52 protein-coding genes and 1 tRNA gene (2 of these 53 cut by a window edge) are annotated in these 57,671 nt (G+C 54.6%); 41 read left to right on the top strand and 12 right to left on the bottom strand.

Features of this window, described 5'->3' with window-relative positions:
* The 9 genes from uvrB to CFI10_RS10980 all read left to right on the top strand — a co-directional run.
* Positions 1-618, top strand: the end of a protein-coding gene (gene uvrB, locus CFI10_RS11020; RefSeq protein WP_091823836.1) for an excinuclease ABC subunit UvrB. The gene continues 1,395 nt to the left of window position 1, outside the view; only the last 618 of its 2,013 coding nucleotides appear in the window; its start codon lies off the left edge, out of view; the stop codon is at positions 616-618.
* 33 nt (positions 619-651) lie between these two features.
* Entirely contained in the window at positions 652-1,365 is a 714-nt protein-coding gene (locus tag CFI10_RS11015) for a sulfite exporter TauE/SafE family protein (RefSeq protein WP_242529966.1), read from the top strand.
* A gap of 48 nt (positions 1,366-1,413) precedes the next feature.
* Complete coding sequence (locus CFI10_RS11010; RefSeq protein WP_206834457.1) at positions 1,414-2,535, top strand: substrate-binding domain-containing protein; 1,122 nt, start codon at positions 1,414-1,416, stop codon at positions 2,533-2,535.
* A 4-nt stretch (positions 2,536-2,539) separates the two neighbouring features.
* Positions 2,540-4,279, top strand: coding sequence for a sensor histidine kinase (locus CFI10_RS11005; RefSeq protein ID WP_206834456.1), 1,740 nt, complete (start codon positions 2,540-2,542; stop codon positions 4,277-4,279).
* 167 nt (positions 4,280-4,446) lie between these two features.
* Complete coding sequence (locus CFI10_RS11000) at positions 4,447-5,520, top strand: TRAP transporter substrate-binding protein (RefSeq protein ID WP_091823572.1); 1,074 nt, start codon at positions 4,447-4,449, stop codon at positions 5,518-5,520.
* Between the two features lie 87 nt (positions 5,521-5,607).
* Positions 5,608-6,144 (top strand): TRAP transporter small permease subunit, encoded by a 537-nt coding sequence (locus CFI10_RS10995; protein ID WP_091823569.1) that lies wholly within the window; start codon positions 5,608-5,610, stop codon positions 6,142-6,144.
* 17 nt (positions 6,145-6,161) lie between these two features.
* Positions 6,162-7,451, top strand: coding sequence for a TRAP transporter large permease (locus CFI10_RS10990; RefSeq protein WP_206834455.1), 1,290 nt, complete (start codon positions 6,162-6,164; stop codon positions 7,449-7,451).
* Positions 7,452-7,522: 71 nt separating this feature from the next.
* Positions 7,523-8,893, top strand: a complete 1,371-nt coding sequence (locus tag CFI10_RS10985) for a cache domain-containing protein (protein WP_206834454.1) — start codon at positions 7,523-7,525, stop codon at positions 8,891-8,893.
* A complete protein-coding gene (locus CFI10_RS10980; protein ID WP_091823560.1) occupies positions 8,890-9,540 on the top strand; it encodes a response regulator in 651 nt (216 codons plus the stop codon). Before CFI10_RS10985 ends, CFI10_RS10980 begins: the two co-directional genes overlap by 4 nt.
* On the opposite strand, the gene CFI10_RS10975 is transcribed toward CFI10_RS10980, so the two are convergent.
* Positions 9,534-10,259, bottom strand: coding sequence for a substrate-binding periplasmic protein (locus CFI10_RS10975; protein WP_242529965.1), 726 nt, complete (start codon positions 10,257-10,259; stop codon positions 9,534-9,536). The two genes, CFI10_RS10980 and CFI10_RS10975, sit on opposite strands and share 7 nt — an antisense overlap.
* 185 nt (positions 10,260-10,444) lie before the next feature.
* On the opposite strand from CFI10_RS10975, the gene CFI10_RS10970 reads away from it, so the two are divergent.
* From CFI10_RS10970 to CFI10_RS10960, 3 genes are all read left to right on the top strand, one after another.
* Complete coding sequence (locus CFI10_RS10970) at positions 10,445-13,057, top strand: putative bifunctional diguanylate cyclase/phosphodiesterase (RefSeq protein WP_206834452.1); 2,613 nt, start codon at positions 10,445-10,447, stop codon at positions 13,055-13,057.
* Positions 13,058-13,149: 92 nt separating this feature from the next.
* Positions 13,150-13,226, top strand: a tRNA-Val gene (locus tag CFI10_RS10965).
* Between the two features lie 98 nt (positions 13,227-13,324).
* Positions 13,325-14,062 (top strand): HD domain-containing protein, encoded by a 738-nt coding sequence (locus CFI10_RS10960; RefSeq protein WP_206834451.1) that lies wholly within the window; start codon positions 13,325-13,327, stop codon positions 14,060-14,062.
* Positions 14,063-14,474: 412 nt separating this feature from the next.
* Here the strand turns inward: CFI10_RS10960 and gltA are convergent, their stop codons facing one another.
* The gene (gene gltA, locus CFI10_RS10955) at positions 14,475-15,752 is read right to left on the bottom strand and encodes a citrate synthase (protein WP_206834450.1); all 1,278 of its coding nucleotides are present in this window, start codon (positions 15,750-15,752) and stop codon (positions 14,475-14,477) included.
* Between the two features lie 439 nt (positions 15,753-16,191).
* Between gltA and sdhC the strand changes: the two genes are divergently transcribed.
* The 11 genes from sdhC (at position 16,192) to CFI10_RS10900 (ending at position 29,429) form a co-directional block, all read left to right on the top strand.
* A complete protein-coding gene (sdhC, locus tag CFI10_RS10950; protein ID WP_091823384.1) occupies positions 16,192-16,569 on the top strand; it encodes a succinate dehydrogenase, cytochrome b556 subunit in 378 nt (125 codons plus the stop codon).
* Complete coding sequence (gene sdhD / locus CFI10_RS10945) at positions 16,563-16,910, top strand: succinate dehydrogenase, hydrophobic membrane anchor protein (RefSeq protein WP_091823381.1); 348 nt, start codon at positions 16,563-16,565, stop codon at positions 16,908-16,910. Before sdhC ends, sdhD begins: the two co-directional genes overlap by 7 nt.
* Positions 16,911-16,913: 3 nt before the next feature.
* Complete coding sequence (sdhA, locus tag CFI10_RS10940; protein WP_091823378.1) at positions 16,914-18,689, top strand: succinate dehydrogenase flavoprotein subunit; 1,776 nt, start codon at positions 16,914-16,916, stop codon at positions 18,687-18,689.
* A 12-nt stretch (positions 18,690-18,701) separates the two neighbouring features.
* On the top strand, positions 18,702-19,406 hold the full coding sequence (locus tag CFI10_RS10935; protein WP_091823375.1) for a succinate dehydrogenase iron-sulfur subunit: 705 nt from the start codon (positions 18,702-18,704) through the stop codon (positions 19,404-19,406).
* 309 nt (positions 19,407-19,715) lie between these two features.
* Complete coding sequence (locus CFI10_RS10930; RefSeq protein WP_206834449.1) at positions 19,716-22,547, top strand: 2-oxoglutarate dehydrogenase E1 component; 2,832 nt, start codon at positions 19,716-19,718, stop codon at positions 22,545-22,547.
* Between the two features lie 48 nt (positions 22,548-22,595).
* A complete protein-coding gene (gene odhB, locus CFI10_RS10925) occupies positions 22,596-23,816 on the top strand; it encodes a 2-oxoglutarate dehydrogenase complex dihydrolipoyllysine-residue succinyltransferase (RefSeq protein ID WP_091823368.1) in 1,221 nt (406 codons plus the stop codon).
* Positions 23,817-23,856: 40 nt separating this feature from the next.
* A complete protein-coding gene (lpdA, locus tag CFI10_RS10920) occupies positions 23,857-25,296 on the top strand; it encodes a dihydrolipoyl dehydrogenase (RefSeq protein WP_206834448.1) in 1,440 nt (479 codons plus the stop codon).
* Positions 25,297-25,419: 123 nt separating this feature from the next.
* A complete protein-coding gene (gene sucC / locus CFI10_RS10915; RefSeq protein WP_091823361.1) occupies positions 25,420-26,586 on the top strand; it encodes an ADP-forming succinate--CoA ligase subunit beta in 1,167 nt (388 codons plus the stop codon).
* Between the two features lie 2 nt (positions 26,587-26,588).
* Complete coding sequence (gene sucD, locus CFI10_RS10910) at positions 26,589-27,470, top strand: succinate--CoA ligase subunit alpha (RefSeq protein WP_091823358.1); 882 nt, start codon at positions 26,589-26,591, stop codon at positions 27,468-27,470.
* A 114-nt stretch (positions 27,471-27,584) separates the two neighbouring features.
* A complete protein-coding gene (dbpA, locus tag CFI10_RS10905) occupies positions 27,585-28,961 on the top strand; it encodes an ATP-dependent RNA helicase DbpA (RefSeq protein WP_206834447.1) in 1,377 nt (458 codons plus the stop codon).
* A gap of 9 nt (positions 28,962-28,970) precedes the next feature.
* A complete protein-coding gene (locus CFI10_RS10900; RefSeq protein WP_206834446.1) occupies positions 28,971-29,429 on the top strand; it encodes a YaiI/YqxD family protein in 459 nt (152 codons plus the stop codon).
* Here the strand turns inward: CFI10_RS10900 and CFI10_RS10895 are convergent.
* Positions 29,426-29,746 carry a DUF3301 domain-containing protein gene (locus CFI10_RS10895; protein WP_091823349.1) on the bottom strand — a complete coding sequence of 107 codons (321 nt, stop codon included), beginning with the start codon at positions 29,744-29,746 and terminating at the stop codon, positions 29,426-29,428. The genes CFI10_RS10900 and CFI10_RS10895 overlap by 4 nt on opposite strands.
* 125 nt (positions 29,747-29,871) lie before the next feature.
* Between CFI10_RS10895 and CFI10_RS10890 the strand changes: the two genes are divergently transcribed.
* The 6 genes from CFI10_RS10890 (at position 29,872) to CFI10_RS10865 (ending at position 35,495) form a co-directional block, all read left to right on the top strand.
* Positions 29,872-31,347, top strand: coding sequence for a protein adenylyltransferase SelO (locus CFI10_RS10890; protein WP_206834445.1), 1,476 nt, complete (start codon positions 29,872-29,874; stop codon positions 31,345-31,347).
* Positions 31,348-31,432: 85 nt separating this feature from the next.
* Complete coding sequence (locus CFI10_RS10885) at positions 31,433-32,152, top strand: DUF599 domain-containing protein (RefSeq protein WP_091823342.1); 720 nt, start codon at positions 31,433-31,435, stop codon at positions 32,150-32,152.
* Entirely contained in the window at positions 32,149-32,634 is a 486-nt protein-coding gene (locus CFI10_RS10880; RefSeq protein ID WP_206834444.1) for a PaaI family thioesterase, read from the top strand. The genes CFI10_RS10885 and CFI10_RS10880 overlap by 4 nt, the downstream gene beginning before the upstream one ends.
* A complete protein-coding gene (locus CFI10_RS10875; protein WP_091823336.1) occupies positions 32,618-33,079 on the top strand; it encodes a PaaI family thioesterase in 462 nt (153 codons plus the stop codon). Before CFI10_RS10880 ends, CFI10_RS10875 begins: the two co-directional genes overlap by 17 nt.
* Before the next feature lie 74 nt (positions 33,080-33,153).
* A complete protein-coding gene (htpG, locus tag CFI10_RS10870; RefSeq protein ID WP_206834443.1) occupies positions 33,154-35,067 on the top strand; it encodes a molecular chaperone HtpG in 1,914 nt (637 codons plus the stop codon).
* Between the two features lie 125 nt (positions 35,068-35,192).
* A complete protein-coding gene (locus CFI10_RS10865) occupies positions 35,193-35,495 on the top strand; it encodes a c-type cytochrome (protein ID WP_175527571.1) in 303 nt (100 codons plus the stop codon).
* A 40-nt stretch (positions 35,496-35,535) separates the two neighbouring features.
* Here the strand turns inward: CFI10_RS10865 and CFI10_RS10860 are convergent, their stop codons facing one another.
* Positions 35,536-36,774, bottom strand: a complete 1,239-nt coding sequence (locus CFI10_RS10860) for an EAL and HDOD domain-containing protein (RefSeq protein WP_206834442.1) — start codon at positions 36,772-36,774, stop codon at positions 35,536-35,538.
* Positions 36,775-37,018: 244 nt separating this feature from the next.
* Between CFI10_RS10860 and CFI10_RS10855 the strand changes: the two genes are divergently transcribed.
* Entirely contained in the window at positions 37,019-37,912 is an 894-nt protein-coding gene (locus tag CFI10_RS10855; RefSeq protein ID WP_206834441.1) for a GGDEF domain-containing protein, read from the top strand.
* Positions 37,913-37,930: 18 nt separating this feature from the next.
* Here the strand turns inward: CFI10_RS10855 and hisC are convergent, their stop codons facing one another.
* Positions 37,931-38,992, bottom strand: coding sequence for a histidinol-phosphate transaminase (gene hisC, locus CFI10_RS10850; RefSeq protein WP_206834440.1), 1,062 nt, complete (start codon positions 38,990-38,992; stop codon positions 37,931-37,933).
* 92 nt (positions 38,993-39,084) lie between these two features.
* A complete protein-coding gene (locus tag CFI10_RS10845; RefSeq protein ID WP_341868530.1) occupies positions 39,085-39,684 on the bottom strand; it encodes a MarR family winged helix-turn-helix transcriptional regulator in 600 nt (199 codons plus the stop codon).
* A gap of 198 nt (positions 39,685-39,882) precedes the next feature.
* On the opposite strand from CFI10_RS10845, the gene ectA reads away from it, so the two are divergent.
* The 5 genes from ectA (at position 39,883) to CFI10_RS10820 (ending at position 44,639) form a co-directional block, all read left to right on the top strand.
* Positions 39,883-40,395, top strand: coding sequence for a diaminobutyrate acetyltransferase (gene ectA / locus CFI10_RS10840; protein ID WP_206834439.1), 513 nt, complete (start codon positions 39,883-39,885; stop codon positions 40,393-40,395).
* A 13-nt stretch (positions 40,396-40,408) separates the two neighbouring features.
* Positions 40,409-41,683, top strand: a complete 1,275-nt coding sequence (ectB, locus tag CFI10_RS10835; RefSeq protein ID WP_091823316.1) for a diaminobutyrate--2-oxoglutarate transaminase — start codon at positions 40,409-40,411, stop codon at positions 41,681-41,683.
* An 81-nt stretch (positions 41,684-41,764) separates the two neighbouring features.
* Entirely contained in the window at positions 41,765-42,163 is a 399-nt protein-coding gene (locus CFI10_RS10830; RefSeq protein WP_091823313.1) for an ectoine synthase, read from the top strand.
* Positions 42,164-42,258: 95 nt separating this feature from the next.
* Positions 42,259-43,689 carry an aspartate kinase gene (locus tag CFI10_RS10825; RefSeq protein ID WP_091823310.1) on the top strand — a complete coding sequence of 477 codons (1,431 nt, stop codon included), beginning with the start codon at positions 42,259-42,261 and terminating at the stop codon, positions 43,687-43,689.
* Positions 43,677-44,639, top strand: coding sequence for a TPR end-of-group domain-containing protein (locus CFI10_RS10820; protein ID WP_091823306.1), 963 nt, complete (start codon positions 43,677-43,679; stop codon positions 44,637-44,639). The genes CFI10_RS10825 and CFI10_RS10820 overlap by 13 nt, the downstream gene beginning before the upstream one ends.
* Positions 44,640-44,663: 24 nt before the next feature.
* Here CFI10_RS10820 and CFI10_RS10815 read toward each other — a convergent pair whose 3' ends face one another.
* Positions 44,664-44,870, bottom strand: coding sequence for a PA3496 family putative envelope integrity protein (locus tag CFI10_RS10815; protein ID WP_091823303.1), 207 nt, complete (start codon positions 44,868-44,870; stop codon positions 44,664-44,666).
* 254 nt (positions 44,871-45,124) lie between these two features.
* Positions 45,125-46,855, bottom strand: a complete 1,731-nt coding sequence (locus CFI10_RS10810) for a PHA/PHB synthase family protein (RefSeq protein ID WP_206834437.1) — start codon at positions 46,853-46,855, stop codon at positions 45,125-45,127.
* Positions 46,856-47,072: 217 nt separating this feature from the next.
* On the opposite strand from CFI10_RS10810, the gene CFI10_RS10805 reads away from it, so the two are divergent.
* The 3 genes from CFI10_RS10805 (at position 47,073) to CFI10_RS10795 (ending at position 50,881) form a co-directional block, all read left to right on the top strand.
* Positions 47,073-49,808: a bifunctional acetate--CoA ligase family protein/GNAT family N-acetyltransferase gene (locus CFI10_RS10805; RefSeq protein ID WP_206834436.1), complete on the top strand. Its 2,736-nt coding sequence runs from the start codon at positions 47,073-47,075 to the stop codon at positions 49,806-49,808.
* A gap of 66 nt (positions 49,809-49,874) precedes the next feature.
* Positions 49,875-50,576, top strand: coding sequence for an AzlC family ABC transporter permease (locus CFI10_RS10800; protein WP_206834435.1), 702 nt, complete (start codon positions 49,875-49,877; stop codon positions 50,574-50,576).
* Positions 50,552-50,881: a branched-chain amino acid transporter permease gene (locus CFI10_RS10795; RefSeq protein WP_091823294.1), complete on the top strand. Its 330-nt coding sequence runs from the start codon at positions 50,552-50,554 to the stop codon at positions 50,879-50,881. Before CFI10_RS10800 ends, CFI10_RS10795 begins: the two co-directional genes overlap by 25 nt.
* Before the next feature lie 6 nt (positions 50,882-50,887).
* Here the strand turns inward: CFI10_RS10795 and CFI10_RS10790 are convergent, their stop codons facing one another.
* Positions 50,888-51,175 carry an ArsR/SmtB family transcription factor gene (locus CFI10_RS10790; RefSeq protein ID WP_242530195.1) on the bottom strand — a complete coding sequence of 96 codons (288 nt, stop codon included), beginning with the start codon at positions 51,173-51,175 and terminating at the stop codon, positions 50,888-50,890.
* Positions 51,176-51,568: 393 nt separating this feature from the next.
* Here CFI10_RS10790 and CFI10_RS10785 point away from each other — a divergent pair, with 393 nt between their 5' ends.
* Positions 51,569-52,972 (top strand): xanthine/uracil/vitamin C permease, encoded by a 1,404-nt coding sequence (locus CFI10_RS10785; RefSeq protein ID WP_206834434.1) that lies wholly within the window; start codon positions 51,569-51,571, stop codon positions 52,970-52,972.
* 38 nt (positions 52,973-53,010) lie between these two features.
* Here CFI10_RS10785 and CFI10_RS10780 read toward each other — a convergent pair whose 3' ends face one another.
* Both CFI10_RS10780 and CFI10_RS10775 read right to left on the bottom strand, forming a co-directional pair.
* Positions 53,011-54,294, bottom strand: coding sequence for a GGDEF domain-containing protein (locus CFI10_RS10780; protein ID WP_206834433.1), 1,284 nt, complete (start codon positions 54,292-54,294; stop codon positions 53,011-53,013).
* A gap of 103 nt (positions 54,295-54,397) precedes the next feature.
* Positions 54,398-54,811: a YgaP family membrane protein gene (locus CFI10_RS10775; RefSeq protein ID WP_091823283.1), complete on the bottom strand. Its 414-nt coding sequence runs from the start codon at positions 54,809-54,811 to the stop codon at positions 54,398-54,400.
* A gap of 147 nt (positions 54,812-54,958) precedes the next feature.
* Here CFI10_RS10775 and CFI10_RS10770 point away from each other — a divergent pair, with 147 nt between their 5' ends.
* The gene (locus CFI10_RS10770) at positions 54,959-55,897 is read left to right on the top strand and encodes a universal stress protein (protein ID WP_206834432.1); all 939 of its coding nucleotides are present in this window, start codon (positions 54,959-54,961) and stop codon (positions 55,895-55,897) included.
* Between the two features lie 9 nt (positions 55,898-55,906).
* On the opposite strand, the gene xthA is transcribed toward CFI10_RS10770, so the two are convergent.
* Positions 55,907-56,722, bottom strand: a complete 816-nt coding sequence (gene xthA, locus CFI10_RS10765; protein WP_206834431.1) for an exodeoxyribonuclease III — start codon at positions 56,720-56,722, stop codon at positions 55,907-55,909.
* A gap of 177 nt (positions 56,723-56,899) precedes the next feature.
* On the opposite strand from xthA, the gene gor reads away from it, so the two are divergent.
* On the top strand, positions 56,900-57,671 hold the 5' portion of the coding sequence (gene gor, locus CFI10_RS10760; RefSeq protein ID WP_206834429.1) for a glutathione-disulfide reductase. 584 nt of this gene lie beyond the right edge of the window; only the first 772 of its 1,356 coding nucleotides appear in the window; it begins with the start codon at positions 56,900-56,902; its stop codon lies beyond the right edge, outside the window.

Below are 57,671 nucleotides of genomic sequence, written 5' to 3'. Positions count from 1 at the left end.
GCCGAGCATAATGTGCGGGTGCGCTATCTGCATTCGGATATCGATACGGTTGAACGAGTGGAAATTATTCGTGATTTGCGCATCGGTGAATTTGACGTGCTGGTTGGTATTAACCTGTTGCGTGAAGGGATCGACATGCCGGAGGTATCACTGGTGACCATTCTGGATGCCGACAAGGAAGGCTTCCTGCGTTCGGAAACCTCCATGATCCAGACCATCGGTCGCGCGGCGCGTAACGTCAATGGGCGTGCCATCCTTTATGCTGATCGCATGACAGGCTCGATGCAACGCGCCATTGATGAAACGGAGCGGCGTCGCAACAAACAGATCGCTTTCAATGCCGAGCATGGCATTACACCCAGAGGCATCAGCAAGTCCGTGGCTGATATCATGGAGGGTGCCAGCCAGATTCCCGGCAAGCGTGGCAAGGGCGGCGCGCGCAAGGCTGCCGAACCGGATGCCGAATACCGGGTTGATGCCCAGCTGCTCAGCCCTGCAGAGCTGGCAAAGACCATCACGCGCCTCGAGGACAAAATGTACGAAGCGGCCAAAAATCTGGAGTTCGAGCAGGCAGCCCGCTACCGGGACGAGCTGGAACGTTTGAAGCACAGCGGTTGAGGGTATCCGATGCTGGAGTGGAGTGTATTAATAGTGGCTGGATATCTGGCAGGGGTGCTGAACTCAATTGCCGGAGGCGGCTCTTTTCTGACCTTTCCGGCGCTGGTTTGGGCCGGCGTGCCCCCGATAACGGCAAATGCCACCAGTGCCGTGGCCGTATTGCCCGGGTATCTGGGCGGAGCGGCCGGGTTTCGCAAGGAGTTGCGCAGTCTGTCCATGCGAGAGCATGTGCAGATGTCGGTTGTGGGTCTGGCTGGCGGCTTGGCAGGAGCGCTGTTGCTGCTGGTGACACCGGCCGAGCTGTTCTCGAAAGTGGTGCCGCTGTTGTTGCTGTTGGCAACCTTGATATTTGCCTTTGGTCAGAAGCTGCTGGCCCTGGTGCGCAACAGTGAAAACCCCCTGCCTCTGCTGCCAGGCCTATTTGTGGTGGCCGTCTACGGGGGCTATTTTAATGGCGGGCTGGGAATCATGTTGCTGGCGATGTTTGCAGCCGCCGGCATGGCAAATATGTTGCTGATGAACGGCCTGAAAAACTGGCTGTCATTCGTACTGTCGATGATTTCCGTTGTGGCTTTTGCCATCGCCGGCAAGGTGCTTTGGGTTGAAGCATTGGTGATGATGCTTGCGGCAACGCTGGGCGGCTATCAGGGTGCTGCCCTGTCGCGCCTGTTGCCGGTTGCCTGGGTCAAGGGCGGGGTCGTAGTTGTGGGTCTGATGATGACAGTGGTATTTTCCCTGCGTGCATGAGGGTGCAGGTTGAAAATTGTAAACCAAGCAAAAAGGATGTGGCGAATCATGCAGGGAGTGAAACAGGTACTCTGCCTGGTCAGAGCAGGCGTGTTTGGGCTGGTATTGCTGTTGGTGACGACCGTGGCGACGGCTGCAGGCATCAGTGACTATTGGCACTATGACGAGTATTACCGGCAACATCCTGAGCAGAGGCCCTGGCTGGCTGAGTTGACTGAAGCGGTTCGCCAGCGCGCTGAGCCTGTTGAGGCAGACCTGCAGGCGAGGCCGCTGCGCATCGCCATGGTATATCCCTCTCTGCAGGCATCAAGTTACTGGCCGGACAGCGAACGGGCCCTGCAGCAGCGGCTGAACCAGCTCGGTATTCGATATCATCTGGAAGCACGCTATACCGAGCCGAATATCCAGCTGGTCGAGCAGGTAAACCAGATACGTGAACTGCTGGACTGGCAGCCGGATTACCTCCTTTATACCCTTGATTCATCGCGCCAGCAGTCGATCATCGAGCGACTGATCCAAAATACGGATACGCGGCTGATTCTGCAGAACATCACTACGCCGCTCAAGGCATGGGGTGACCGCCAGCCACACATGTATGTCGGTTTCGATCATGCTGAAGGGGCGCGTCTGTTGGCTGATCACTTTGGGAAACGTTTTCCTCAGGGTGCCGACTATGGTGTGCTGTTTCGTAGCCAGGGTCTGATCAGTCAGTTGCGCGGAATGACCTACATTCAATCGGTGCCCGAGAGTCACCGTCTGCGCAGCAGTTATTACACCGATTCCAGTCGAGTTGGAGGGCGCAAGGCGGCGTTGCAGATGCTGCGTGAACACCCCGAGCTTGACTACATTTATGCCTGCTCTACTGACGTGGCGCTGGGAGCAGTGGATGCCCTGGCCGAGCTGGGAAGAGCTGATGTGGTTGTCAACGGCTGGGGTGGCAGTCCCGCCGAGATTGAGCAGCTGCGCCTGGGGGGGCTTAAAGCAGTTCTGATGCGCATGAATGATGACAATGCCATCGCCATCGCGGAAGCGATCAAGCGTGACCTTGAGGGCAAGCCGCAGCCGTTGATCTACTCCAGCGATTTTGTCGTGCTGGATGACAGCATGAGTGTGGAAGAAATACAGGCGTACGAGGCGCTGGCGAGGCGCTACAGCGCAGGCGGATACTAATCGCATGGGCAGGCTGCGCTTCAAAACGCTGACATTTTGGCTTACATTGGGCATCTCGCTGATATTTGTAGCCGTGTTTCTGGTCGTTACCTTCATCCAATCACGCAGTGTGATTGAGGAGCAGGCATATACACTCAATCGCAGCCTTGCTCTGCGCTATGAAGAGCGTGTAACGGACTATCTGCAGCAAATTGAAACCGAAGTCTTGACGTTGGCGGCCGATCGTACCCGCATTGAAACACTCTACACCCAAAGCCCTGGCCGGCTTGAAACCGGCTTTGAGCGGTGGGAGGAAAGCCACGAAAACCGTCGCTATGATTTTGTGGCGCTCTCTTTTTTTGAGTCGGGGCGTTGCCTGTTGTCGCTCAGTTATACCCCTGAACTTAACCAGTTGCCCTGTGAACAGCTGATCAAACAGCATGGCAGTTTTCAGTACAAGGGCTGGAAACTGCTTGAGGTGGGTGGTGAACAGCTTGCCGTATATTCGGTGCCGCTTTACCTGCACGACAGTGGCAAGATCGTTGGCCAGCTACTGTCGGGGATGCGCCTGGGTGGGAATCGCTATTTGCTGAGCTCCATTTTGGTCAAAAGTGACAATTTACGTCATTTGGCGCTTTTTGATGGTGACCGAGTGCTGAGTCGGCTCCAGCCGGAACTCGAATCCAGTAATTCGGTTATGGCCGAAGATCTGGTGCTCTCGAACGGCCTTACTCCGCTTGGGCCGCAGCTGCGGATAGGTTTGCTGGCTGATGCCAGTGCGCAGCGTCAATTACGCGATGCGCTGGCGGAAACGCTGCTGTATGGCTGTCTGCTGGCACTGGTCGTCTCGCTGCTCTCGTCCTTTTTGTTGTCATCGGCGGTTGACCGGCAGTTGCAGCAATTAATCAGCCTTACCCGTCTGGCCAACCGTCAGAGCAACACCCGTTGGCCGCAAAGCTATATTCGGGAATTCAATCTTATAGGCGAAGAGATCATTGCGATCGTTAACCGCCTGAAAGAGCGAGAGCAAACGCTGGAAGGGGTCAACCAGAGACTGTCACAGAACATTGAAGAAAAGCGCCAGATCCTTCAGCACTTGATGCAAACCCAGGAGCGTGAACGACTGCGGCTGTCGAACGAGTTGCACGATGATATGGCGCAGCTGCTGGTTGCTGTACGCATGCACCTGCAATTGCAGCGTCAGGAGCTGGAGCAGGCTCGCTTGCCGCAACAGAACCTGCAGCTGGCCGCCGAGCTGATCGACAATATCTATGACACGGTCTACAACCGAATCAGGATGCTGAGGCCTTATGAGCTGAGTGATTTTGGCCTCGGTGTGAGTCTGACCAGTTTACCGGCCGTGAACTTGCTGGAACAGCTTGATTACGCAGTTGAATTTGATATTGAACAGAGCCGGCCGCTCAAACCTGATCTGGTATCGAATTTGTATCGCATCGCACAGGAGGCACTGTCCAACGTGACACGCCATGCAGGTGGAACCTGGGTACTGGTACGCCTGCGAGACGAACCTGACGGGCTGCGTATGACTATCGCCGATGACGGTGTAGGCTTTATGTCGGAACAGAATGGTGGAGTCGAAACTTCTGGTTTTGGCTTGATGGGGATTCGTGAGCGGGCAGGGCATCTGAATGCTCAGGTTGAGATTCACTCCGACCATGGGGTTAGCATTGATCTGCTGATCCCGCCTGAATATGCGTATTCATTTGTGGATCTGTGTGAAGGACCAGGGGAGGCACCTACGTAAAAACACGTATCGCATATTGCGTAGTATGCGGTATCGGCTGCGTAGAACCACTCCCGTCTCTGGGTGGTATTTCCGATACCGGCCTGTGCCTTTGCTGTCGATAATGTCATGGCTGATGACTCGTCTGAGTCATTGTCAGACTCGACAACAGAGGATAGATAACAACAATGCTTAAATTTACCTTTGCCCGCAAACTGATGGCCGCTGCTGCCTGCGCCGCTGTCATGGTTAGCCCCGTTCAGGCGGCCGAGAAAGTCCACAAACTGAAACTGGCTGAAACCTGGCCCACGAATTTTGGCGTTTTCAGCGAGCCGGCTCGCCGCATGGCAGACCTGGCCAACAAGATGTCCAATGGGCGTCTGGAAATCAGTATCGATACTGCCAACAAGCACAAGTCAGCCTTTGGCGTTTTCGACATGGTACGTGCCGGCCAGTATGACATGGGGCACTCAGCGTCCTACTACTGGAAAGGCAAGGTGCCCAACACGCTGTACTTCACCACCATGCCGTTTGGCATGACCGCGACCGAACAGTATGGCTGGTTCTACTACGGTGGTGGCATGGAGCTGATGCAGAAGGTCTACGAGCCGTTCAATCTGATGTCTTTCCCGGGCGGCAACACCGGTGTGCAGATGGGTGGCTGGTTCCAGAAAGAGATCAATACTGTAGAAGACCTGGAAGGCCTGAAAATGCGCATTCCGGGATTCGCGGGTGAAGTGCTGGCCAAGCTGGGTGCCAACCCGACCAACATTCCGCCGGGTGAGCTGTATACCTCTTTGGAACGTCGCACCATCGATGCACTGGAATGGGTGGGGCCTTCCATGGACCTGCGCATGGGCTTCCACAAGATTGCACCCTACTACTACACCGGCTGGCATGAGCCTGCAACCGAACTGCAGTTCCTGGTCAACAAGCGTACCTTTGACAAGCTGCCTGCAGACCTTCAGGAAATCCTGACCACTGCCATGCGTGTTGCGGCCTATGACATGACTATTCAGTCGCACCATGAGTCCGGTATGAACTGGGCCACCATGAAGGCGGAGTTCCCGAATGTTCAGGTCAAGCAGTTCCCGCCGGAAGTCATCCAGGCGCTGAGTAAGGCCAACGATGAATTGCTGGCTGAGCATGCCGCCAACGATGAGCTGGCCAAGGAGATTCTGGACTCCCAGGCCGAGTACATGGGTGTGGTACGTCAGTGGACTGACATTGCAGACCGTGCCTACCTGAACAGCTTCGAGTAAGCCTGTTCTCTTCGAGGCTCCGGTTGCGGAGCCTCGATCCGCATCCGGAAGATGTATCTGACAGCCTTGGGCTGCGAGGGATTCTGAATGTTTCTGTTACGCCTTGAGCAGACGATCAACGCCTTTTCCGATTGGCTGGGCAAGATCTCTGCCGTTCTTTTTGTGATCATGCTGTTCAACGTTTTCTACGACGTGATCACGCGTTACCTGTTTAATGATGTGTCCATCGGCATGCAGGAGCTGGAGTGGCATCTGTTTGCTGCCATGTTCATGCTTGGGGTGCCGTTTACCCTGAGGGTCGGTGGCCATGTGCGCGTTGATCTGATCTATGAAGGGTTGAGCCTGAAAAAGAAAGCCTGGATTGACCTTTTCGGTGTCCTGACGCTGTTGTTCCCCTTCTGTCTGCTGGTGGCCTGGTATGGCGTGGATTTCGCCCGCGAGTCCTTTGAGCTGGGTGAAGGCTCGGGCGACCCCGGTGGTCTGCCGTATCGTTGGGTGATTAAGGCAGTTATTCCCTTTGCCTTTTTCTGCACCTTCATCAGTGGTGTCGGGATGATGCTTCATTCTGTTAATACGCTCGCGGGCCATCACAGGGATGATGGCTACACCCCGATGCAGCACTAACGCACAAGGTATTCCCGATGATCGGTATTACAATGTTTTTCGTTGCCCTGGGCATGCTGTTGATCGGCTTCCCGGTGGCCTTCATTTTTGGCGGTGTGGCGCTCTGGTTCGGTGTCTATGCCGAGGGACCGGACATGTTTGCCTTCATGCCGTTCCGTATCCAGAGCATCATGGAAAACACGGTGCTCATGGCGGTGCCCTTGTTCGTGTTCATGGGAATCGTGCTGCAGAAAACCCGTCTGGCCGAGCAGTTGCTGGAATCCATGGGCAAACTGTTTGGTGGCGTACGAGGCGGTCTGGCAATTTCCACCGTACTGGTAGGTGCTCTGCTGGCTGCTTCGACCGGTGTGGTGGGTGCGTCCGTAGTCGCCATGGGTCTGATCTCGTTGCCGGTCATGCTCAAGTACAACTATGACAAAAAGCTGGCCTGCGGCACGATCTGTGCCTCCGGTACGCTGGGGCAGATCATTCCGCCATCCATCATCCTGATTATTCTGGGTGACGTGATGGGGATTCCGGTCGGTGATCTGTTTCAGGCGGCCATCATGCCTGGATTCATTCTGATCGGTGCCTATGTTCTGTACATCCTGGTGTATACCTACCTGAAACCTTCAGCGGCTCCGGCCTTGCCGATGGATCTGGACGATGGCACACGTCGGGAGCAAGTCTTCAAGGCATTGAAAGCGATTATTCCTCCGCTGGCACTGATTCTGGTGGTGCTGGGCTCGATCTTTGCCGGTATTGCAACACCGACCGAATCCTCGGCGCTGGGTGGCGTAGGTGCTCTGCTGCTGGCGCTGATCTACCGCCAGTTCAGCTGGAAGATGGTATACAACTCTGCCATCGAGACTGTGAAAGTTACGGCGATGGTTTTTGCCATCCTGTTGGGGGCCACGGCGTTCTCCATGGCGTTCAGCTATACCGGTGGTGAAGAGATTGTAGAGCATTACCTGTCCAATCTGCCGGGTGGGGCCATGGGCTTCCTGCTGCTGTCGATGTTGGCAATCCTGATTCTTGGCTTCTTTATCGATTTTGTTGAAATCAGTTTCATCATCGTGCCGATTCTGCTGCCGGCAGCAGAACTTCTGGGCATAGCGCCGGTGTGGTTTGCGATCTTGATCGCAATGAATCTGCAGACCAGCTTCCTGACTCCACCTTTCGGCTTCAGTCTGTTTTACCTCAAGGGGGTTGCGCCGCCCAATGTGCGTACCCTGGACATCTACAAGGGGGTCGTGCCCTTTATCATCATGCAGGTGGCAATCGTGATTTCGATTCTCCTGTTCCCAGGGTTCTACGGTCTGGTTTAGACTTAACGAACGCCTGTTCGGCCCTATGCCGTTCAGGCGTTTTATTTTTCTGGCCGTGCGGGTGCAGTTCAATGCCGCTGAAGATCAAGATCCTCCTTCTTTCCATTCTTCCGATGATGCTGGTGACCTCGGCTGTTGCCTGGCTTGGCATGAATCAGGCGCGTCAGCTGTCAGAGGAAGAGATCCGGCTGTTTGAGCAGCATTTGCTGGGCTCCAAGCAACGAGAACTGGAAAACTATGTCAGCCTGGCGCTGACATCCATCGCCCATATCGTTGATACGGCAGGCCCCGATGATGCCCAGGCCAAAAGTGCAGTCAAGCAGATCCTGACTGATATGACTTTCGGTGATGATCAGGACGGGTATTTCTTCGTTTACACGCTTGAAGGCGTCAACCTGGTTCACCCGACACAGCCGGAGCTGGTCGGGCAGGACCTGTATGACATGCAGGACGCCCGTGGCAATTACGTGATTCGCAATTTGCTGGAGCGCGCTCGACAGGGCGGCGGCTTTCATCGCTACCTGTGGCAAAAGCCATCCAAGCAGGCACGTGAAGAGAAAATCAGCTATGCGGTGATGTTGCCCAAGTGGAACTGGATGCTGGGAACCGGTCTTTATCTGGATGATATCAGCCGAGAAGTTGCCAAAATCCGTGCCGAGGTCAACCGTAATATTCGCAACACCTTTTTTACCGTGCTCGTCATCATGTCGGTGGCTGTGGTGTTGGTGGTCCTGTTGGGAGTTGCAATCAACCTGCATGAGAACCGTTTGGCTGACAGTCGTCTGAGGCTGTTGGCGCATCGTTCCATTCTGGCCAACGTGGCAGACCGACGTCGCTTCTCGCGGGAATTGCATGATGGCATCAACCAGTTGATGGTATCTGTGCTGTACCGGATTGAGCTGGCGCAGCGCAAGCTGAAACAGGGAAATCAGGAAGGACTGACTGACCTGGACAAGGGTTATCAGGTGCTGAATGAAGCGATTCAGGAAGTGCGTCGGATTTCTCACGACCTGAGACCGACTCTGCTGGATGACCTGGGCCTGGAGGCGGCGCTGGAAGGCTTGCTTGATCGCTTTACGGAGCGAACCGGCATCCGACTGGATCTGGATATCCGCTTGCCCGGTGGAAGGCTGCCAGAGGACGTGGAAATTACGGTCTATCGCCTGGTCCAAGAGGGGCTGACCAATGTGGAGCGACACTCAGGTGCGGGGCTGCTACGCTTACGTCTGTGGCAGCAGGGTGGTCAGCTGTGGCTGAAAATGCAGGATAATGGCTGTGGGTTTGACCCTGAGGTACTGGAGCGATTCGAAGGTATCGGCTTGCGCAACATGCGCGAACGGGTCGAGTTGCTGGGGGGCGAGTTCAGGCTGGCTTCACGGCAGGGGCAGGGGGCAACACTGTTGGCGGGCTTGTCCCTGCAGCAGACAGGAGGTGAGCGATGACAGACTCGATCAGGGTGCTGCTGGTGGATGATCATCCGCTGGTCATTGATGGCATTCAGGCCCGGCTGGAAAATGAGGGCGGCATCGAAGTGGTTGGGCAGGCCGGCAATGGTCTTGAAGCCATCGAGCTGGTTCAGTCTCTCAAGCCGGACGTGGTGTTGATGGATGTGTCCATGCCGATCATGAATGGACTGGAGGCAACGCGTGAGCTGCGTACACGTTCACCCGAAACTCGAGTGCTGATTCTGAGCATGCATGACAACCGGGAATATATGGTACAGCTGATTCAGTCTGGTGCCCGAGGCTACATACTGAAGGATGTTTCTGCGGCCGAGATGGTGAAGGCGATTGAAACTGTTTGCCAAGGCGGTACTTACTTCAGTGCCAGTGCATCGCAGACCTTGTTCAGTCACTTCACGGACCCGGAGGCGGCGAATTCGGCAGAGGAGCCCGGGGAATTAACACCGCGGGAACGCATGGTGTTGCGACAACTGGCGGAAGGGCACAACAACAAGGAGATTGCCCGTGCCCTGTCAATTTCGGTGCGGACGGTGGAAACCCACCGTCAGAACATCAAGTCAAAGCTCAATATTCATACAGCTGCAGGCCTGGTGCGGTATGCGCTGGAACACAATCTGGTTCAGTGAGGCGGCGCGACCTCCTCTAACACAATGGGCCCAAGATCATTGGCCTCGGCTGCTTTTCTAAGGCGGCCGTCTTGTTTGATGTCACTGACAAAGCGATTCACCCGTGCCAGCCACTGGGGCTGCCCTTTGGCTACGGCATATGCGTACCGGAAGGGGCGCTCAGTCATTGATGCCGGAGGCTCAATCAGGCGAGCCCAGTCATAGAAACGAAGCACCTTGCGTGAGTAAGGGTAATCGGTGATGAATACATCCGCCATTCCTGACATGACAGCCTGCTCACGTTCTCGAGGGTCTTTAACTACCATCATGTCGGCATGTTGCAGGCTGCTGCGCATTTGAGACTCCATATAGGTTCCTTCCTGTACACAGACAATGGCGCCGGGCTGGTCAATATCACTCCACTGTTGTATGCCAGGATGCGTGCGTGTGCTGACCGCATACATCTGGCTGGCCAGGTAGGGTTCACTGTAATCGATGCGCTGGGCGCGTGCGTCCGTGATTGCTATCGAAAACATTCCGATGTCACAGGCGTCTGCTTCCAGGTCATCCATGAAACGGCCGAAATGTGTTTCGACAAACTCAAGTTCCACATCAAGGTCGCGTGCAAATTCATGCGCCAGCTCGATATCAATCCCCTCAAGACGACCCGTCTTGGGGTGGCGTGCACTGATGGAAAAGTAGTCGGGCCAGATACACACTCGCAACGTCTGTGATTGCATGATCCGGTTGAGTCGATCAGGAGAGTTCGTTTGTGCATTCAGGCCAAGGCTGGTGCACAATAGCGTCGTGAGGGCAACCCAAGAAAGGGGTAACGGTGCCTTGACCTGCATTTAACGTCTCCAGAGAGTAAGCGATGCCAAGCACTATAGCAGATGATAAACCCCGGTATAGCCTGAAGACGGGCTTGTCTGTTTTGCTGTTGGGGCTGCTGCTGATTACCACGTTGGTGGTGATGCAGTTGGTTGTCGTCAACCTGGGTACACAGCGGGCGGTAGCTGAGCTGGAAAAGGAAGCCACCCTGCTGGCACATTCGCTTGAGAGCAGTGTCACTCGAACGGTTCAGGACGTACAGGGGCGCTTGCGTTCCCTGGAGGATCTGTTGGAGCACAGTAAGGAGTTGATGCAACAACCGCTAGAACTGCAGCAGCGGATGCAGATGCTGGTTTCCATGACGCCCCAGCTGCGTGAGCTGGCAGTGCTGCAGCGACAAGAGGGTCGCTTAACCGTGTTGGCGAGCTCCGCAATAGCGCGTGATGGCAGTCATATTGAGTCCCTTGCCTGTACGGAAAGTGCCCCTGTTACAGCATTGCTGCGTTTTTCCGAGCCGCTGCCTGGGCGCTTCCTGGGCTCTGATACCGGGCCTGAGGGAGTGTATAAGCTGCCGGTATGCATGCTGTTTTCGGCCGAGGCCGGGCAGCAGACATGGCTTGTTGCAGTATTGAACCCAGATGCGTTGCGTGAGTTGTTCCGGCCGATCATTGATAACCTGCCGGCGCAGGTGCAGCTTTATCGTCATGATGGCCGAGCGCTGGTGGAGCTGCCGGTCGCTGCAAAAGGCTTTGCTGCAGCACCCGGAGAGTTGCTGGAGCTGGTGCGCCAACGCGAGTGGGGGCTGTATCACGCTGTTGAACAGCCTGACGCCAATGTAACAGCCTACCGTGCTACCTCCATGCTTCCGTTATTGTTAACGCTTACCATCGATCGTAATCAGGCGTTGGCACCCTGGTATAGAACGGTAGCGACCATGTGGTTGATAGTGGGTGTGGTGTTGGTGTTGATACTTATGGCATCAGTTCTGATCGCCTGGATGCGCTACCGCCAGTATCGTTTGATAGATGAGCTGCACTTGCTGGGCGCAGCGATCAGTACCACGGCCAATGCCGTGCTGATTACAGATAGCCGTGGCGATATTCGCTGGGTCAATCAGGCATTTACGCGCCTGACCGGCTTTGCGCCCGAAGAAGCTCTGGGGCGCACGCCAGCCATTCTCAATTCAGGTGAGCACTCGGCACTGTTCTTCAGACGCTTGTGGGACACAATTATGGCGGGTGAGGTTTGGCGTGGCGAAGTAGTCAATCATACCCGTGATGGCAAGCAGCTCATGGTTGAACAGACAATCACGCCGATCAAAAGCGGCAAAGGAGAGCTGACTCATTTTGTAGCGGTGCATGAAGATATTACCGCGCGCAGGGCGGCCGAACAGCGCTCGCTTTATCTTGCCAATCATGATCACCTGACCGGACTTCCCAATCGGCGTGAGCTGCTGTCGCGATTGGGTCAATGGCTGCAGCCAGATGGCCCTTCCTATCTCGCGCTGCTGTATATCGATCTGGATAACTTCAAGGCGGTCAACGACACGCTTGGGCATGGCCGAGGGGATGAGTTGCTGATTGGCATGGTAACCCGGCTTAATAACCTGATTCCGCCAGGCGGGTGCCTTGCGCGCTTGGGGGGGGACGAATTTGCAATTGTGATGGTACAGGATGTGGGGCGCGAACAGGCGTCGCAATTGGCACAGAGAATAACCGATCTGTTGGCCGAACCCTTTGAGCTTGCAGGCCAGCGCTTCAGTTTGACGGCCAGTATAGGTTTGGCTCTAACGGCAAGGGGCAAAAGTGACCCCCAAACCCTGCTGCGGCAGGCTGATCTTGCACTCTATGCGGCCAAGCATGATGGTCGTAGCGTATATCGAATATTCAATGCAGAGATGGACTTTCAAGTCAGCCGAAGAGTGAATATCGAGCAGGGACTGAGACTTGCGCTGACGCGGCCTGAGCGTGTTTTCAGCATGTACTACCAGCCAGTATTCGATGCCCAGACATTAAAGCCTGTTGCGGCTGAGTTGCTGCTGCGCTGGAAGACTGAAACGGGAGAGTGGATTTCACCGGCGGAATTTATTCCGGTTGCAGAAGAAAGCGGCATGATCATTGAGCTTGGTCGCTGGCAATTGGAGCAGGTAATCGCGCGTATGGCAGACTGGGAATTGATCAACAGCAGCCGTTTTTACCTTAGTGTTAATGTATCGGCAGTACAGTTGGCGCGTGACGAAATCGCCAATTGCATGATAAGCCTACTGGATCAGTATGGTATTCCGGCGCACAAGATCACAGTGGAAGTAACCGAAACGGCAATTATCAATTTGAATGACAGGTTTGAAGCCAATCTGGCCTCCTTTGCCGCTGCCGGAATACGCCTGTCGGTAGACGACTTCGGTACCGGCTATTCATCACTTGGAAATCTTCGTAACCTGCGAGCGGACTACCTGAAAATAGATCGCAGCTTCGTGGTGGGTATTGGGCAAAACCATGGCGATGAAGAGATCATTCTGGCTATGCTGGCGTTGGCGCGAAGTCTTAACATGAAAGTGGTGGCCGAAGGGGTTGATAAAGATCATCAGCTAAGATTTTTGCAGCAGGCCGGCTGTGATCAGATACAGGGCTATCTGCTTGCCAAGCCAATGCCGGAGTCGGCTTTAATGCGTCACCTGCAACAGCATCAGACAGGCCCAGGTGGTTGAATGACTTGATGCAGGCGTATGAAAAAAAAGAAAAATACCCTCTGAGGGGCTTGCACCCAAAGTCATCATCTATATAATACGCAGCACATTTTAGGACTATAGCTCAGTTGGTTAGAGCACCACCTTGACATGGTGGGGGTCGGCGGTTCGAGTCCGCCTAGTCCTACCAGATTTATAAAAAAGCCACTACGGGTCATGCCGAGTGGCTTTTTTTGTTACACTGCACCTGAATGTGGCTTGTACAAACTCTAGGGAAAAGGAGGGGGTATGTCGAACAGGGAAGATGATCAAGCGTTTGAAAGCTTGAGCGATCTGTTAGGTGTGGAGGATGATCTGGATGCAGTTCGTCCAGATCTATTCGAAACAGTTGCAGTTGATGCGGTCGACAGCTCACAGGCCAGGCCTAGTGTGGGTTTTGATGTTGAAGCTTTTGACCGCTCTCGCGCATTGGTGTTGTTGGGTAAAAGCACTGGTGGAATCTGTTTGCAGCAAGTGCGTGAATTTGCCATGGAGGCGCATGCAGGGCAGCGGCTTCGACATACTTCAGAGCCATACTGGAAACATCTTTCTGAAGTTGCGGGGCTTGTGGCGACCTGCAACAACTCAGGCTCAAGGATGGTAGCGCTGGCCTGGTTGCATGATGTGGTTGAGGATACAACTGTTACGCTGCGAGAGGTCGAGCGTACGTTTGGCGCTTCAATTGCTGACGGAGTGCGATGTCTGACTGGCTCAGCCAATAGTTCAATTTCGAGTGAAGAGCGTAGTCGGCGTGACCGGCAGCGGTTGGCGGCTGGTGATGCGGATGTGCATAGTGTCAAGTTGGCCGAAATTGCATGCCGTCTTTCATCCCTGTGTCGTCTTAATTCGGAAGTTGAGCTTGCGGGTTATCTTGAGGAAAAGCGCCTTGAAGTTGGCGTGCTGACTCAGGGTGATGATGGCTTGAAAAGACTGGTGCGCACGCTCTGGTCTGAAACAAAGCGAATGGCTGGGTCGAGTAAGGTATAGTGCGTGTGCGTGAATTGTGGCTGGATGCCTTAGTGTGGCAGTTGCTTGTAGCTGCCGCCTGAAGTGCAATGCTGAAAATTCAATGTTGCGTCAGTGGCTGGGCGCGTACTCAGTACCTCTCTGTGGTCCTGCTCGCTTAGCAGGTATGCATCACATAAATCGCATTTGATCAGTTCACTATCACTGATTTTGCTGATGCTGAGATGGTGTCGTGAAAGGACTCCGCTGCTCAATAGAGTGCGGCAGTGTTGGCATATCTGTTCCATGGTTGGATCCCTCCTGAGTACAAGCGTCCTGCTGATACCACTTTAGCTTATCCAAAGGTCATGAGCAGTAGGAATTTTTCCTAATTTAAATGTTTGTTTGGACCAAAAAAAACCCTGCATAGGCAGGGCTTTTTGATTAATTGCAATCAGGCAGGATAATCACGCTGCTTTGCACCAGTATAGAGCTGGCGCGGGCGGCCAATTTTGTTCGGGCTGGAATGGAATTCGTTCCAGTGCGAGATCCAGCCGATGGTGCGGGAGAGGGCAAAGATCACGGTGAACATGTTGGTCGGAATGCCTATCGCTTTCAGGATGATGCCGGAATAGAAGTCCACGTTCGGGTACAGCTTGCGCTCAACGAAGTATTCATCTTCGAGTGCGATCTGTTCCAGTCTCTTGGCGATCTGCAGCTGAGGGTCGTTTTCGATACCCAGCAGAGCCAGAACTTCATCGCAGGTCTTCTTCATTACCTTGGCGCGAGGGTCGAAGTTGCGGTATACGCGATGGCCAAAGCCCATCAGGCGGAATGGATCGTTCGGATCCTTGGCCTTTTCGATGAACTCGGGGATGTTGGCCTCATCGCCAATCTCATCCAGCATGGTCAATACCGCTTCGTTTGCGCCGCCGTGAGCCGGTCCCCACAGGGCGGCAATGCCGGCTGCGATGCAGGCAAACGGGTTCGCACCGGAAGAGCCAGCCAGGCGAACGGTAGAAGTGGAAGCGTTCTGTTCATGGTCGGCATGCAGGATGAATATGCGATCCATGGCGCGAGCCAGTACAGGATTGACTTCATAATCAGCGCAGGGGGTGCCGAACATCATGCGCAGGAAGTTGGCGCCATAGCTGAGTTCGTTTTGCGGATACATGAACGGCTGGCCGATGGAATACTTGTAGCACATGGCTGCAAGCGTCGGCATCTTGGCGATCAGGCGATACGCGCAGACTTCGCGGTGGTGGGGGTTATTGATATCGAGCGAGTCGTGATAGAACGCTGACAGTGCACCAACAACACCGCACATGATGGCCATTGGGTGCGCGTCACGGCGGAACCCCTTGAAGAACTGGCTGAGCTGTTCGTGCACCATGGTGTGGTTAGAAATGGTGTTAACGAACTTATCTTTCTCTTCTGCCGTGGGCAGTTCACCGTTGAGCAGCAGGTAGCAGACTTCAAGGTAGTCGGACTTTTCAGCCAGCTGTTCGATCGGGTAGCCGCGGTGCAGCAGCACGCCTTGGCCACCATCGATATAGGTGATCTTGGATTCGCAGGCCGCAGTGGACACGAAGCCGGGGTCGTAGGTGAACAGGCCTTTGCCGGTCAGTGGGCGTACATCTATGACGTCGGGACCTTCAGTGCCGGAATAGACCGGCAGTTCGATCGCTTCGTCCAGACCATCGACTGTCAAACGTGCTTTCTTGTCAGCCATCAGAGGCTCCTATCATTCTGTTTTGTATTGCTGCGGCTTGCTACTGAGCCGCTTCATAGGAAATGGCCCGAAAAAGGACCCACCCACTATAGAGTTTGAAACAGGATTGTCAATTAAGCCTTGTGGGTGAAATGTTGCATCGCAACAGAAAGATTTTTCCTAGCAATTCAGCTGCTTTGGGGAAATAAATAATTAGTTGTATGTCGACCTGAAAATGATTATACGAGCCAGTCAGCAGGTCTGGATCTTCACACTAGACTTAAGCCTTAGGTAGCGCTGGGCGCGTTGTATTCCAAGGGTGATCTGTCTATACTCTCGCACCTGAGTTGGCACCGTGCCCACTGGTTAAGTGTCAGTTCTGGCATCTCGAGGTACTACTCTCTGAGCACTTCCTAGCAACCTTGTCCTGCAACTGGACAGAAAAGTGTGAACTAGAGCCGTGAACAAGAAAAGACCTGTAAATTTAGATCTGCGAACCATAAAAATGCCACTCCCGGCGATCACTTCAATACTGCATCGCGTATCAGGTGTGGCGCTGTTCTTTGGCGCCATCTTTATGCTTTATGTATTAAGTATGTCGCTGGAATCTCAGGCCGGTTTTGACCGCGCTGCTGAGATGCTCCAGGAGTCATTCCTGGCAAAACTCATTGCATGGGGGCTGGTGTCAGCGCTGCTGTACCACTTCTTTGCAGGTATCAAGCACTTGATCATGGATCTTGGCCACTGTGAAGAACTGGATAGCGGTCGTTTGGCAGCCAAGGTCACTTTGGTGATAGCGGGCATCGCTATCCTGCTTGCGGGAGTCTGGATATGGTAACAAGTATCACAAGCTTTGGTCGTAGCGGCCTGTATGACTGGATGATGCAGCGCGTCACCGCAATTGTACTGCTGGCTTACACCATTTTTATGATCGGCTATCTGCTGATGAATCCGGAACTGGATTACAACCAGTGGAAAGAACTGTTCAGCGGTACGGTCATGCGTATCTTTACCCTGCTGGCAGTCCTGTCCATGGTGGCGCACGCCTGGATCGGTATGTGGTCTGTTTCTACTGACTACATCAAGGCGACCGGTGCTCGCTTCGTGTTCCAGTCCGCATGCGGCCTGCTGGCGTTTATTTACGTCGTGTGGGGCATCCAGATTCTGTGGGGTATCTAAAACATGTCTAAACTGCGTACGCTTACTTTCGACGCGATCGTCGTCGGTGGTGGTGGTGCTGGCATGCGCGCTGCGCTGCAGTTGGCACAGTCAGGCCTGAATACGGCCTGTGTCACCAAAGTATTCCCGACCCGTTCTCACACTGTGTCTGCTCAGGGTGGTATTACCTGTGCGATTGCCAGTGCTGATCCGAACGATGACTGGCGCTGGCATATGTATGACACCGTCAAGGGGTCAGACTATATCGGTGACCAGGACGCAATTGAGTACATGTGCTCCGTAGGTCCTCAGGCTGTATTCGAGTTGGATCACATGGGGCTACCGTTCTCGCGCACCGAAATTGGCCGCATCTATCAGCGTCCGTTCGGTGGTCAGTCCAAGGGGCCGGATAACCCTACACAGGCAGCTCGTACCTGTGCAGCGGCAGACCGTACCGGTCATGCGCTTCTGCATACACTGTACCAGGCCAATATGAAGGCCGGTACGACTTTCCTGAATGAATGGTATGCCGTTGATTTGGTCAAGAATGCCGATGGTGATGTGGTTGGCTGTATTGCCATTTGCATCGAAACCGGTGAGACCGTTTATATCAAGTCCAAGGCAACTGTGCTGGCAACTGGTGGTGCGGGTCGTATCTATGCATCCACCACCAATGCACTGATCAATACCGGTGATGGTATTGGTATGGCGATGCGTGCTGGCGTGCCTGTTCAGGATATGGAAATGTGGCAGTTCCACCCGACCGGTATTGCCGGTGCTGGCGTCCTCGTAACCGAGGGTTGTCGAGGTGAGGGTGGCTATCTGGTGAACAAGGATGGCGAGCGCTTCATGGAGCGTTATGCTCCGAACGCCAAAGATCTTGCAGGTCGTGATGTTGTTGCGCGCTCCATGATTCTCGAGATTCTCGAAGGACGTGGTTGTGGCGAAAATGGCGATCATGTTTATCTTAAGCTGGATCACCTGGGTGAAGAGGTGTTGCATTCACGCCTGCCGGGCATCTGCGAACTGTCCAAGACCTTTGCTGCCGCAGATCCGGTGAAAGAGCCGATCCCGGTTGTGCCGACCTGCCATTACATGATGGGTGGTATTGCGACCAATATTGGTGGTCAGGCAATCTCTCCGGATGCTCAGACCGGTGAAGACAGGATCATCAATGGTTTGTTCGCCTGTGGTGAAGCGGCTTGTGTATCTGTACATGGCGCCAATCGCCTAGGTGGTAACTCTCTGCTTGACCTTGTGGTATTCGGTCGTGCGGCGGGTATGCAGATCGAGCAGCAGATGCGTGAAGGCTACTCCGTGGCTGAAGCGACCGAGTCTGATATTGAAGCGGCGATGTCTCGTCTGAATCGTCTCAATAACAGCACAGGTGGCGAAAAGGTTGCGGATGTGCGCAAGGATCTGCAGAGCACCATGCAGCTGTACTTTGGTGTGTTCCGTGATGGCACAAGCATGCAGAAAGGTCTCGGCCTCCTGAAGGAGATCCGTGAGCGTGTTGCCAACGTACATCTTGAAGACAAGAGTCAGGCGTTCAATACCTCGCGTATTGAAGCTCTGGAGCTTGAGAACCTGATGGAAGTTGCTGAAGCAACCGCGATTGCGGCTGAGGAGCGCAAGGAGTCCCGTGGTGCGCACGCCCGTAACGACTTCACCGAGCGTGATGACGAAAACTGGTTGTGCCACTCCGTCTTCTTCCCGCAGAACAAGTCCGTTGGCAAGCGCGCAGTCAACTTCGCGCCCAAGACAATGGATCCGTTCCCGCCGAAAGTACGAACCTATTAAGAGGCTGGTGCGATGCTGGTAAGTGTATATCGTTACAACCCTGAAGTGGACGATGCTCCCTACATGCAGGATGTCCATATTGATATCCCGGGTGGCAAAGACATCATGGTGCTGGATCTGCTCCAGCTGCTGAAAGAAAAGGACACGACTCTTGCTTATCGTCGTTCCTGCCGTGAGGGCGTGTGTGGCTCGGATGGCATGAATATGAACGGCAAGAACGGTCTGGCGTGCATCACGCCGCTGTCTGAAGTGGTCAAGGATGACAAGCTGGTACTGCGCCCGCTGCCGGGCCTTCCGGTGATTCGTGACCTGGTCATCGATATGACTCAGTTCTACAAGCAGTACGAGAAGATCAAGCCGTTCCTGATCAATGATACGCCGCCGCCGGCGATCGAGCGTTTGCAGTCACCGGAAGAGCGTGCTGAGCTGGATGGTCTGTACGAGTGTATTCTCTGTGCATGCTGCTCCACTGCCTGTCCTTCCTTCTGGTGGAATCCGGACAAGTTTGTGGGTCCGTCCGGCTTGCTGCAGGCCTACCGCTTCCTGGCCGACAGTCGTGATACCGCGACCAATGAACGCCTGTCAGAGCTTGATGATCCGTTCAGCGTATTTCGTTGTCATGGCATCATGAACTGTGTCAGCGTGTGTCCGAAGGGTCTCAATCCGACAAAGGCGATTGGTAAAATTCGCAACATGCTGATTCAGCAAGCAACCTGATTTTTCTCGGGTATAAAAAAACGGCATCTTTGATGCCGTTTTTTTTGGTTCTCAGGCAGGAGGGTTCGGGCGTCATAGCCAAAAGGCCTATGTCATCCATGTGGCATAATTTTATAGAATCCTCGCCTGCTAGCGGTGTTAAGGCCGCAATAAAAAGCGTAGAATTATCGACCGCGGCCGCACGCGATCCGTCGTTGCTGCGGGACGATACAAAAAACGGTAATCAGCAGAGGGTTAACGGGCTGTTGGGTCAGGAAATAGTGCAGCCTGATCGCTACAGTGCCCTCTCAGAGCCAGGGTGAGATGATAATGCAAGATGGCATAATGGAGCAGATGTGGAAGAATGCCCATCTCTATGGGGGCAGCCTTTCATATGTCGAACAACTATACGAAACGTACCTGATGGACCCGAATGCCGTTCCACAAGAATGGCGTGAAGAGTTCGATCGACTCCCCAAGGTTGGTGATAACATCACGCAGGATGTGCCTCACTCCACCATCCGGGAACACTTCCTTCTCCTCTCCAAGAATCAAAAGCGCGCCATGCCGGTATCCGGCAGCAGTGTCAGCTCTGAGCATGAAAAGAAACAGGTTCGCGTTCTGCGGATGATCAATGCCTATCGCGTGCGTGGACACCAGCACGCTGATATTGATCCACTGAACCTGATGCAGCGTGAGCAGGTGCCTGACCTTGATCCGCGCTTTCATGAGCTTTCAGAAGCTGACTTCGATACCCGCTTTCAGCTGGGTTCACTGTTTTTCGGTCCCGAAGAGAGCACGCTGAAAGAAATCCTGGCTGATCTCAAGAAAACCTACTGCACTACCGTCGGCGTTGAGTATATGCACATCGTCGATACACAGGAAAAGCGCTGGATTCAGTCACGCATGGAGCCTGTGCGCAGCCATCCTGTGCTGACCAATGATGAGCGCAAGCACATTCTGGAGCGCCTGGTCGCGGCTGAGGGCCTCGAGAAATATCTCGGCTCACGCTATGCCGGTGCCAAGCGCTTTGGACTTGAAGGTGGCGAGAGCCTGATTCCGTGCCTTGATGAGCTGGTTCAGCGTGCCGGTCGTGACGGTGCCAAGGAACTGGTAATCGGCATGGCACACCGCGGTCGTCTCAATGTGCTGGTCAATCTGTTTGGCAAGAATCCGCAGGATCTGTTCGGCGAGTTCGAAGGCAAGCGCGTAATCGAAACCTCTGGTGACGTGAAATACCATCAGGGCTTTTCATCCAATGTGATGACACCGGGCGGAGAAGTTCACATCGCCATGGCGTTCAACCCGTCTCACCTTGAGATCGTGTCTCCGGTGGTTGAGGGCTCCGTGCGTGCGCGTCAGGACCGTCGTAATGATCCGGTTGGCAATACTGTAATCCCGGTTGCCATCCATGGTGATGCCGCCTTCGCAGGTCAGGGTGTGGTGATGGAGACATTCCAGATGTCTCAAACCCGTGCCTACAAGACCGGTGGCACCGTCCATATCGTGATCAACAACCAGGTGGGCTTCACCACTTCCAAGAAGGAAGATGCGCGTTCCACTGAGTATTGTACAGATGTGGCCAAAATGGTGCAGTCTCCAATTTTCCATGTGAACGGAGATGATCCCGAAGCCGTCCGCTTTGTGACTCAGCTGGCACTGGACTATCGTAACGAATTCAACAAGGATGTGGTTATCGACCTGGTGTGCTATCGCCGTCGCGGCCATAACGAAGCGGATGAGCCTTCAGGTACTCAACCGCTGATGTACAGTAAAATCAAGTCCCAAAAGACAACCCGAGAGCTGTATGGTGCTCGCCTCGTCGAAGAGGGTGTTATCTCGGCTGAAGAATCCAAGGCGCTGGATCAGGATTACCGCAAGGCACTGGAAAACGGTGAGCATGTGGCCAAGTCTCTGGTGCTGCAGCCTAACTCTGAGCTGTTCGTTGACTGGCGCCCCTACCTGGGCCATCAGTGGTCTTTCGAATGTGACACGCGGGTGGATGCCAAGCTGTTGAAAGAGCTGGCCAATAAAACCTGTGAGTTCCCGGAAGGGGTGGCGGTTCAGCGTCAGGTACAGAAGATTTACGAAGACCGCAAGAAAATGGCCGCCGGCGCCATGGAGATCAACTGGGGCTTCGCAGAGACCATGGCCTATGCAACACTGCTGGCTGAGGGCTATCCAATTCGCCTTACCGGTCAGGATGTGGGGCGTGGAACCTTCTCTCACCGCCATGCGGTGATCCATAACCAGAAGGATGCTTCCACTTATACTCCACTGCAGAATCTTGCAGATGGGCAGCCAGCCTTTGATATCTATGACTCCTTCCTCTCTGAGGAAGCGGTACTGGGCTTCGAATATGGTTACTCAACCACTACGCCGAATGCATTGGTAATCTGGGAAGCTCAGTTTGGTGACTTTGCCAACGGAGCGCAGGTCGTTATCGATCAGTTCATTACCTCCGGTGAGCACAAGTGGGGCCGTCTGTGCGGTCTGACCATGCTGTTGCCTCACGGCTTTGAAGGTCAGGGCCCCGAGCATTCATCCGCACGCCTTGAGCGTTTCCTGCAGATGTGTGCCGAGCACAATATTCAGGTGTGTGTGCCATCCACACCGGCTCAGATTTTCCACCTGCTGCGACGTCAGGTCGTGCGTCCGCTGCGCAAGCCGCTGGTTGTGATGTCTCCGAAGTCTCTGCTGCGTCACAAGCAGGCGATCTGTTCGCTTGAGGATCTTTCCGAAGGCACGTTCCAGCCGGTGATTCCGGAAGTGGATCAGCTGAATCCGAAGAAAGTAAAACGCGTGGTCATGTGCAGTGGCAAGGTTTACTACGACCTGTACAACCGTCGCGCCGAACTGGAAAAGGACGATGTCGCCATCGTTCGCATCGAGCAGCTCTACCCGTTCCCGGAACAGGGCCTGAAAGATGCCATTGCTGATTACACCAATCTGGAATCGGTGGTTTGGTGTCAGGAAGAGCCGATGAACCAGGGCGCCTGGTACTGCAGTCAGCATCATATGCGCAATGTGATGCAGCAGCATGATCCCAAGCTGCATCTGGTGGGTGTGGGTCGTCCCCATGCCGCAGCACCGGCAGTAGGCTATATTTCGGTTCACCTTGAGCAGCAAGAGCAGCTGGTCAACGAAGCAATCAACGGTTAATGACAGGTTCGCATACAAGACCTGAGCAGCATTAATAAAGGAAACAGCATGTCCATCGATATTAAAGCGCCGACTTTCCCTGAATCCGTTGCTGACGGAACAGTTGCAACCTGGCACAAGCAGCCGGGTGAAGCATGTTCAGCTGATGAGCTGATCGTTGACATCGAAACCGACAAGGTCGTTCTTGAAGTGGTTGCACCGGCAGATGGTGTTCTCAAGGAGATCGTCAAGGGTGAAGGTGACACTGTTCTGAGCGAAGAAGTTATTGCCATCTTCGAGGAGGGCGCGGCTGCGGCTGCGCCAGCACCGGCTGAAAAGGCCCCCACAGCCGAATCTGCCGATTCGCCTGCCGCGGAAGTGACCACTGACGCTGATAAGGTTGGTCCGGCCGCTCGCAAGTTGATCGAGGAGAACGGCCTGGATGCGTCCAAAATTCCGGGTACCGGCAAGAATGGTGGTATCACCAAGGAAGACGTACAGAACTTCCTGAAAAACAAGCCTGCTGCAGCTCCGGCGGCCGCTGCTCCTGCAGCCGCAGCTCCGGCACTGAACATTCCGGCTGGCGAGCGCACCGAGAAGCGTGTTCCGATGACCCGTCTGCGTGCCACCATCGCCAAGCGTCTGGTCGAAGCGCAGCAGAATGCGGCGATGCTCACAACCTACAACGAAGTGAACATGAAGCCGGTCATGGAGCTGCGCAAGCAGTACAAGGACCTGTTCGAGAAGGTTCACGGCGGCACGCGTCTGGGCTTCATGTCCTTCTTCGTCAAGGCGGCTACTGAAGCATTGAAGCGCTTCCCGGCGGTCAACGCTTCCATCGACGGTAACGACATGGTCTATCACGGCTACCAGGATATCGGTGTTGCCGTATCAACTGAGCGTGGTCTGATGGTACCGGTGCTGCGTGACACGGATTCCATGAGCCTTGCTGAAGTGGAAGGCACTATTGCCGATTTCGGCAAACGTGGTCGTGAGGGCAAGCTGGGCATGGATGACATGCAGGGTGGTACCTTTACCATCACCAACGGTGGTGTGTTCGGTTCTCTGATGTCCACTCCGATCCTGAACCCGCCGCAGACTGCCATTCTGGGCATGCACAAGATCCAGGAGCGTCCAATGGCGGTCAATGGACAGGTTGAGATCCTGCCTATGATGTACCTGGCGCTGTCGTATGACCACCGTATGATTGATGGCAAAGAGGCGGTACAATTCCTCGTCACCATCAAGGATCTGCTGGAAGACCCGGCACGCATGCTGCTGGATGTCTAATCAGACCCGCAATCGAACGAGTGAAAAACAGGATTAAGTAATGTCAGATAAATTTGATCTCATTGTTATCGGTGCCGGCCCCGGCGGGTACGTGGCTGCAATTCGTGCAGCTCAGCTGGGTCTGAAAACTGCCTGTGTCGAGAAGTGGGTTGATGACAAGGGTACACCGGTTCTCGGTGGTACCTGTCTGAACGTCGGCTGTATCCCGTCGAAGGCACTGCTTGAAACCACGCACAAGCTGCATGAGGCTCAGCACGGTTTCGCTGCTCAGGGTATCGTGGCCGATAACGTGCGCATGGACACCAAGCAGATGGTGGCCCGCAAGGATCAGATCGTTAAGAACCTGACCGGTGGTATTGCCGGTCTGTTCAAGGCCAATGGCGTGACTTTGCTGCAGGGTACCGGCAAATTGCTGGCCAACAAGCAGGTTGAAGTAACGGCCCAGGACGGTAAAACCGGCGTTTACGCTGCCGATAACGTGATTCTGGCGTCTGGTTCCGTACCGGTCGAGATCCCGCCGGCACCGCTGACCGAAGGTCTGATTCTGGATAACGAAGGCGCCCTGAATATCGATGAAACCCCGAAACGTCTGGGTATCATTGGTGCAGGTGTCATCGGTCTGGAAATGGGTTCCATTTGGGCGCGTTGCGGCTCTGAAGTGACCGTATTTGAAGCGATGGATGACTTCCTGGCACTGGCTGATGTTGATGTCGCCAAGGAAGCCAAAAAACTGCTTACCAAGCAAGGTCTGGATATCAAGCTGGGTGCGCGCTGCACCGGCACCGAGATCATCGATGGCAAGGAAGTGAAGGTGAAATTCGCTGATGCCAGCGGTGACCAGGAGATGGTGTTCGACAAGCTGATCGTAGCAGTTGGACGTCGTCCTCAGACTCAGGGCCTGTTGGCAGCAGACAGCGGTGTCAAACTGGACGAACGCGGCTTCATCTTCGTTGATGACAGCTGCCGCACTGATGCGCCAGGCGTCTACGCCATCGGTGACTCCGTGCGTGGCCCAATGCTGGCACACAAGGCCTCTGAAGAGGGGATTATGGTCGTTGACATCATTGCTGGCCACAAGGCTGCACTGAACTATGACTGCATCCCCAACATTATTTATACCTTCCCTGAGCTGGCCTGGGTCGGCAAGACCGAGCAGCAGCTCAAGTCCGAGGGTGTAAAAATCAAGGTTGGTAAATTTCCGTTTGCTGCATCTGGCCGAGCAATGGCTGCCAATGCAACTGATGGCTTCGTCAAAATCATTGCTGACGAAGAAACCGACCGCATACTGGGCGTACACATGGTCGGTGGCATCGCCTCCGAACTGATTGCTCAGGGTGTGATTGCGATGGAATTCTGCGCCAGTGCAGAGGATCTGCAGCTGATGGTGTTCGCTCACCCGACCGTCAGCGAAGCTGTGCATGAAGCAGCACTGGCAGTGGACAATCACGCCATTCACATTGCAAATCGCAAAAAGCGATAACCTGAAGGGTTAATCGGTGGGGCAGAGATCCTGCTTTTGCCGATCTGCAGAACAAAGGTGTATCCCGACTGACTGCACTCTGGTCGGGATACCTGTATAACCGAAAATACAACGGATTAGAGCATGAACCTTCACGAGTACCAGGGTAAACAACTGTTTGCCGAATATGGTCTGCCGGTCTCCAAAGGGATCGCGGTAGATACTCCGGAAGCGGCTGCTGAAGCGGCTGAAAAAATTGGCGGAGACAAGTGGGTTGTAAAAGCCCAGGTTCACGCCGGTGGCCGTGGTAAAGCAGGTGGTGTAAAGCTGGTTGACTCTCCGGCTGACGCCAAGGCATTTGCCGAAAAATGGCTGGGCCAGCGTCTGGTGACTTATCAGACAGACGCCAATGGTCAGCCGGTTACCAAAATTCTGGTTGAAACCTGCACCGATATCGCTAACGAGCTGTATCTGGGTGCGGTTGTTGACCGCTCCAGCCGTCGCATCGTGTTCATGGCTTCCACCGAAGGTGGTGTCGAGATCGAGAAAGTTGCTGAAGAGACTCCGGAAAAGATCCTGAAAGCAACCATCGATCCCTTGACCGGCGCTCAGCCGTATCAGGGTCGTGAGCTGGCGTTCCAGCTGGGCCTGCAGGGTGATCAGATCAAACAGTTCGTCAACATCTTCCTTGGCCTGGCCAAGATGTTCGAAGAGAAAGATCTGGCACTGCTCGAAATCAACCCGCTGGTCATCACTGACCAGGGCAACCTGCACTGCCTGGATGCCAAGATCGTTATCGACGGTAACTCTGTTTACCGCCATAAGGATCTACAGGGCATGCACGACCCGTCTCAGGAAGACGAGCGTGAAGCGCGTGCAGCCGAGTGGGATCTGAACTACGTGGCACTGACCGGCACTATCGGTTGCATGGTAAACGGCGCAGGCCTGGCCATGGGTACCATGGATATCGTGTCTCTGCACGGCGGTTTCCCGGCCAACTTCCTGGACGTTGGTGGTGGTGCAACCAAAGAGCGTGTAACCGAAGCGTTCAAGATCATCCTTGAAGACAAGAACGTTAAAGCGGTTCTGGTTAACATCTTCGGCGGTATCGTACGTTGCGACCTGATCGCTGACGGTATCATCGGTGCAGTTAAAGAAGTGGGTGTCAACGTACCGGTTGTGGTACGTCTGGAAGGTAACAACGCTGAGCTGGGTGCGCAGAAACTGGCAGAATCCGGTCTGGACATCATTGCAGCAACCAGCCTGACTGACGCTGCTCAGCAGGCAGTCAAAGCAGCGGAGGGTAAATAATCATGGCCGTTCTGATCAACAAAGATACCAAAGTCATCTGTCAGGGCTTTACCGGTGGCCAGGGTACTTTCCACTCTGAGCAGGCGATTGCCTACGGCACCAAAATGGTTGGTGGTGTAACTCCGGGCAAGGGCGGTACTGAGCACCTGGGTCTGCCGGTATTCAACACCGTTAAGGAAGCTGTAGAAGCGACTGGCGCTGAAGCGTCTGTTATCTACGTTCCGGCTCCCTTCTGTAAGGATTCCATCCTGGAAGCCGCCAATGCTGGCATCAAACTGATCGTTTGCATCACCGAGCACATCCCGGTAATGGATATGCTGCAGTGCAAAGTGAAGTGTGATGAACTGGGCGTGCGCCTGATCGGCCCGAACTGCCCGGGCGTTATCACCCCGGGTGAGTGCAAGATCGGTATCATGCCGGGCCACATCCACCTGCCGGGTAAAGTCGGTATCGTTTCCCGTTCTGGTACTCTGACGTACGAAGCGGTTAAACAGACTACTGACGCTGGCTTCGGTCAGTCTACCTGTGTTGGTATCGGTGGTGACCCAATCCCGGGCTCCAACTTCATCGACATCCTGGAAATGTTCCAGAACGATCCGCAGACTGAAGCGATTGTTATGATCGGTGAGATCGGTGGTTCTGCCGAGGAAGAAGCGGCTGCCTACATCAAGGCTAACGTAACCAAGCCGGTTGTTTCTTACATCGCGGGTGTTACTGCACCTCCGGGCAAACGCATGGGCCACGCTGGTGCGATCATCTCCGGTGGCAAGGGTACTGCAGACGAGAAGTTTGCGGCTCTGGAAGACGCTGGTGTGAAGACTGTTCGCTCTCTGGCCGATATCGGCAAGGCACTGTCTGAAGTGACCGGTTGGGCAATGAAGTAAGAGCCGTCGGGTTTCTTTCAAAAAGGCAGCTTCGGCTGCCTTTTTTGTTTCCGTGCGCCCCTATCCGCCCTCTGCTAGAATGCGCCTTCAGAAACACATTCCGAAGGTATTCCCTTGAGTCAACATCCCTTTTCAGTCCTGCCGTTGCGTGCCGAGCTGCTGGACAATCTCGCCTCGCTTGATTATCACTTGATGACCCCGATTCAGCATGAGAGTCTCCCCGTGATTCTGGACGGCAAGGATCTTATCGCTCAGGGCAGAACCGGATCAGGCAAAACGGCGGCCTTCGGTCTGGGTGTGCTGCAGCAGCTTGACCCCACACGTTTTCATGTTCAGGTGCTGGTGCTCTGCCCGACCCGCGAGCTGGCTGATCAGGTTGCACAGGAATTGCGCCGTCTTGCGCGTCAGATCCCCAATGTCAAAACGCTGACATTGTGCGGAGGGCAGCCTCTGGGGCCACAGATTGGCTCACTGGAGCATGGTGCCCATATCGTTGTCGGCACCCCTGGGCGCCTTGAGGAACACCTGCGCAAGGGCACTCTCAAACTGGACAGGTTGCAGGTGCTGGTACTGGATGAAGCTGATCGCATGCTGGAAATGGGCTTCCAAGCTGCGGTGGACGCGATTGTTGATCAGACGCCGGCCAAGCGCCAAAGCCTTCTGTTCAGCGCAACCTATCCACGTGAGATTGAGGACATTGCCAGCCGTATTCTAACCAACCCGGTTCGGGTGGAAGTGGCCTCGCTGCATCAGTCCGGCAGCATCCGCCAGCATTTTCATCGCGTTGCCGAAGAGGAGCGTCAGGCGGCTTTGACGGCACTGCTCTACCATTATCGTCCGGTATCGGCGGTAGTGTTCTGCAATACCAAGCAGGAAGTGCGCGATCTGGAATCTTTTTTGCAACAGGAGGGGATTGCCGCGGTGGCTCTGCACGGTGATCTTGACCAGCGCCAGCGTGATCAGACCTTGGTGCGGTTCTCCAATCAAAGCGCTTCTGTATTGGTGGCTACTGATGTTGCAGCCAGGGGGCTGGATATCGAAGGGCTTGATCTCGTGGTTAACTACCGTCCCGCCAAGGAGTCTCAGGTGCATGTACATCGCATTGGACGCACCGGTCGTGCCGGCCAGAGTGGTGTGGCAGTAACCCTGTTCAGCGACCGGGAGGGTCACAAGCTTGCGGGCATTGAAGCCCAGCTGGATATAATTGCCACGGAAGAGCCTTTGCCCGCCGCACGTGCTGATGGCAGTTATCGTCCACCGATGGCAACACTGCAACTTGATATCGGTAAAAAACAGAAGATCCGCCCCGGAGATGTTTTGGGTGCATTGACCGGTGGCGAGGGGCTTCAGGGTGATGAGGTCGGCAAAATTCGCGTGTTCGATTTTTGTACCTATGTGGCGGTCAGTCGGCCGGCGGCGAAAGAGGCGGTACGCAAGCTGTCTCAGGGCAAGATCAAGGGCCGCAGCTGCCGTGTACGACAGTTGCGTTGAGGAAAAGACATGAAGATCTGGGTCGATGCTGATGCCTGTCCGGTAGTGATTAAAGAGATACTCTTCAGAGCGGCTGATCGGACCGGGCTGGAGCTGACACTGATTGCCAATCACGCAATCAAGGTGCCGCCATCAGCGAATATCCGCGCGATCCAGGTTTCTGGTGGGTTTGATGTGGCTGACCACGAGATCGTACGCCGCTGTGAGGCAGGCGACCTTGTGATTACCAGTGACATACCACTGGCGGCAGAGCTGCTGGACAAGGGCGCGATGGCTCTAACGCCGCGAGGCGAGCAGTTTACGGCAGAAAATATTCGTGGCCGGCTGAATATGCGTGATTTTATGGAAACGTTGCGCGCCAGCGGCGTACAAAGTGGCGGTCCTGCGGCCATGGGCCAGTCCGACCGCCAGGCCTTTGCCAATCAGCTCGACCGTCTGATCAGTAAGGCGCTGCGAAGCAAGGGTTAACCGATACGGTGGGGTGGAAGTTCAAAACCCTGTACCCGGCGTCCGCTAAGGCGGATCAGGCCGTTATAGCGCTCATCTCCAGTTGATGTGAAACTGAATTGGTAGCAGCGCTCCAGTTCGAGAAGGCCTTTGGAATTGCGCCTCGGTTTCATGCTCTTCAATGCGATACTCTCATCCAGTAGCTGTACGTCCTGTTGCTGGCAATAGGCCCGTACCTGGCGCGTGGCATACTCACGTACCTTCAGATTCTGCCACCACATCAAACACAGACAGGCTGTCAGCGCCAGCCAGAACAGATCAGACAGCTCAATCCACATAGAGGTCTCCTTCAAGGGGGGCTCATAATACCAGCCGTTGCGTTAAAAATAACCCTGCGGAATTGAGGGGTGAAAATACCTGATCAAAATGCTAGGTTAATGGCATTGAACGTTAGGGGGTGGTCATGTCTCATTTGCAAGGCCTGGACGGGCTGGTATTTGACAACAGTTATGCACGCTTACCGCGGCACTGGTTTCAACCGACACGTATTTGTCCGCTGAAGCATGCCCATTTGATCAGCTTTAATCCGCCGGTTGCACGCCAACTGGGCCTTGATCCCTGTGGAGTCAGTCCAAGCCTGCTTGCACAGGTATGTGGTGGTGAAGTCGACTGGCCGGGTACAGAGCCATTGGCGATGAAGTACACTGGCCATCAGTTCGGAAGCTACAATCCGGATCTTGGTGACGGGCGCGGTTTGTTGCTGGGAGAGGTGATTGGCCCAGAAGGGCAGCGGCTGGATCTGCACCTTAAGGGGGCAGGCAAGACCGCCTTTTCCCGTTTCGGTGATGGTCGTGCCGTATTACGTTCCAGTATTCGCGAGTATCTGGCCTCAGAAGCAATGTGTGGTTTGGGCATTCCGACAACACGTGCGCTGTGTCTGCTGGGAAGTGAAGAGTACACCCTGCGCAATGGCATGGAGCCCTGCGCCATGTTGCTGCGTGTTACCTCCAGCCATATCCGTTTCGGGCACTTCGAGTACTTCTATTACAGTGGTCAGCATGATGATCTGCATCGGCTTGCCCAGTATTGTATAGAACGCTATTACCCACAGTTGCAATCAGCCGAGCAGCCCGTGGCACAGATGTTTGCTGAAGTGGTGCGACGCAGTGCTGAGCTGGTGGCACTCTGGCAAGCCTACGGTTTCGTGCATGGTGTGCTGAATACCGATAACATGTCGATCATCGGTGAGACCTTCGACTATGGCCCATTCACGTTCATGGACCATTATGAACCGGATCATGTAGCCAACAAGAATGACCATGCCGGGCGCTACGCCTTCTCACGTCAGCCATCCATTGTGCTGTGGAACCTCTCAGCGCTGGCCCAGGCGCTGCTGCCACTGATAGAAAAATCAAGGTTGGAGGCCGAACTGGATCGCTTCGAAGAGCTCTATGAAGCGGCAAAGCTGAAGAGAATGCGGGCACGTCTAGGGCTGCAAGCCCCCCGGTCGGACGATGCCGACCTGATTGTCAGGCTGGAATCGATCTGGACTGAACAACGGATGGATCACAACCGGTTTCTGCGCCACTTGTGTGAATGGCAGCCGGGCGACACCTCCTCTACCAACAGTCTGCTTGCGTTGGCGAGGCAGGAGAAGGCAGTTGCGGAGTGGTTGCGGCAATACGAGATGCGCCTTGAGTATGAGGTGGCCAGCACTCCGATCCGTCAGGCACAGATGCGCTCGGTCAATCCGCGCTATATTTTGCGCAACTATATGGCGGAAGAAGTCATTCGCGAAGCTCATCAGGGCGACTACCGTCCACTGAACGCGCTGCTACCATTGTTGCGCCATCCCGGCGATGAGCACTCTGAATTCAGTGCCTACGCTGATGCCCCACCGGACTGGGCTGCCGCAATCCATCTGACCTGTTCTTCCTGATGCCGGGCGGTGATCTACAGACAGAGGACCTCATTCCCTGTAGATTAAGGGTTTGAAATCAAGGCACTGAGTCACAGGTCCGGTCATGGAAAAACTACTGCTGCTGATCCAAAACAACTGGCTGAATGCTTTTGCAATCACCTGGTTTCTGTTCTGCTTTCGTGGCTATATGTATTACGCTGCCAGCCGTGCCAAGCACACGTCCTGCCTCGTCAGTATGCTGCACATGTACCGAACCGAATGGATGCTGCGCATGATGACGCGTGAAGTGCGTATCGCCGATACCACCGCCATCGCCAATCTTGAGCGTACGGTTGCGTTCTTTGCCTCGACCACCATACTGGTGCTTGCGGGTCTGATTACGGTGATGAGTTCAGCTGAAAAGGCGATCAATCTGGTGCAGGATCTGCCATTTGTAGTGGTTGCAACCCGGCAGGAATGGGAGCTTAAACTTCTGCTTCTGATCGTGCTGTTCATCTACGCCTTCTTCAAATTTACTTGGAGCCTGCGTCAGTATGGCTTTGTATCGGTGATGATCGGTGCCGCCCCCCTGCCGGCAGAAAACCCGTCCGAAAAGCAGGTGCGTGCCCACGCAGAACGCATTGCCACCATGGCTTCCATGGCCGCAAACAACTTCAACCTCGGTTTGCGTACCTACTATTTCAGCATTGCCGTGTTGGGCTGGTTCATGAATGCCTGGGGCTTCATGCTGCTGACAATGGTGATTGTCTTTGTCCTGTACCGACGGGAATTCACCTCCACCACGCTTCAGACCTTAACCATGAGCAGTGGAGCGGAGAAATGACGCAGGGGGAATATGCAGGGCGCTGCGCACGGTTTCTGAACGCCCAGCCTCATATGATGAAGCTGGGCATCCGCCTGATACAGGCGGAGAAGGGGCGTGCTGTACTGGTGTTGCCGGTGCAGCCTCAATTGATCAGCCCGGTGCTGGATACCTACCTGCACGGCGGTGTACTGACCACACTGGTGGATGCCGCCAGCAGTGTTTCGACGTTGTGTGCCCTGGATCGGTTTGAGCTTTGCCCGACGCTGGATCTGCGTATCGACCATATGCGGACCCCTGCCCAGAGTCAGCCCCTCTACGTAAGTGCAGAATGCTACCGCGTGACCCGTAGCGTCCTGTTCACGCGTGCTTCGGTCTATCAGGACGATCCCGAACGGCCGGTCGCCTATGCCATTGCAACCTTCATGCGGCCTGAGGGTGGAAGCATCGAGTCCGAGTTTCGTCGCCTGATTGAGGGAGGGGACAATGCAACAACTGCTTGAGCTGGTACGTCAGGCACAGGAAAGTGGAGATTATCAGCCGCTGGTCGATCTGATCCCCTATGCGCGGGTATTGGGTGTGCAGTGTGCATGTTATGGTGAGGAGATTATCTTTCGACTGCCGGCCAATCCCGGCAACATTGGCAATCCCACCATTCCTGCCATTCACGGAGGTGTGATTGCATCCTTCATGGAATTGACAGCGCTGTTCCAGCTCACCCTGCAACTGCCGCAGCCTGGACTGGCCAAGATTATCGACTTCTCACTGGATTACATGCGGGCGGGGCTTGATAGAGACACATTCGCCATTTGTGATGTCAGCCGACAGGGGCGTCGGGTCGGCAACTGCTCGGTGTTGGCCTGGCAGGAACGCAAAAGCAAACCGATTGCACAGGCGCGTGCACATTTTCTTCTGGATGCCGGTACTTTAACGCCTGTTCAGCGATAAGCGCTTGAAATCTCGGGGCGGGCCCCCATATCCGTGACGTTGAACGTTAGTTTTCGGAGGTAGATAAGCCCGCCATGAGCACAGATACTCAGAAAGAGACACTCGGTTTCCAGACGGAAGTTAAACAGCTTCTGAATCTGATGATCCATTCCCTCTATTCAAACAAGGAGATCTTCCTGCGTGAGTTGATCTCCAACGCCTCGGACGCATCGGAAAAACTGCGTTTTGAAGCGCTGCATAACGATGCGCTGTATGAAGGGAACCCGGATCTGGATATCCGCATCGAATTCGATAAAGACGCCGGAACCGTCAGCATCGAAGACCGCGGCATCGGCATGAACCGCCAGGATGTGATTGAGCACCTGGGCACCATTGCCAAGTCCGGTACGGCCAGCTTCTTGTCCAACCTTACCGGAGATCAGGCCAAAGACAGTCAGCTGATTGGCCAGTTTGGTGTCGGTTTCTATTCCGCATTCATTGTGGCCGAGCGTGTTGATGTCTATACCCGTCGTGCCGGTGAGCCCGCCGAGAACGGTGTGCACTGGTCGTCTGCCGGTGAAGGTGAGTTTACCGTTGGCAGCATTAACAAAACCACCCGTGGCACCCGCATCGTACTCAAGCTTAAAGAGGGTGAAGAAGAGTTTGCCGATGGCTGGCGTCTGCGCTCACTGGTGCGCAAGTATTCTGACCATATCTCCATTCCGGTCAAAATGCTGAAAGAGGAGCAGCCGGCAGAAGAGGGCGAAGAGCAGACTGAGCAGAAAGCTGAACTGGAAAGTGTCAATTCGGCCACTGCACTCTGGACGCGCAGCAAATCTGACCTGACGGACGAAGAATACCAAGAGTTCTACAGGCATATATCGCATGACTTTGCAGATGCACTGACCTGGTCACACAACAAGGTTGAAGGCAACCTGGAATATACCAGCCTGTTGTATGTGCCGGAAAATGCGCCATACGATCTTTGGAACCGCGAAGCGCCGCGTGGCCTGAAGCTGTATGTGCAGCGCGTGTTTATCATGGATCAGGCAGATCAGTTCCTGCCGCTGTACCTGCGCTTTATCAAGGGTGTGGTCGACAGCAACAACCTGTCACTGAACGTGTCCCGCGAGATTTTGCAGAAAGACCCCAACGTCGACAAGCTGCGCTCAGCGCTGACCAAGCGTGTGCTGGATATGCTGTCGAAGTTGGCTAAAAACGATGCTGACAAGTACGCCAAGTTCTGGACCACCTTCGGTCAGGTCATCAAAGAGGGGCCGGCCGAGGACTACGCCAACCGTGACAAAATCCTCAAGCTGCTGCGCTTTGCCTCAACCCACAGTGGCAATGCCGAGCAGAACGTTTCGCTGGAAGACTATGTCACTCGCATGAAGGAAGGTCAGAAAAAGATCTACTACATCGTTGCTGACAGCTTCAATACCGCCAAAAACAGCCCGCACCTTGAGATCTTCCGCAAGAAAGAGATCGAAGTGCTGCTGCTGTCTGAGCGCATCGATGAATGGATGATGGGCCAGCTGTTCGACTTTGACGGCCACAGTTTCCAGGATATCACCAAGGGTGAGCTGGATCTGGGTGAGACCGAAAGCGAAGAGGATAAGAAAAAGCTCGAAGAGGTGGCGAAAGAACACGAAGGGCTGGTGGAGCGCCTGAACAAGGTACTGGCAGATCGTGTCGACTCCATCCGCATCACCCATCGTTTGACCGAATCACCGGCTTGTCTGGTGATCGGTGACTACGATATGGGGCTGCAGATGCGTCGTATTATGGAAGCTGCCGGCCAGAAAGTGCCTGATACCAAGCCGATCTTCGAGATCAACCCGGAGCACCCGTTGATCGACAAGCTGGACAAGGAGCCGGATGAAGAGCGCTTTGGCGAGCTTGCGCTGGTGCTGTTTGACCAGGCGGGGCTGGCGGCAGGTGCTGCACTGGACGATCCTGCCAGCTATGTGTCACGTCTCAATAAGCTGTTGCTTGAATTGAGCCGCTGAAAGCGCGAGGTTATATGAGCAAAACGGACGGCTCGGAGCCGTCCGTTTTTTTATCTGTTCCGGATCAAGGACATTTCCATATTGAGGTTGTAAGCTGTTATCTATTAATAAAATGGAGATCTCCCATGAAACCTTTGCTCGCCATCACTGCTGCAACCCTACTGTCTCTTCCGCTGAGCGTTCAGGCTATGAGTGCCGATGAAGTGGTGCAAAAACATTGTGTTGCCTGCCATCAGGCCGGGCTGGGCGGAGCACCCAAAATGGACGATAAGGCTGCCTGGGCGCCAAGAATTGCGACCGGTGTGGATGCGATGACCGCCACTGTGCTGGCAGGCAAGGGGGCCATGCCGCCTAAAGGAACCTGTGGCAGCTGCAGTAAAGATGAAATTCGCTCAGCTGTTGAAGCGATGACGACACCACTGCAATAATTCTGAATCCTCAAGTCGAGCATGCGGGCAGACGACTGTATCAGCCTTGTGTGCTCATCAATTGCATTGACTCGTGGGTCCATTCCAGGCTGCTGACGTAGCATGCCTGCATCGCTTTCATTCGACCCAGGTCTTTGTTTTCCCATTCGCCTTGCATGAATTGCTGTACTTGTTGCAGAAGATTGCCAAGGGGTGAGTCATCACCTCTGAGTGCACCCTTGATAGTATCGCTGACATCGACCTGAGACAGGATGTCATCTCGGCTGATGCTGAGCAGTGCGTCAAGATGTACCAGAAGCCCGGCCATGAAGGCTTGCTCAGCGTCCACATCGGCTGCGGGAGTGGCAACCAGTTCCGACATGCGCGCCAGAAGCAGAATCTGTCGTGTAAGCTCTGATGGCTTGCCGTAGTTGTCGGCCAGTGCAATCAGTGAAACCCACTTCTTAAGCTGACTCATGCCGAGGTAGATCAGCGCTTCCTGCAGGCTGCTGACTTCGCGCCTGAGGCCGAAGGCGGAAGAGTTGACCAGTCGCAGCAGTTTGTAGGTCAGAGCCGGGTCTCGCTCGATCAGCTGTTTCAGTGTTTCGATCTGTACGTCTGGGTCGTTCAGTGCACTGAGTAACTGCATCAGAATCAGTTTGTTGCCTTGTGGGCTGTGGCCTTTCAGCAGTTCGGGTTTGCTGAAAAAGTAGCCCTGGAACAGGTTGAAGCCCAGTTCTCGACAAAAGGCATACTCCTCGTGTGTCTCGACCTTTTCAGCCAAAAGGCTGACCTTGAAGCGCTTCAGCAGCGCTACCTGCTCCTTCAGCTGTGACGCATCCATGGCGCGAATGTCAACCTTAACGATGTCCGCGATTTCAAGCAGGGGGTCGAAGCTTTCATCGTATATGAAATCATCCAGCGCGATGCGGTAGCCTGCTTCCGCGTGTCGCTTGGCAGCTTGTATCAGTTTGGGGGTGACGACACTGTCCTCGAGAATCTCGATTACCATCTCTTGTGGAGGTACAGGCGGCAGGCTGTCGGCTTCCAGCATTTGCTGGGTGAAATTGACGAAAGCGGGCAGAATGCGCAAGCTGCCAGCCTCACAGATGCTGGTGTAGGAGTGCAGAATGACGCGGCTGCTCGCCTGATCACCGCTGATTCTCGTCTGATCACCGCTAATCAGTGGCAGAGGGTTAATCCCATCTTCGCTGCGATAAAGCAGCTCATAGGCCACAACCTTCATATCCAGATTGAATATGGGTTGGCGGGCCATCAGGATTTTCGCGCTGTCAGTCATGTGCAGCCTCTATCTGTCGCCTTTGGGGGTCGTTAACCCTTATTAGTGATGCCTTCAGGCAACAGTTAACATTGTCATGCAGGTTGCACGCAAGCTCAAGTGTTCACTTCGTTTGAGTGCTGTTCTGGATCATGTGTTAATGCAGGGATTGCATACTGACCCCGTATCGGGGGTATTATCGGTCTGAGAAGTAATCAGCCCGCCGCCCGGGTGAGACATTAAACCGCATGTCTGGAGAGATGAAATGACAACGGATGCAACCGAGGCTCGTTACACGGCATTGCTACAGGTCTGTCAAGACCCGCTGCTGATTCTGGATGGCGAACGGATTGTGGACGTCGTGCCGGGTAGTGCCGGCTGGCTAAAGCCTGAGCAGATGAAAGGCAAGGTGCTGTCGGACTTGCTGGCTGAGGATCTGTTGATCCAGGTCCGTTCGCTGATTGAGCGAGCCCGCCAGGAAAGTGCTCCTGTTCAGCATGAGTACCAGCTGAGGCCTGAGCATCTGCCGGAGCTGAGGGCGCTGGGGCTGCACGAAGCACTCTGGTATCGTGGCAGCTGGATGGTAACCGCTGCCGGTGAAATAGTCTGGAGTGCCCGTGATATCACGGCGCAGAAAAAGCTTGAACGTAAGCTGTCGCACCAGGCTCAGCGTGATCCGCTGACCGGCGCCTATAACAGGCGTGCGCTGGTGCCGGTGCTTGAGGTGTCGGTAGCTCAGGCGCTGCGATATGACGGTGCAAGCAGCTTGTTATTGATTGATATTGATGGCTTCAGCAATATCAACGAGCAGCACGGTTGGGATGCCGGTGATCAGGTCTTACAGCATACGGTTTCCGAGTTGCACCGGCTCAAGCGGACATCGGACTTTGTCGCCCGCTACAGTGATGATCAGCTGGTGATGGTGCTGCCTGAAACCAATCACGAACAGGCGATGTTGGCAGGTGAACGCATGCGCTCTGCGGTAGAAGCGCTTGAAATTCCCTATCCTACGGGTAATCTGAGCTGGACGGTCAGTGTGGGTGTGGCGTCTGCCCTCAATCTGGAGGATGATGCGGTGAGTGTGTTGCGTCGGGCTCGTGAGCACCTGTTGATTGCCCAGCACAGTGGAGCCAACCGCGTTGAGGGTGAGGCGCTCTGAGCAGAGCGCCTTGTTGATCTAAAGTGACGGATGGTTGCGCAGGCAGTCGATCAAGGCCTGCATCTGTGTTTTTGTACCGATAGTGATACGCAGGTGGTTGTCGATACCCGGTTTGGTGAAATGCCGCACCAGAATCCGATTGTCTCTCAAGTACTGCATCAGCTCGGCCCCGGCCACTTTTGGGTGGCTGGCAAACACGAAGTTGGTGTGGGATGGCAGCACATCAAATCCCAAAGCTGTCAGCTGTGTCGTAGTCCAGTCCCGGGTTGCGATAATCTGTTGGCAGCACTGGTTGAAGTACGTTTGATCCTCCAGTGCTGCAATGGCACTTAGTTGTGCCAGCATATCCAGCGGGTAGGAATTGAAGCTGTTCTTGACCCGCTCCAGCCCATCGATCAATTCTGCCTGACCATAGGCAAAACCGACCCGCATCCCCGCCAGTGAGTGTGACTTGGAAAATGTCTGGGTAACCAGCAGGTTAGGAAACTCGCTCACCAGCGCGGTAGCGCTTTCAGCACCGAAGTCCACGTAGGCTTCATCCACAATGACAACAGATTCCGTATTGCGCTCAAGCAGGCGGCGAATCTCGTTCAAGGGGACGGAAATGCCGGTTGGGGCGTTGGGGTTGGCAAAAATGATGCCGCCATTAGGGCCCTGATAGTCATCGAGGTTGATACTGAAGTCGGCGTGCAGAGGTATGTGGCGTGCCTCGATGCCAAACAGGTCGATGTAAACGTTATAGAAGCTGTAGCTGGTTTGCGGCAGCAGCAATGGCTGGCTCTGGCGCAGGAAGGCCATAAAAGCCAGTGCCAGCACTTCATCAGAGCCATTGCCAACAAAAACCTGCTCTGGCAGCAGCCCCTGGTCGCTAGCAAGTGCCTGTTTGAGTGCCTGGCAGTCTGGATCCGGATAGAGGCGCAGTCGCTCGGCATCAAAGGTGGCAATCACCTGCTGTACGCCGGGTGCCGGGGGATAGGGGTTTTCATTGGTGTTGAGCTTGATCAGGCCATCAACCTTGGGTTGTTCCCCGGGTGTATAGGGGACCAGTGACTGGATGGCCGGGCTCCAGAATTTACTCATGCTCGGACTGCCCTGCAGCAATTGAATTTAAGGCTGCATGATAACAGAGCCGGCAGGTGGGAAGAAATGACGCGCCTGAATGTGGGTACAGTTCAGTTCTTCAGCGGGCTCTGTTCATCACGCAGGTAGTCGGGGACACCGTTCTCGGTAGATCGGTCCAGTGCGCCGATATCGAGCATCGGAGCCGCATCAATGTGGTGTGCACCCAGTATGTGGGATACGCGCTCAAGAGAGGCAACGATCATCGATTGTTCCCAGTCGTGCATATCTTCGAACTCGCGGATAAAGGTGTCTTGCAAGGTGGCTGGGGCTGACTTGAGCAGTTCGAGACCGGCTTCAGTGGGGCAGGCCAGAACCTTGCGCTTGTCGGTGTGGCTGCGCTCGCGGCGGACCAGTTCCTTGCGTTCAAGCCGGTCAAGAATGCTGGTGACAGTTGCCTGCGCCAGATTCATTTCCTTGGCCAGCATGCCAATTGTCAACGGGCCGTTGATGCGCAGCGTTTGCATGACCATCAGTTGTGGCATGGTGAGCCCGGTCAGGCGGCTCAAATGTTTGTCATGCAGATCGGTGGCACGAATAATCTGGCGCAACAGCACCAGTGCGTCCTGACTCTTTTCCATAGCGCTCAGCAGATCTCCGGAAGCAGGTGTGAACTGATCGCGCTTTTTAGCCTGATTCGTAAAGTATTGCAAAATAAGTTTGTCACTCCTTGTTAAGTATTTTGTAATGCAAAGCAATGTAAGATTTCAGGTTTTGCCGTGTGTATAGCCTTTAAATGCGCTCAAATGGACTAATATATGTAGAGCATTACGATGACTTGTGAGCTTGCAATGCCATTCTAGATGTGTTTTATAATAAAAACCATAGCAATGCGAAATAAATCAAATACTATGGAATCTGACATTATTACTTTGCGTAAACCCAAGGCCACTGATGGCTATGCTCTACATAAGCTGGTGGAGCGTTGTGCTCCGCTTGATCCCAACTCTGTCTACTGCAATCTGCTTCAGTGCAGCGACTTCGCTGACACGGCAGTAGCGGCGGAAGACGAAAACGGTGAGCTGGTCGGTTTTATTTCCGGCTACCGTCCGCCGAATCGTCCGGACACTCTTTTTGTCTGGCAGGTGGCAGTCGACTCACGTTGCCGCGGCAAAAAGCTTGGCCAGAAAATGCTGTTCGAGCTGGCTGAGCGCTTGGCACCTGAAGGTGTTCGTTTTATCGAGACCACCATCACGCCCGGTAACGTCGCCTCGGAAACTCTTTTTGCTCGCGTGTTTGCGGCCTTGTCAGCGCCGGTAGAGCGCTCGGTCCTGTTCTCACGTGATGAGCACTTTGAAGGCAAGCACGATGATGAAGTGCTGTACCGTGCAGGCCCTTTCAAGCTCACTCCCCCGAATGCATAACCAGGAGAAATCGATGAATATTTTCCAGAAAACTGAATCTGAAGTTCGTACATATAGCCGCTCTTTCCCGGTGACGTTCACCAAGGCGAAAGGTGCTGTACTGACCACTGATGAGGGCAAGGACTATGTCGATTTCCTCGCCGGCGCCGGAACACTGAACTACGGCCACAACAACGATGTTCTCAAGCAGGCACTGGTTGACTACATCATGGCAGATGGCGTGACTCATGGTTTGGATATGCAGACCGAAGCTAAGGCCGAGTTCCTGAATACGTTCCGCGACCTGATCCTTGAGCCGCGTGGTATGGGTGACTTCAAAGTCATGTTCACGGGGCCGACGGGTACCAACTCGGTAGAGGCCGCGTTGAAACTGGCGCGCAAGGTCAAGGGGCGCAGCAACATCATCTCCTTCACCAACGGCTTTCATGGTGTGACCGGTGGAGCGCTGGCTGCTACCGGTAATCAGCATCATCGTGGTGGCATGGGAACCTCCATGCCGGACGTGACCCGCATGCCGTTTGACGGCTATCTGGGTGAGGGTGTTGATACCACAGAATATCTGGAGCAGGTGCTGAGCGATCCGAGCAGTGGTGTCGATCACCCTGCTGCGGTAATCGTGGAAACCATCCAGGGTGAGGGTGGCCTGAACGCAGCCTCTTTTGAATGGTTGCGTAACCTTGAAAAGGTATGCCGCCGCCATGACATGCTGTTGATTGTCGATGACATTCAGTCCGGCTGTGGTCGTTCAGGGCGCTTCTTCAGTTTCGAAGAGGTCGGCATTAAACCTGACATCATCACCCTGTCCAAGTCCCTCAGTGGCTATGGTCTGCCGTTTGCAGTCACCATCTTCCGTCCTGAGTTGGATATCTGGAGCCCGGGTGAGCATAACGGCACTTTCCGTGGTAACAACCACGCGTTCGTAACCGCTGCCACTGCATTCAAGACGTTCTGGAGCGATGACAGCTTCCAGAAAGAAGTGCAGCGCAAGGCGAAGAAACTGCGTGAAGGTCTGCAGGCGATTATTCGCAAGCACGGCAACAAAACCCTGGAGCTGAAGGGTCGTGGTCTGATGAGCGGTATCGAGTGCCCGGATGGTGATCTGGCCGGTGCGGTGATCAAGGGTGCCTTTGAACAGGGGTTGGTAATTGAGACCAGTGGTGCGCATGACCAAGTGGTGAAATGCCTGGTGCCGCTTGTAATCACTGATGAGCAGATAGATTTTGGTATGAAAGTGCTGGATAAGGCATTTGCAGCAGCCATGGAAAAACGTGAGCGTAAGGCTTCCTGAACCTCGGGCCTCTGCCCTGGAAGTTCACGAGCGCCTGCGGGCGCTCCGCACACTGCATAAATTCAACGGAGAACAGATTCAATGATCGTAAGAACCCTGCAGGAATGTGAAAATTCGGAACGTCGTGTCGTATCCGAGAACTGGGAAAGCACCCGTATGCAGTTGAAAAATGACAACTGTGGCTACTCTTTCCATATCACCACCATCTATGCAGGTACCGAGACCCACATCTGGTACCAGAACCATTTCGAGTCCGTATACTGCATCAGCGGTGAAGGCGAAATCGAGACTTTGGCTGACGGCAAGATTTATCAAATCCGCCCGGGTACACTGTACATTCTGGACAAGCATGACGAGCATCTGCTGCGTGCCAGCTCCGAACTCAAGCTGGCATGTGTATTCAATCCGCCGCTGAGCGGCAAGGAAGTACATGACGAGAACGGCGTTTACCCGATCGATGCAGACCCGATCGAAGCCTGATCTGCCCCGGATATCCTTCGCCTGAGGGATATCCGGTCGTACCAGAGCGCAACCGTTCAACGGCAAATCCATGAGAGAAGCCAACAGGATATAACATGCATACTGTAGAGAAGATCGGCGGCACCTCAATGAGTCGCTTCAGCGAACTGATGGACACTATTCTGATTGGTGACCGCAGCGGAGAGGAATTGTACAACCGCATCTTCGTTGTTTCCGCCTATGGCGGTATCACCAATCTGCTCCTTGAACACAAGAAAACCGGTGAGCCCGGTGCCTATGCCCGCTTTGCCAACGCCGAAAACGAAAGTGCCTGGCGTGAAGCGCTGGCCGAAGTAAAGGCACGTATGGTCGAGATCAACCGGGAGCTGTTTGGTGATACCGACGAGCGCACACAAGCGGATGCCTTCATTACCCAGCGTATTGGGGATGTCGAGGCGATTATGTCCAACCTGGAGGAGCTCTGTTCCTACGGTCATTTCCAGCTCGATGACCACCTGATGAAGGTGCGCGAAATGCTGGCCGCCATTGGTGAGTCTCACAGCGCACACAACAGCGTGCTTGCGCTGCGCAAGGCTGGCGTCAATGCACGGTTTGTTGACCTTTCAGGCTGGGATCAGGAAGAGCCGCTGGCGTTTGATGACATGATCGAACAGAGCTTTGCTGACATTGATGTCAGTCGCGAAATGCCGATTGTCACCGGCTATACCCACTGCAAGGAAGGGCTGATGCGTACCTTCGACCGTGGTTACAGCGAGATGACCTTCAGCAAGATCGCGACCAAGACGGGCGCAGTCGAGGCGGTAATCCACAAGGAGTTCCACCTCAGTACAGCCGATCCGGGTATTGTCGGGCTGGACAATGTCGTCACGATTGGTCGAACTAACTATGACGTGGCCGATCAGCTGTCCAACCTGGGTATGGAAGCGATCCACCCCAAGGCAGCCAAGGGCCTGCGTCAACAGGAGATTGAACTGCGCATCAAAAACGCGTTCGAGCCTGATCATGCCGGTACTGTTATCAGTACGGATTACTGCAGTGCCAAACCCTGCGTTGAGATTATCGCTGGCCGTTCCAATGTATTCGGTATTGAAATTTTCGATCAGGATATGTTGGGCGAGGCGCGCTACGACATTGAGTTGTCGCGCCTGCTGCATGAGCTCAAGCTCTATGTTGTCAACCGTGATTCCGACGCCAACAGTATCACCTATTTTGTGGCGGGTAACCGCAAGATGGTCAACCGTGCTGTGCGCTTGATCAGCGAAAAATACGTGAGTGCCGAGGTGGCGATGCACAAGGTTGCAATTGTCTCGGCCATCGGCTCGGATCTGAAAGTGCCTGGTATTCTGGCTAAAACGGTTTCCGCATTGGCGGCTGCCGGAATCAGTGTACAGGCGCTGCATCAGTCCATGCGTCAGGTTGAGATGCAGTGTATCGTGAACCAGGAAGATTATGAGCCTGCGGTACGTGCGTTGCATCACGCCTTGATCGAACAGGAGGATCACGGGGACGTTATATGCGCCGCCTGAGTGCGCTGCTGATGGCTGGATTGCTGCTGGCGTTGCCATCGGCAAAGGCCCAGTCTCCTTCGTCTGACACCACTGCCGCCTCCGAGGCGGCAGTGGTCGTTTCCGAGTCTGATCAGTTGCGTTCGGAGCAGCGTCAGGAGTTGCGTCAACACGTTCAGCAACTGCAGGAGCCGCTCTACAATCCGTTTATCGAACGCTACATGATCGATGAAATCAAGGCGCTGCGCTCCGACATGGAGCGGCAACGGGTCGAAATGATTCGGGAGATTACCGACCGTGAGCTGAAGGTGGCCAACACCTCGATCTCTTATGCCACCGACACGGTAACCTATTTTTTCTATCTGATTGCAGCTGCATCATCGATCCTGTTGATTGTGGGCTGGAGCTCAATCCGTGAGATTCGTGAACGGGTACAGAGCATTGCGGATGAAAAAGTGGGCAAACTGGTGCAGGAGTATGAGGAGCGGCTTGATCGAGTCGAGAAGGAACTGCTGCGCAAATCCCGCATCATTCAGGAAAACCAGCATGAGCTGGAGATTACCAATGAAGTTCAGACCCTATGGGTCAAGGCGACTCAGGAAACGTCCTGGGAGCAGAAAATACGGTTGTATGATCGTATTCTTGAGCTGCGCCCGGATAATCCGGAAGCGCTAACCTATAAGGCCGATGCGGCGCTCGAACTGAACCAGCATCAGTGGGCGATCTCACTGTGTAACCGTGCCTTGACGGTAGATCCTGACAGTGGTCATGCCTACTTTCAGCTGGCCTGTGCCTATGCTGACCTGGGGGCCAGCCGCATAGCACTGGATTATCTGAAACAGGCTGTACAGATTTCGGATGAGTATCGGGAGCAGGGCCGTCAGGAGCAGCGTCTGCTGTCACTGTCGCAGGAGCCTGATTTCGTGTCAGTACTTACGCAACAGCAGGAAGGAAGCAGCAAAGAGGACTAGACTCTTTGCTGCGTAATTCAAGGATTAATGCAGGTAGAGATCCTGGTCGTCGAAGATGTCGCCAATTTGGCGCATCAGACGACGCTCTTCCATTAGGTCTTCGATCTGGCGGCGGCGCTTGCCGTTATAGCGTACACGGCTGCGGCCGATCTCTTCCTCTTCGGTAAACTGCTCGTTCCAGTCGTCCAGATCGTCATCTGCAACTTGATCGACACGGATTTTGGTGCCCATCGACATGATCTCATTTATCAGGTTTAACAGGTGCGGCAGGGCCGCGTCATGGGTGTGGGAGCGATTTCGGACCGGTTTTTAAGGTTGCCGCCGAGGCCGCGTCATGACTGGGTTTGAGCCCCGTCTCCACTTCCGCGAATATAGTTCAGTGGCCGGTCGGCTTCAAAATAAAAAATTGCTATCGCCTGGATTAAAAAAGACGAGAATGCGCTATCAGGAGAGGAGAAGGGCTGCCGGTTGGCAGCCCTTGGGGATTACTTTTCGAAAACGTAGGTGCCGGGTGCCACTGTCAGTGGTGGATATTCCTTTGATCCCATGGTCGGGGGGGCAACTTTGCTGCCGGAGTGCTTGTCCAGCCATTCGCACCAGGGCACCCACCAGGAGCCGTCCTGGCTCTCATGACGAACCAGCCAGTCATCAGCCGGAATATGTTTGTCTTCTGCAGTCTGAACACCCACCTGATAGCTGCGTCTCGGGTGGCCGGGCTCGCTGACGATACCGGCATTGTGGCCGCCACTGGTGAGTACAAATGTCACTTCAGTGTTCATCAGGTCATGGATCTTGTAGACAGATCGCCACGGTGCCACATGGTCGGTCTGGGTTGCGACGCAGAAAACGGGAACGCGAATGTCTCGCAGCGAGATGGCACGATCACCCACACGGAAACGCCCGCTGGCAAGGTCGTTTTTCAGGAACAGGCGCTGCAGATACTCAGAGTGCATTTTGTAAGGCATGCGGGTGGAGTCGGCGTTCCAGGCCATCAGGTCGTTCATGTGTGGCGGTTCACCCAGTAGATATTCGCTGACTATTCGCGACCAGATAAGGTCATGGGAACGCAGCAGCGTGAAGGCACCGGCCATCTGCTGTGTATCCAGATAGCCGCGGTCCCACATCAGGTCTTCCATATAGCTGAGCTGACTTTCATCGATAAACAGCATTAGCTCGCCGGCTTCAGTAAAGTCGGTCTGTGCCGTAAACAGACTGAGTGATTTCAGGCGATCATCGTTGTCTCGTGCCATGGCCGAGGCGGCAATGGTGGCAAGCGTGCCTCCAAGGCAATAGCCGACAAGGTGTACCTTCTGCTCAGGTACCACCGAGTTGATCACTTTCAGTGCGTCCATCACACCACGGCGCAGGTAATCACCCATGCCCATGTCACGGTCTTGGGCGGTGGGGTTGTGCCAGGAGATCATGAAGACTGTGTGGCCCTTGTCGACCAGGTACTTGACCATGGAATTGTGCTCGGACAGGTCAAGAATGTAGTACTTCATGATCCAGGCGGGTGTAATCAGAACCGGCTCGGCGGCAACCTTGTCGGTTGTGGGCGAGTACTGAATCAGCTCAATCAGGCGGTTACGGAACACCACCTTGCCGGGTGTTACCGCCAGGTTCTTGCCGGGCATGAATTCGGGGTCGATATCATCCGTTTCACTCAACAGGTTATGCTGGATATCCTCCAGCATGTTCTGCAGTCCCTGTACCAGATTCTGGCCGCCGGTATTAACGGTTTTCTCTACCACCAGCGGGTTTGTCATTGGGTAATTGGTCGGCGAGAACAGGTCAAGCCACTGGCGCGCGGCAAACGACACCATATTCTCATGGTGGGGAGCAACGCCGGGAATTCCGGTTGTCGCATAGTGCCACCACTGTTCCTGCAGCAGAAAACCCTGTGACATCACATTGTAGGGAAAGCGTTTCCAGGCCTCGTCACGAAAGCGACGGTCTCCCGGCAGTGGCTTGATGAAAGGGGGTGCGTTGGCATCAAGACTGGCGCGGCCGGCCCAGAGAGAAAATGCACTGAGCTTGCGCACCATATTCTCACGCATCTCGTTCATTTTGCCTGGTGAATGGCTGGTATGGATCAGCCAGTCCATGTAGGCCAGGGTCAGAGAGGCGGGCGACATGCCGTTGGTGTAACGTCCCTCGATGGCATGGATGACACGGTCTATGCTGTTCTTAATGTCCGGTAGTGGCATGCGGGTCATTCGAATCTCCTTTCTTGTCCGGTGGGGGCCCGGAACCTTAGTGTTAAGAGTAACAGTCAGTATAGGGGCGGTGTATGACTATTTTTTAACCCAAAGTCGAATTGCCAATAACCTCACTTTTCGACTTTTGCTGCAGGTGCGAAAAATATAGAATAGCTTATATTACGTTATGCTTGAATGCACACCGGCGCAGCCGGCGATCAGGGGATCAAAGCGAGTGTCGACCAAATACCTCAAACGCTTCTTCAAACCCGAATCCATTGCCATTTTCGGTGCTTCCGAGCGCGAGGACAGCATGGGCGGAATCGTGCTGCGTAACCTGCTGGACAGTGGTTATGCGGGTAAGCTGATGGCGGTCAATGCTCAAGGGTATGAGCAGGTTAACGGTGTTCATTGCTATCGATCGCTGTCAGACCTGCCTGAAATGCCGGATCTGGCCATTATTTGTTCACCGCCTGAAAGCGTGGCGGGTATCATTCGCAAACTTGGCGCCAATATGGTCAAAGCAGCCATGATTCTGACCGGAGGGCTGAGCAACTCGGACAGTGATCATTCCCGTTCACTGCGCGAAGAGGTCCGTGAGGCAGCACGCCCCTATGGCATTCGCATTCTGGGCCCAGACTGCATGGGTTTGCTGGTACCGGGATCAAAGCTCAATGCGAGCTACGCGCATGTGAACATAAGCAAGGGCAAGGTGGCATATGTGGGTCAGTCAGGGCTGCTGGGCACGGCCATGATTGACTGGGCCAGCGGGCAGGAGATCGGTTTCTCCCACTTTCTTACACTGGGTGAAGGTGTTGACGTCGATCTGCCGGCCATTATCGACTATCTGGCAAAAGATCCCACCACCCATGCCATTCTGTTGCAGATGGATCGTATTATCGGTTCTGCGCGCGACTTTGTCTCAGCGGTACGGGCTGCGTCCCGCAACAAGCTGGTGCTGGTACTCAAATCCAATATCATCCAGGACGGTCGTATGTCGGTGGAATTGGCCCCCGGCGTTGATGATGAAGACCGTGTATATGATGCGGCCCTGCGCCGAGCCGGCGCCGTGCGGGTTGAAACCTCGGACCAGCTGTTCAATGCACTGGAAACCCTGTCACGAATGAAACCGATGCGCGGTGAGCGCCTCGCCATTGTCTGTAACGGTATGGGCCCCAACGCATTGGCCAATGATCGACTGCTGCGCAAGCAGGGCAAGCTGAGTGAAATTACCGAAGAGACTCGGACCGCACTTGAGGCCATTTTGCCGGCCGAGTGGAATGGGCGTAACCCGGTTGATCTCAACGCCGATGCGACCCCGGAACGTTTTGCCGAAGCCATTCGTTTGTTGACCAAGGACCCTAACGTTGATGCAGTACTGACCATTCATGCACCGACACGCATGGCTGCCAGCGTTGCGACAGCCGATGAGGTGATCAAGGTGGCACGCAAGACACCGCGCAATGTGCTGACCTGCTGGATGGGCCGCTTTTCGGCCATCGAGGCACGCAACCACTGCAACGCAGCTGGTATTCCCACCTTTATGACCCCGGAAGAGTCGGTGGACGCCTTTATGCAGATGGTTGATTACCACCGTAATCAGGCCGCCATGCGCCAGACGCCGGCGCCATACCATTTGCATAACCTGCCAAATCGAAAGCGGGCGCGGCAGATGCTGCAGGATGCGCATGCAGAGGGGCGGGACTATCTGACCCACTCCGAAGCCAGTGATCTGTTGGATCTGTACGAAATCCCGACACCCAATACCGGCTATGCCGATGATATCGTCGGGGTCGTGGAGCTGGCACGGCAGATGGGTGGTTCGGTAGCCGTCAAGGCGCTGCACCAGGACAATCTGTACCCCTTCTTTTACGACAGTAGCGCCTACCAGCGCTGGCGTGATCTGGCGCTGGATCTGTACTCCATCAGCGAAGTGCGCCATGCCACCACCAAGCTGGCCTACAGAGTGAGTGAACGGTACCAGCCAGAGCAGACCCACGGCTTCGTGGTACAACAGATGAAACGTGGCTTTCAATCCCTCCAGATCAATGTGGGTGTGACCCGTGATCCCGTATTTGGCCCACTGATTCTGTTCGGTGTGGGTGGCTATGCGATTGATGTACTGGCCGATCGCAATATCATGCTGCCGCCGCTGAACTTCGCATTGGCGCGTCAGCTGGTCAAGCGCTCGCGGGTGTACAACATCATCAGCGAAAACAGTTATCAGGTTGAGCGTGATGTTGATCATCTGTGTGAGCTACTGATACGACTGTCGGAGATGGTGGTTGATCTGCCTGAACTGAAATGTCTGGAGATCAATCCGCTGCTGCTGAACAAGCGTGGGCTGCTGGCCGTCGATTGCGCCGTATCGCTGGGTGAGGCCGCGAGGCTGTCGATATCTCCGTACCCGGAACATCTCAGCGAGAATGTCTCTCTGCGTCGCTCTGGACGCAAGGCGATTCTGCGCGCCATTCGTGGTGAGGACGAGCCGGCTCACCTGGAGTTTTTCAACTCGCTTAGCCCGGAGTCGATCCGGCTGCGTTATTTTTACAGTCGAGGTGTGCCCAGCCATGCGGAGCTGGCCAACTGGACCCAGATCGACTACGACCGTGAAATGGCTTTCATTGTGTCGGCACCGAAACTCAGTGGTGCAGGATTTGAAACCCTGGGGGTAGTGCGAGCCGTGACCGATGCCGATAATATACGCAGCGAGTTTTCCATCGTGATCCGGGACGACATGCAGGGCGAAGGGCTTGGGGTAATGCTGATGCAGAAAACCATCGATTACTGCACCAGTCGTGGCACTTTGCAGCTGGTGGGGTCCACCATGCCCAGCAATAAAGGTATGCAGGGGTTAGCTCGCAAGCTTGGCTTCAAGATCAGCTACAACATGGAAGAGGATGTGGTTGATATGAAAATGATGCTGAACGAGCCCACTGAAGACTGGCAGATCTACCGCCTGCAGCACTGATCTCCTTGACCGACCAATCCAGCCGACAGGACGCTCCCGAGTGGGCGTCCGGTATTGTTACGTATTATGAGCACAGCAACCGAACCCGATCAATCCGCTTTCCGTCTTTCGTTGCCGGTACTGTTTGGCTATATACCGCTGGGGATGGCCTTTGGCGTCCTGTTTTCCGAGCTGGGGTATCACTGGCTGTATGCAGCCCTGATGGGGCTGGTGATCTATGCCGGGGCTGGCCAGTTCATGGCAGTGGGCCTGCTGGCCAATCAGGCAGGTCTGGTTGAAGTGTTCGTGGCTACACTGTTGCTGAATGCCCGCCACATGGTATATGGCCTGTCACTCTTGAGTAACCTCACACTGCAGGGCTCGCGCCGTTGGTATCTGATCTACGCCCTGACCGACGAAACCTATTCGCTGCTGACCATGCTGCAGGCCGGCTGTGATCGAATGCGTGCTCGGCTTCAGTTCAGGTTGGCACTGCTGAATCACCTCTACTGGGTGATCGGTTGTACCCTGGGGGCCTGGCTGGGTGGGCAAATCAGCTTTTCAACGGCAGGTATCGAGTTCACGCTGCCTGCACTGTTCCTGGTGCTGACATTGGAACAATATCGAGTGGTACGCCGACCGGGTGTGTTTGTTCTGGCACTGGTAATCGGCCTGCTGGCGCTTTTGATCAGTGCCGACAACATGCTGATGTTATCCATAGGAATGGCCGTTTCATTGTTGATCATGGCCAGAGGAGGAGAGGCGTGGAGCCGACTGCGTATCTTCTGAGTGTCATAGCCGTGGCTGCTCTGGCCACCTTTCTGACACGAGCACTGCCTTTTGTGCTGCTTTATCGTTGGGCTGACCACCCGCTGTTGAAGCACCTTGGGCGCTATTTGCCACCTGTGCTGATGGTTTTGCTGCTGTTGTACGCATTGAGGGATGCGTTGATGACGGGGCAATATCTATTGCCCTCGCTGTTGTCGCTGGGGCTTGTGACTGCGCTGCACTGGCTGCTGCGCAATCCGCTGATCAGCATTTTGTCCGGTACCGGTCTTTATATGTTGTTGATCCAGACAATGCCCACTGGCTGACATATATCAGGGCTGATGGGGGCAAAACAGGTCGTGCAGGGTGCGTATAATGGTGATCGCGGTGTTACCGTTGAGCGAGTAAAAAATGGTTTGGGACTCGCGTCGGGTACGTACCAATCCATCCCGGCGCAGCACGGCCAGATGTTGCGACAGGGCTGACTGGCTCAGATCAAGGCAGCGATTGAGCTCAGATACGGACAACTCCTTGCCGTCGAGGTGACACAGAATCAGCAGGCGACTGTCGTTGCCCAGCACGCGCATCAGTTTCGCGGCAGATGCTGCATTCTGCTTCATCATCTCGATGCTGTCAGGGCTTAACTGTGGGGCAGGTTCGGCAGGGCGGTGGTCCGTGTGAGTCACGTCACAATACTCCAATCTTGTTATTTGTTGGCAATTCTAGCCTATCACTACAGTTAATCCAATTTAACTAATATACCTAGAACGAATATTAGTCTTCTCTTATGTCATAACGTGCCGACACTTCAGACCCCCGCGCCCGTGTATGTGACGCTGATTTAGGGGAAACCCTTATACTTTGGTGCAGCTCGCGACTAAAGTCGATTGTTGACATCTCGACTTGCTTTGCCTTCGCCTATAACGTTCCGCCTGCTTGTTGTCAGGGGGTTGGGGAGCCCCCTGTTTTCCTTAAATAGAAATAAAACACTGGTCAATGCCAGAGGAGCACTTATGGAACTCTATCAGCGAAAGCATGGGGAGGAGCATCCGTATTGGAAGTTCGGCCCTTTCAAAATTCGTCTGCCATTCATTCACCATCGCTGGGAATGGCCAGAAACCATCCAGGCCTTGATCATGTTCGTGGTTGGCATGGCGATGATACCGCTGCTGGAGCAGTATCTGGGTCTACCTTACGATGTGGCACTGGCGTTTGTGGTGATCTGCGGTTTTGGCTTTATGCTGCCAACCGTGTTGGGAGTTCCGATGGTGCCGGGATGGATAACACCCGCGATTCCGGTGGTGGTGCTGTTTCTTGGTAATTTTGAGCCCGGCCCCGAAGCAATACGTGCACTGATCGGGCTGCAGCTGGTCGTCACCCTGATCTTCTTTGTTCTCGGCATTACGCGGCTGGGCAGCAAGCTTGTCGACATGTTTCCGGATTCGATCAAGGGTGGCATTCTGATGGGAGCGGGTATTGCCGCCATATCCGGTGAAATTGTGGCGGGTGGCCGACTTGAGCAAACGCCGGTTTCACTGATCATCGGTGGTGCCGTGACCGGGTACGTTCTGTTTTCACTGTCATTTCGTGACTGGACGGAAAAACACCGCTGGGCAAGGGTAATCGCCGGCTATGGTATGGTCCCGGGTGCGTTGGTGGCGATGGCCATCGGTTGGGCCGTAGGTGAATATCCAATTCCTGAGGTCCAGTTTGGCCTGTCTGCACCTGCGTTTGACAAGGTGCTGGACTACACCGTATTCGGTGTTGGCCTGCCATCCCTTGAGATGGTCTGGATGGCAATTCCGACCGCTGTGATCGCCTATATTATCGCGTTCGGCGATATCATCGTGGGTAAAAGCCTGCTCAACCGTGTGGACCACCTGCGCCCTGATGAAAAAATTGAAGTCAATGTTGACCGGGTGCACCTTGTCACCGCCATGCGTAACCTGATGCATTCGCTGCTGGCCCCCTATCCGGGTCTGGCTGGCCCCTTGTTCACTGGTGCGATGGCGACCATTGCGGAGCGCTATCGTTACGGTCGCAAGGCGATGGATACCATCTACAGCGGGGCCAGCATCTTCTGGATTGTCGGGTTTATTGCACTGTTCATGCTGCCACTGGTGACCCTGTTCAAGCCTGTGCTGCCGATTGCCCTGTCCCTGACGTTGCTGATCACCGGCTATCTCTGTATCAGTGTGGGCGTTGAACAGATCGATAACGCCACCTCCATGGGCGTTGCCGGCACCATGGGGGTTGTGCTGTCAGTCTACGGTGCAGCCTATGGGCTGGCTGTGGGTATCATTCTTTACCTGCTGCTGGAGCGCCGCTCGAAAAAGGCATTGCAGGAACACGCTGGCGAGATGCCGGAAGAACCGATACACATTGAAGAAATAGCCGAGGATTACGGTAACCGTTGAAACAGGGGCTGTCGGTGCAGGGATGCACCACAGCCGACTCAGGCTCTGGCAAAGTCGGTGCGGCTCTTGCGACGCTTAGCAGCCGGCTTGTTGTTGCCCGCCTGAGTGCAGTTCCGGCCCCGTTCCTTAGCCAAATAGAGAGCCAGATCGGCACGCTTTATGACTTCCCGCGGTGTTTCACCAGCTTTGTTTTGACATACACCGATACTGATCGTCACCTTTACGATGCTGGTATCAGAGGAGTTGCTGCCTCGCTGATTGCGACCACTCTGATCATCCTCCGGCCGGTTCTGATCACGTATCTTCATCGGGTAGTCGGCAACACGCTGGCGTACCTGCTCAAGTGCATCAAAGGCTTCCTGCTCTGAGCGGCGCTTGAACACAATTGTGAATTCCTCACCACCATAACGAAACAGCCTGCCGCCACCGCGCACCAGATTCAACTGTGATGCAACCATCCGTAATACCTGGTCTCCGATGTCATGCCCATAGCGGTCATTGAATTTCTTGAAATGATCGATATCCAACATGGCAATCGAATAGTGTCGGCCTGGCCCAATGAGATAATGTTCAAGTGCGCGGCGACCGGGAATGCCGGTGAGTGTATCAATAAAGGCCATACCGTAGCCGTGATGAATCAAAGCGCCAATCAGTAACAGTTGTGCCAGCAGATGATAGCCGCTGTTGAGCAAAGGTTGTCCCGGCTGGCTAAGGCTGATCAGGAATGCGAACGACAGTGCAGCAGTTGCCAGCGTATCTACAGGCTGGCGCCGCAATCGCAGCAGGCAGATGGGCAGCAACAGGAGCAGGTTCCACCAGAAGGCAGCTGTTGGAAGAGCCAGTCCCGGAGCAATAAAGTTGAGTAATGCCAGTGGCAGATGCGGCAGCAACTGTGTCAGCAGTTGGGGAGACTCAAGCCAGATAAGTCCCGGGACAAGATAGATGACAATCAAACAGCCGCAGCGAAGCATGCCGCTGCGAGACAGCAGGCCTCGTTCAGGCAGAAGCAGTAATACAACCTGGCCCAAAGGCCAGAACAGACTCAGCAAAACCAGCAGCACATAACTGGCCGGATTATCGGGGCCGGCATCGGCCGTGGCGTGCAGCAGGGTGGCGGCACAGGCAAAGTGCAGTGACAGCAGGAGAATTCGGCCATGCTTGAAGCCGATAGCCAACAGCATCACCATCAGCGCCAAAAGCCAGGGTAGGGTATTCAACAGCAGCTGGTGACCGGGCGTAAGCAGGTGGAGCTGATCACGTAGCAAAAACGGAACCGGCAGCAACAGCAACGGCAGCAAACGCAACGCCAGTTTCAGAATCACGTGAACACCCACTCCATTATCCGGGCAAGAGTCGCAAGTTTAACACGCCCGGAGAGAATGAGCCTGCCGATTGTGCTGTTGAGCACAGTCGGCAGGTGTGGTGTCAGGCGCGATGAGTCGGTTTGAATCCGATCATGCGAGCGATAAGAATGGCAGGGCACCAGCCGGTAAAAGCTGACTGAATCAAGCTAAGCCCAATAATCAGCGGCAGGATCAAAAGGGTTGGGCCGACCATGCCCAATACTACGGGCAAGCTTGTGGCGAGAATCAGAATGCCGGCAATAATATGAACGCCTTGGTTGACGCTCATGCCCTTGGAGTCACATACCTCTTCCTTCAGGCCCAGCAAGCGAAACACCGTGATGGCGGGGCACCAGCGAGTAAAGGCAGACTGCAGCAGGTTGAAACCGACAAAAGCAGTCAGCCAGAGCCAGAGGGCAGAGTGGTATTGGCTAAGTGCCAGGCTTATCAGCACAACGGTACCGGCCATCAAGCGCAGGGCAGCATTCAATGTCATCGAGCATCTCCTTTGATTAGAGTTTTCTGAATTATATATAATTAATGTCTAATATTAATAGTCAAAAGTCGACTGAATATCCAATGCTGTCGTTTCCATGCTCCTTCAGTCGGGCTATGCTGGAAAAAATTCTGACAGGAGACCGGCATGAGTGAGTTCAGGCGTTTATTGGTGAATCTTGCTGAAGATGAGCACCGGGGCGAGCTGCTGCAGAAGATGCGGCGTCTGCTGACGCCCGACAGTCAGGTTGAACTGTTTTCCTGTGTCTATTCGGCGGGATTGGACAGCAGTCATCTGTTCGACGCTGATGGGCGCCAGCATGCGATTCAGTCCGTCTTGAGAAAGGTGGAAAAAGGTCTGCAGTCCCATATGGACAAGCTGGTACAGCAGGAGATTGAGGCCGGGGCGGATGTCTACTGGGATCGGGATCGAGCTGAAGGCGTGGTACGCAAGGCGCTGCGCTACCAGCCCGAGCTGGTGCTGCATGCGTTGGAGCCTCATCCCAGAGTGCTGAGCCAGTTGCTGGCGGCGTCTGACTGGCGTTTGCTGCGCCAGTGCCCGACACCACTGCTGTTAAGCAAGACACGTCAATGGTCTGAGCGTCCTCGCATTGCAGCCGCCATCGACCCTTTTCATCTTGATGATGTAGCTGCTGAGCTGGATCAGAAGCTGTTGAGCCATGCAACACGGTTGGCGGCACAGCTGGGGGGAGAACTGCATGTGATTCACGTATTCAATACGCTGCCACACTCGGCCATTTTCGATGAGCACCTGGTTGTGGATTACGAGCAGCTGCAGAAAAAAGTGGCAATAGAGCACCGGCAGCGGATTGGTGAAATGATTGCGCCACTGCAACTGGAGGTCGGAGACCCCTGCGTTCACCTTAGGGAAGGTGAGTTTCATCAGGTATTGCCGAAGTTGATCGATGAACAGTCAATCGATGTGCTGGTGATGGGGTCTTTGGCGCGCGGTTTTATCGATCGACTGCTGCTGGGAAGTTCTGCTGAGCGTCTGTTGGATCAGGTCAGCTGTGACCTGATGATCGTCAAACCGGACAGCTTTCACTGCCCGGTGACAGAGTTCTAGACAGCAGGGCTAAATCTCGAAGCTGGCCCATACAGGGGCATGGTCGGACGGTTTTTCCATGCCTCGTATCTCGTAATCGATACCGGCATCTCGACAGCGCTCCAGCAATACGGGCGTGGCCATAATCGCGTCAATGCGCAGGCCTCGACGAGGATCGTCGTCAAAGCCACGGCTGCGGTAATCGAACCAGCTGAACAGGTTGTCCTCCTCCGGGTGCAGTATGCGGAAGCTGTCACCCAGGCCCCACTGCTTAAGCTGGTCAAGCCACTCGCGCTCAACCGGCTGGAAGCTGGTTTTGCCGGTTTTCAGCCAGCGTTTGCGGTTGACTTCACCGATACCGATATCCTTGTCTTCCGCCGAAATATTAAGATCACCCATCACCACCAGCGGCTGCTCGGGGTTGCAGCTGGACTGCAGATAAGCCAGCAGATCAGCATAGAAACGACGCTTGGCCGGGAATTTTGTCTCGTGGGCAATGTTCTCGCCCTGGGGGAAGTAGCCGTTAAGAACCTTGATGGGCTTGCCGCTGGCCGAGTTGAACTCGGCCATGATCATGCGGCGCTGGGCATCAGGCTCATCCCCCGGAAAACCGTATTCAACATTAATCGCAGGCTCACGAGAAATCAGGCACACGCCGTAATGTCCCTTTTGACCGTGATAGACAACGTGATATCCCATCGCCTCGATCTGCTCTCGCGGGAACTGGTCATCGGCTACCTTGGTTTCCTGAATGCCGATCACATCCGGCTGATGCTTTTCGATCAATCGCTCAAGCTGGTGCATGCGTGCGCGAATACCGTTGGTATTGAAAGAGATCAGTTTCATGCTCTGTCCTGAAGGAAGCTGCGGGTCAGGTGAATCATATTATCAGAAACGGCCAGCCAGGTGGGTACGATGCAATAGTTTTTGGCTATTACTGCGGGGCGGCAGTTCTATTGGGCTATCGTGTTACAGCCCGATACAATGTCTCTAATGAACGAGTGGATTGTTAAGGAGAGCACAGTGGCAGAATTCGATTATGACCTGTTTGTGATTGGCGCCGGGTCTGGCGGTGTACGTGCTGGCCGGATGGCTGCCAGCATGGGAGTTCGGGTAGCTGTAGCCGAAGATCGCTATCTTGGTGGTACCTGCGTTAACGTGGGCTGCGTGCCGAAAAAACTCTATGTCTATGCGTCACATTATGCTGAGTCCTTGCATGAAGCCGAGGGCTACGGCTTGAAGGCGGAGTCTGTCCAATTTGACTGGGCGACTTTACGAGACAACAAAAAGCAGGAGATTGCCCGTCTTAACGGGATCTACACCAACCTGCTCAAAAATGCCGGCTGTGAGTTGATGGATGGCCGCGCCAGCATCACAGGGCCTAATGAGGTCAGTGTCAACGGCAAGACTTATACTGCAGAGCGGATTCTGGTGGCTACCGGAGGCTGGCCCTTTGTGCCGGACCTGCCAGGCAAGGAACATGTCATCAGCTCCAACGAAGTGTTTGATCTGGAACAGTTCCCCGAGGATGTGATCGTCGTTGGCGGAGGCTACATTGCGGTTGAGTTTGCCGGCATATTTGCAGGCCTGGGTGCGCGCACTGAGCTGATCTATCGCGGTGAGCTATTTCTGCGCGGGTTTGATCAGGAAGTGCGAGAATTCACGGCCCAGGAAGTGGCGAAGAAGGGTGTAAACCTCAGCTTCGATACCAATATCGAGTCGATTGAGCGGTTAGCCAGCGGCCGCTTGAGTGCCCGCCTGACGGATGGGCGTATCCTGGAAGCCGATCAGATAC

The organism is Marinobacterium iners (genome assembly GCF_017310015.1).
In the GTDB taxonomy this organism is placed as follows: Bacteria; Pseudomonadota; Gammaproteobacteria; order Pseudomonadales; family Balneatricaceae; genus Marinobacterium; species Marinobacterium iners.
This window is presented reverse-complemented; position numbering and strand designations above follow the sequence as displayed.

Coding starts and splice junctions, on each gene's coding strand:
- CFI10_RS11010 (WP_206834457.1), top strand. CDS start 1,414: ATGCAGGGAGTGAAACAGGTACTCTGCCTGGTCAGAGCAGGCGTGTTT.
- CFI10_RS11005 (WP_206834456.1), top strand. CDS start 2,540: ATGGGCAGGCTGCGCTTCAAAACGCTGACATTTTGGCTTACATTGGGC.
- CFI10_RS11000 (WP_091823572.1), top strand. CDS start 4,447: ATGCTTAAATTTACCTTTGCCCGCAAACTGATGGCCGCTGCTGCCTGC.
- CFI10_RS10995 (WP_091823569.1), top strand. CDS start 5,608: ATGTTTCTGTTACGCCTTGAGCAGACGATCAACGCCTTTTCCGATTGG.
- CFI10_RS10990 (WP_206834455.1), top strand. CDS start 6,162: ATGATCGGTATTACAATGTTTTTCGTTGCCCTGGGCATGCTGTTGATC.
- CFI10_RS10985 (WP_206834454.1), top strand. CDS start 7,523: ATGCCGCTGAAGATCAAGATCCTCCTTCTTTCCATTCTTCCGATGATG.
- CFI10_RS10980 (WP_091823560.1), top strand. CDS start 8,890: ATGACAGACTCGATCAGGGTGCTGCTGGTGGATGATCATCCGCTGGTC.
- CFI10_RS10975 (WP_242529965.1), bottom strand. CDS start 10,259: ATGCAATCACAGACGTTGCGAGTGTGTATCTGGCCCGACTACTTTTCC.
- CFI10_RS10960 (WP_206834451.1), top strand. CDS start 13,325: ATGTCGAACAGGGAAGATGATCAAGCGTTTGAAAGCTTGAGCGATCTG.
- gltA (WP_206834450.1), bottom strand. CDS start 15,752: ATGGCTGACAAGAAAGCACGTTTGACAGTCGATGGTCTGGACGAAGCG.
- sdhD (WP_091823381.1), top strand. CDS start 16,563: ATGGTAACAAGTATCACAAGCTTTGGTCGTAGCGGCCTGTATGACTGG.
- sdhA (WP_091823378.1), top strand. CDS start 16,914: ATGTCTAAACTGCGTACGCTTACTTTCGACGCGATCGTCGTCGGTGGT.
- CFI10_RS10935 (WP_091823375.1), top strand. CDS start 18,702: ATGCTGGTAAGTGTATATCGTTACAACCCTGAAGTGGACGATGCTCCC.
- CFI10_RS10930 (WP_206834449.1), top strand. CDS start 19,716: ATGCAAGATGGCATAATGGAGCAGATGTGGAAGAATGCCCATCTCTAT.
- odhB (WP_091823368.1), top strand. CDS start 22,596: ATGTCCATCGATATTAAAGCGCCGACTTTCCCTGAATCCGTTGCTGAC.
- lpdA (WP_206834448.1), top strand. CDS start 23,857: ATGTCAGATAAATTTGATCTCATTGTTATCGGTGCCGGCCCCGGCGGG.
- sucC (WP_091823361.1), top strand. CDS start 25,420: ATGAACCTTCACGAGTACCAGGGTAAACAACTGTTTGCCGAATATGGT.
- sucD (WP_091823358.1), top strand. CDS start 26,589: ATGGCCGTTCTGATCAACAAAGATACCAAAGTCATCTGTCAGGGCTTT.
- CFI10_RS10900 (WP_206834446.1), top strand. CDS start 28,971: ATGAAGATCTGGGTCGATGCTGATGCCTGTCCGGTAGTGATTAAAGAG.
- CFI10_RS10895 (WP_091823349.1), bottom strand. CDS start 29,746: ATGTGGATTGAGCTGTCTGATCTGTTCTGGCTGGCGCTGACAGCCTGT.
- CFI10_RS10890 (WP_206834445.1), top strand. CDS start 29,872: ATGTCTCATTTGCAAGGCCTGGACGGGCTGGTATTTGACAACAGTTAT.
- CFI10_RS10885 (WP_091823342.1), top strand. CDS start 31,433: ATGGAAAAACTACTGCTGCTGATCCAAAACAACTGGCTGAATGCTTTT.
- CFI10_RS10880 (WP_206834444.1), top strand. CDS start 32,149: ATGACGCAGGGGGAATATGCAGGGCGCTGCGCACGGTTTCTGAACGCC.
- CFI10_RS10875 (WP_091823336.1), top strand. CDS start 32,618: ATGCAACAACTGCTTGAGCTGGTACGTCAGGCACAGGAAAGTGGAGAT.
- htpG (WP_206834443.1), top strand. CDS start 33,154: ATGAGCACAGATACTCAGAAAGAGACACTCGGTTTCCAGACGGAAGTT.
- CFI10_RS10865 (WP_175527571.1), top strand. CDS start 35,193: ATGAAACCTTTGCTCGCCATCACTGCTGCAACCCTACTGTCTCTTCCG.
- CFI10_RS10860 (WP_206834442.1), bottom strand. CDS start 36,774: ATGACTGACAGCGCGAAAATCCTGATGGCCCGCCAACCCATATTCAAT.
- CFI10_RS10855 (WP_206834441.1), top strand. CDS start 37,019: ATGACAACGGATGCAACCGAGGCTCGTTACACGGCATTGCTACAGGTC.
- hisC (WP_206834440.1), bottom strand. CDS start 38,992: ATGAGTAAATTCTGGAGCCCGGCCATCCAGTCACTGGTCCCCTATACA.
- ectA (WP_206834439.1), top strand. CDS start 39,883: ATGGAATCTGACATTATTACTTTGCGTAAACCCAAGGCCACTGATGGC.
- ectB (WP_091823316.1), top strand. CDS start 40,409: ATGAATATTTTCCAGAAAACTGAATCTGAAGTTCGTACATATAGCCGC.
- CFI10_RS10830 (WP_091823313.1), top strand. CDS start 41,765: ATGATCGTAAGAACCCTGCAGGAATGTGAAAATTCGGAACGTCGTGTC.
- CFI10_RS10825 (WP_091823310.1), top strand. CDS start 42,259: ATGCATACTGTAGAGAAGATCGGCGGCACCTCAATGAGTCGCTTCAGC.
- CFI10_RS10820 (WP_091823306.1), top strand. CDS start 43,677: ATGCGCCGCCTGAGTGCGCTGCTGATGGCTGGATTGCTGCTGGCGTTG.
- CFI10_RS10815 (WP_091823303.1), bottom strand. CDS start 44,870: ATGGGCACCAAAATCCGTGTCGATCAAGTTGCAGATGACGATCTGGAC.
- CFI10_RS10810 (WP_206834437.1), bottom strand. CDS start 46,855: ATGACCCGCATGCCACTACCGGACATTAAGAACAGCATAGACCGTGTC.
- CFI10_RS10800 (WP_206834435.1), top strand. CDS start 49,875: ATGAGCACAGCAACCGAACCCGATCAATCCGCTTTCCGTCTTTCGTTG.
- CFI10_RS10790 (WP_242530195.1), bottom strand. CDS start 51,175: ATGAAGCAGAATGCAGCATCTGCCGCGAAACTGATGCGCGTGCTGGGC.
- CFI10_RS10785 (WP_206834434.1), top strand. CDS start 51,569: ATGGAACTCTATCAGCGAAAGCATGGGGAGGAGCATCCGTATTGGAAG.
- CFI10_RS10775 (WP_091823283.1), bottom strand. CDS start 54,811: ATGACATTGAATGCTGCCCTGCGCTTGATGGCCGGTACCGTTGTGCTG.
- CFI10_RS10770 (WP_206834432.1), top strand. CDS start 54,959: ATGAGTGAGTTCAGGCGTTTATTGGTGAATCTTGCTGAAGATGAGCAC.
- xthA (WP_206834431.1), bottom strand. CDS start 56,722: ATGAAACTGATCTCTTTCAATACCAACGGTATTCGCGCACGCATGCAC.